70 protein-coding genes (1 of these 70 cut by a window edge) are annotated in these 55,462 nt (G+C 50.4%); 61 read left to right on the forward strand and 9 right to left on the reverse strand.

Annotated elements, in window-relative coordinates:
• A partial coding sequence (locus EDM58_RS26055; RefSeq protein WP_221175430.1) for a hypothetical protein occupies positions 1–188 on the forward strand: 188 nt, incomplete at its 5' end.
• 230 nt (positions 189–418) lie between these two features.
• A complete protein-coding gene (pruA, locus tag EDM58_RS21760; protein ID WP_122915199.1) occupies positions 419–1,966 on the forward strand; it encodes an L-glutamate gamma-semialdehyde dehydrogenase in 1,548 nt (515 codons plus the stop codon).
• A 36-nt stretch (positions 1,967–2,002) separates the two neighbouring features.
• Here pruA and EDM58_RS21765 read toward each other — a convergent pair whose 3' ends face one another.
• Positions 2,003–2,992: a diguanylate cyclase domain-containing protein gene (locus EDM58_RS21765; RefSeq protein WP_122915200.1), complete on the reverse strand. Its 990-nt coding sequence runs from the start codon at positions 2,990–2,992 to the stop codon at positions 2,003–2,005.
• A 216-nt stretch (positions 2,993–3,208) separates the two neighbouring features.
• On the opposite strand from EDM58_RS21765, the gene asd reads away from it, so the two are divergent.
• The 4 genes from asd to gatB all read left to right on the forward strand — a co-directional run bounded on the left by asd (position 3,209) and on the right by gatB (position 7,502).
• Positions 3,209–4,057 carry an archaetidylserine decarboxylase gene (asd, locus tag EDM58_RS21770; protein ID WP_122915201.1) on the forward strand — a complete coding sequence of 283 codons (849 nt, stop codon included), beginning with the start codon at positions 3,209–3,211 and terminating at the stop codon, positions 4,055–4,057.
• Positions 4,058–4,266: 209 nt separating this feature from the next.
• Positions 4,267–4,557: an Asp-tRNA(Asn)/Glu-tRNA(Gln) amidotransferase subunit GatC gene (gene gatC, locus EDM58_RS21775; RefSeq protein WP_023556515.1), complete on the forward strand. Its 291-nt coding sequence runs from the start codon at positions 4,267–4,269 to the stop codon at positions 4,555–4,557.
• 33 nt (positions 4,558–4,590) lie between these two features.
• Positions 4,591–6,060, forward strand: coding sequence for an Asp-tRNA(Asn)/Glu-tRNA(Gln) amidotransferase subunit GatA (gene gatA, locus EDM58_RS21780; RefSeq protein ID WP_122915202.1), 1,470 nt, complete (start codon positions 4,591–4,593; stop codon positions 6,058–6,060).
• A gap of 5 nt (positions 6,061–6,065) precedes the next feature.
• Positions 6,066–7,502 carry an Asp-tRNA(Asn)/Glu-tRNA(Gln) amidotransferase subunit GatB gene (gatB, locus tag EDM58_RS21785; protein WP_122915203.1) on the forward strand — a complete coding sequence of 479 codons (1,437 nt, stop codon included), beginning with the start codon at positions 6,066–6,068 and terminating at the stop codon, positions 7,500–7,502.
• A gap of 74 nt (positions 7,503–7,576) precedes the next feature.
• Here the strand turns inward: gatB and EDM58_RS21790 are convergent, their stop codons facing one another.
• A complete protein-coding gene (locus tag EDM58_RS21790) occupies positions 7,577–9,325 on the reverse strand; it encodes an RNA polymerase sigma factor (protein WP_122915204.1) in 1,749 nt (582 codons plus the stop codon).
• Positions 9,326–9,453: 128 nt separating this feature from the next.
• Between EDM58_RS21790 and EDM58_RS21795 the strand changes: the two genes are divergently transcribed.
• The 4 genes from EDM58_RS21795 (at position 9,454) to EDM58_RS21810 (ending at position 12,799) form a co-directional block, all read left to right on the forward strand.
• Entirely contained in the window at positions 9,454–9,813 is a 360-nt protein-coding gene (locus tag EDM58_RS21795; protein WP_023556511.1) for a hypothetical protein, read from the forward strand.
• A gap of 116 nt (positions 9,814–9,929) precedes the next feature.
• Positions 9,930–10,658 (forward strand): ABC transporter ATP-binding protein, encoded by a 729-nt coding sequence (locus EDM58_RS21800; RefSeq protein WP_122915205.1) that lies wholly within the window; start codon positions 9,930–9,932, stop codon positions 10,656–10,658.
• Positions 10,658–11,833 carry an ABC transporter permease gene (locus EDM58_RS21805; protein ID WP_122915206.1) on the forward strand — a complete coding sequence of 392 codons (1,176 nt, stop codon included), beginning with the start codon at positions 10,658–10,660 and terminating at the stop codon, positions 11,831–11,833. Before EDM58_RS21800 ends, EDM58_RS21805 begins: the two co-directional genes overlap by 1 nt.
• Before the next feature lie 39 nt (positions 11,834–11,872).
• Complete coding sequence (locus EDM58_RS21810; protein ID WP_122915269.1) at positions 11,873–12,799, forward strand: DMT family transporter; 927 nt, start codon at positions 11,873–11,875, stop codon at positions 12,797–12,799.
• Between the two features lie 63 nt (positions 12,800–12,862).
• Here the strand turns inward: EDM58_RS21810 and EDM58_RS21815 are convergent, their stop codons facing one another.
• Positions 12,863–13,834 (reverse strand): ROK family glucokinase, encoded by a 972-nt coding sequence (locus tag EDM58_RS21815; protein ID WP_122915207.1) that lies wholly within the window; start codon positions 13,832–13,834, stop codon positions 12,863–12,865.
• Between the two features lie 143 nt (positions 13,835–13,977).
• Between EDM58_RS21815 and EDM58_RS21820 the strand changes: the two genes are divergently transcribed.
• The gene (locus tag EDM58_RS21820) at positions 13,978–14,868 is read left to right on the forward strand and encodes a diacylglycerol kinase (RefSeq protein WP_122915208.1); all 891 of its coding nucleotides are present in this window, start codon (positions 13,978–13,980) and stop codon (positions 14,866–14,868) included.
• A gap of 79 nt (positions 14,869–14,947) precedes the next feature.
• Entirely contained in the window at positions 14,948–16,384 is a 1,437-nt protein-coding gene (rlmD, locus tag EDM58_RS21825) for a 23S rRNA (uracil(1939)-C(5))-methyltransferase RlmD (protein WP_122915209.1), read from the forward strand.
• A gap of 81 nt (positions 16,385–16,465) precedes the next feature.
• Here rlmD and EDM58_RS21830 read toward each other — a convergent pair whose 3' ends face one another.
• From EDM58_RS21830 to EDM58_RS21840, 3 genes are all read right to left on the reverse strand, one after another.
• Complete coding sequence (locus EDM58_RS21830; RefSeq protein ID WP_122915210.1) at positions 16,466–17,674, reverse strand: tyrosine-type recombinase/integrase; 1,209 nt, start codon at positions 17,672–17,674, stop codon at positions 16,466–16,468.
• Positions 17,675–17,748: 74 nt separating this feature from the next.
• Positions 17,749–18,180 carry an ImmA/IrrE family metallo-endopeptidase gene (locus EDM58_RS21835; protein ID WP_122915211.1) on the reverse strand — a complete coding sequence of 144 codons (432 nt, stop codon included), beginning with the start codon at positions 18,178–18,180 and terminating at the stop codon, positions 17,749–17,751.
• A 20-nt stretch (positions 18,181–18,200) separates the two neighbouring features.
• A complete protein-coding gene (locus EDM58_RS21840) occupies positions 18,201–18,617 on the reverse strand; it encodes a helix-turn-helix domain-containing protein (protein ID WP_007781815.1) in 417 nt (138 codons plus the stop codon).
• Positions 18,618–18,836: 219 nt separating this feature from the next.
• On the opposite strand from EDM58_RS21840, the gene EDM58_RS21845 reads away from it, so the two are divergent.
• The 4 genes from EDM58_RS21845 to EDM58_RS25880 are packed head-to-tail and all read left to right on the forward strand — an operon-like array spanning position 18,837 to position 20,042.
• Entirely contained in the window at positions 18,837–19,073 is a 237-nt protein-coding gene (locus tag EDM58_RS21845) for a helix-turn-helix domain-containing protein (RefSeq protein ID WP_122915212.1), read from the forward strand.
• A 4-nt stretch (positions 19,074–19,077) separates the two neighbouring features.
• Positions 19,078–19,416, forward strand: a complete 339-nt coding sequence (locus EDM58_RS21850; RefSeq protein WP_122915213.1) for a helix-turn-helix domain-containing protein — start codon at positions 19,078–19,080, stop codon at positions 19,414–19,416.
• Positions 19,404–19,883 (forward strand): hypothetical protein, encoded by a 480-nt coding sequence (locus tag EDM58_RS26285; RefSeq protein WP_246000952.1) that lies wholly within the window; start codon positions 19,404–19,406, stop codon positions 19,881–19,883. The genes EDM58_RS21850 and EDM58_RS26285 overlap by 13 nt, the downstream gene beginning before the upstream one ends.
• Before the next feature lie 6 nt (positions 19,884–19,889).
• Entirely contained in the window at positions 19,890–20,042 is a 153-nt protein-coding gene (locus EDM58_RS25880) for a hypothetical protein (RefSeq protein ID WP_183187589.1), read from the forward strand.
• Here the strand turns inward: EDM58_RS25880 and EDM58_RS21860 are convergent.
• Positions 20,017–20,238, reverse strand: a complete 222-nt coding sequence (locus tag EDM58_RS21860; RefSeq protein ID WP_122915214.1) for a GTPase-activating protein — start codon at positions 20,236–20,238, stop codon at positions 20,017–20,019. The two genes, EDM58_RS25880 and EDM58_RS21860, sit on opposite strands and share 26 nt — an antisense overlap.
• A gap of 237 nt (positions 20,239–20,475) precedes the next feature.
• Here EDM58_RS21860 and EDM58_RS25885 point away from each other — a divergent pair, with 237 nt between their 5' ends.
• The 45 genes from EDM58_RS25885 (at position 20,476) to EDM58_RS22095 (ending at position 54,247) form a co-directional block, all read left to right on the forward strand.
• Positions 20,476–20,640, forward strand: a complete 165-nt coding sequence (locus tag EDM58_RS25885; RefSeq protein ID WP_183187590.1) for a hypothetical protein — start codon at positions 20,476–20,478, stop codon at positions 20,638–20,640.
• A gap of 142 nt (positions 20,641–20,782) precedes the next feature.
• Positions 20,783–21,088, forward strand: coding sequence for a hypothetical protein (locus EDM58_RS21865; RefSeq protein ID WP_122915215.1), 306 nt, complete (start codon positions 20,783–20,785; stop codon positions 21,086–21,088).
• A 258-nt stretch (positions 21,089–21,346) separates the two neighbouring features.
• Positions 21,347–21,592 carry a hypothetical protein gene (locus EDM58_RS21875; protein WP_122915217.1) on the forward strand — a complete coding sequence of 82 codons (246 nt, stop codon included), beginning with the start codon at positions 21,347–21,349 and terminating at the stop codon, positions 21,590–21,592.
• Complete coding sequence (locus EDM58_RS21880) at positions 21,589–22,374, forward strand: conserved phage C-terminal domain-containing protein (RefSeq protein WP_122915218.1); 786 nt, start codon at positions 21,589–21,591, stop codon at positions 22,372–22,374. Before EDM58_RS21875 ends, EDM58_RS21880 begins: the two co-directional genes overlap by 4 nt.
• Positions 22,307–23,134: an ATP-binding protein gene (locus tag EDM58_RS21885; protein WP_122915219.1), complete on the forward strand. Its 828-nt coding sequence runs from the start codon at positions 22,307–22,309 to the stop codon at positions 23,132–23,134. The genes EDM58_RS21880 and EDM58_RS21885 overlap by 68 nt, the downstream gene beginning before the upstream one ends.
• Entirely contained in the window at positions 23,127–24,506 is a 1,380-nt protein-coding gene (gene dnaB, locus EDM58_RS21890; RefSeq protein WP_122915220.1) for a replicative DNA helicase, read from the forward strand. The genes EDM58_RS21885 and dnaB overlap by 8 nt, the downstream gene beginning before the upstream one ends.
• A gap of 103 nt (positions 24,507–24,609) precedes the next feature.
• The gene (locus EDM58_RS21895) at positions 24,610–25,383 is read left to right on the forward strand and encodes a Rha family transcriptional regulator (protein ID WP_122915221.1); all 774 of its coding nucleotides are present in this window, start codon (positions 24,610–24,612) and stop codon (positions 25,381–25,383) included.
• A 24-nt stretch (positions 25,384–25,407) separates the two neighbouring features.
• Complete coding sequence (locus EDM58_RS21900) at positions 25,408–26,049, forward strand: hypothetical protein (protein WP_122915222.1); 642 nt, start codon at positions 25,408–25,410, stop codon at positions 26,047–26,049.
• 70 nt (positions 26,050–26,119) lie between these two features.
• Positions 26,120–26,824, forward strand: coding sequence for a hypothetical protein (locus tag EDM58_RS21905; protein WP_122915223.1), 705 nt, complete (start codon positions 26,120–26,122; stop codon positions 26,822–26,824).
• A gap of 14 nt (positions 26,825–26,838) precedes the next feature.
• The gene (locus tag EDM58_RS21910) at positions 26,839–27,708 is read left to right on the forward strand and encodes a zinc-finger domain-containing protein (protein ID WP_122915224.1); all 870 of its coding nucleotides are present in this window, start codon (positions 26,839–26,841) and stop codon (positions 27,706–27,708) included.
• Between the two features lie 24 nt (positions 27,709–27,732).
• Complete coding sequence (locus EDM58_RS21915) at positions 27,733–27,936, forward strand: hypothetical protein (RefSeq protein ID WP_122915225.1); 204 nt, start codon at positions 27,733–27,735, stop codon at positions 27,934–27,936.
• A gap of 91 nt (positions 27,937–28,027) precedes the next feature.
• Positions 28,028–28,261, forward strand: coding sequence for a hypothetical protein (locus EDM58_RS21920; RefSeq protein WP_122915226.1), 234 nt, complete (start codon positions 28,028–28,030; stop codon positions 28,259–28,261).
• Between the two features lie 20 nt (positions 28,262–28,281).
• Positions 28,282–28,767: a sigma factor-like helix-turn-helix DNA-binding protein gene (locus EDM58_RS21925; RefSeq protein WP_122915227.1), complete on the forward strand. Its 486-nt coding sequence runs from the start codon at positions 28,282–28,284 to the stop codon at positions 28,765–28,767.
• A 159-nt stretch (positions 28,768–28,926) separates the two neighbouring features.
• Positions 28,927–29,229 carry a hypothetical protein gene (locus EDM58_RS21930; protein ID WP_122915228.1) on the forward strand — a complete coding sequence of 101 codons (303 nt, stop codon included), beginning with the start codon at positions 28,927–28,929 and terminating at the stop codon, positions 29,227–29,229.
• Between the two features lie 92 nt (positions 29,230–29,321).
• A complete protein-coding gene (locus tag EDM58_RS21935) occupies positions 29,322–30,023 on the forward strand; it encodes a DUF6338 family protein (protein ID WP_122915229.1) in 702 nt (233 codons plus the stop codon).
• Between the two features lie 268 nt (positions 30,024–30,291).
• The gene (locus EDM58_RS21940; protein WP_122915230.1) at positions 30,292–30,858 is read left to right on the forward strand and encodes a tyrosine-type recombinase/integrase; all 567 of its coding nucleotides are present in this window, start codon (positions 30,292–30,294) and stop codon (positions 30,856–30,858) included.
• Positions 30,859–31,157: 299 nt separating this feature from the next.
• A complete protein-coding gene (locus EDM58_RS26290; protein WP_246000954.1) occupies positions 31,158–31,688 on the forward strand; it encodes a hypothetical protein in 531 nt (176 codons plus the stop codon).
• Positions 31,675–33,486: a phage terminase large subunit family protein gene (locus EDM58_RS21950; RefSeq protein ID WP_246000956.1), complete on the forward strand. Its 1,812-nt coding sequence runs from the start codon at positions 31,675–31,677 to the stop codon at positions 33,484–33,486. The genes EDM58_RS26290 and EDM58_RS21950 overlap by 14 nt, the downstream gene beginning before the upstream one ends.
• Positions 33,483–33,710, forward strand: a complete 228-nt coding sequence (locus EDM58_RS21955; RefSeq protein WP_122915231.1) for a hypothetical protein — start codon at positions 33,483–33,485, stop codon at positions 33,708–33,710. The genes EDM58_RS21950 and EDM58_RS21955 overlap by 4 nt, the downstream gene beginning before the upstream one ends.
• A 6-nt stretch (positions 33,711–33,716) precedes the next feature.
• Positions 33,717–35,174 carry a phage portal protein gene (locus EDM58_RS21960; protein ID WP_122915232.1) on the forward strand — a complete coding sequence of 486 codons (1,458 nt, stop codon included), beginning with the start codon at positions 33,717–33,719 and terminating at the stop codon, positions 35,172–35,174.
• On the forward strand, positions 35,134–37,152 hold the full coding sequence (locus EDM58_RS21965; RefSeq protein ID WP_246000957.1) for a prohead protease/major capsid protein fusion protein: 2,019 nt from the start codon (positions 35,134–35,136) through the stop codon (positions 37,150–37,152). The genes EDM58_RS21960 and EDM58_RS21965 overlap by 41 nt, the downstream gene beginning before the upstream one ends.
• A complete protein-coding gene (locus EDM58_RS21970) occupies positions 37,149–37,478 on the forward strand; it encodes a hypothetical protein (protein ID WP_122915234.1) in 330 nt (109 codons plus the stop codon). The genes EDM58_RS21965 and EDM58_RS21970 overlap by 4 nt, the downstream gene beginning before the upstream one ends.
• Complete coding sequence (locus EDM58_RS21975; RefSeq protein WP_122915235.1) at positions 37,465–37,788, forward strand: hypothetical protein; 324 nt, start codon at positions 37,465–37,467, stop codon at positions 37,786–37,788. Before EDM58_RS21970 ends, EDM58_RS21975 begins: the two co-directional genes overlap by 14 nt.
• A complete protein-coding gene (locus tag EDM58_RS21980; RefSeq protein ID WP_122915236.1) occupies positions 37,785–38,378 on the forward strand; it encodes a phage tail protein in 594 nt (197 codons plus the stop codon). Before EDM58_RS21975 ends, EDM58_RS21980 begins: the two co-directional genes overlap by 4 nt.
• Entirely contained in the window at positions 38,375–38,845 is a 471-nt protein-coding gene (locus EDM58_RS21985; RefSeq protein WP_122915237.1) for a hypothetical protein, read from the forward strand. Before EDM58_RS21980 ends, EDM58_RS21985 begins: the two co-directional genes overlap by 4 nt.
• The gene (locus EDM58_RS21990; RefSeq protein ID WP_122915238.1) at positions 38,838–39,113 is read left to right on the forward strand and encodes a hypothetical protein; all 276 of its coding nucleotides are present in this window, start codon (positions 38,838–38,840) and stop codon (positions 39,111–39,113) included. Before EDM58_RS21985 ends, EDM58_RS21990 begins: the two co-directional genes overlap by 8 nt.
• On the forward strand, positions 39,103–40,554 hold the full coding sequence (locus tag EDM58_RS21995; protein WP_122915239.1) for a phage tail sheath family protein: 1,452 nt from the start codon (positions 39,103–39,105) through the stop codon (positions 40,552–40,554). Before EDM58_RS21990 ends, EDM58_RS21995 begins: the two co-directional genes overlap by 11 nt.
• 13 nt (positions 40,555–40,567) lie before the next feature.
• Positions 40,568–41,089, forward strand: coding sequence for a phage major tail tube protein (locus EDM58_RS22000; protein WP_122915240.1), 522 nt, complete (start codon positions 40,568–40,570; stop codon positions 41,087–41,089).
• A gap of 12 nt (positions 41,090–41,101) precedes the next feature.
• A complete protein-coding gene (locus tag EDM58_RS22005) occupies positions 41,102–41,458 on the forward strand; it encodes a phage tail assembly protein (protein WP_122915241.1) in 357 nt (118 codons plus the stop codon).
• Positions 41,459–41,667: 209 nt separating this feature from the next.
• Complete coding sequence (locus tag EDM58_RS22015) at positions 41,668–44,064, forward strand: phage tail tape measure protein (RefSeq protein WP_122915243.1); 2,397 nt, start codon at positions 41,668–41,670, stop codon at positions 44,062–44,064.
• On the forward strand, positions 44,061–44,276 hold the full coding sequence (locus EDM58_RS22020) for a tail protein X (RefSeq protein WP_122915244.1): 216 nt from the start codon (positions 44,061–44,063) through the stop codon (positions 44,274–44,276). The genes EDM58_RS22015 and EDM58_RS22020 overlap by 4 nt, the downstream gene beginning before the upstream one ends.
• Positions 44,273–45,292 carry a phage late control D family protein gene (locus EDM58_RS22025; RefSeq protein ID WP_122915245.1) on the forward strand — a complete coding sequence of 340 codons (1,020 nt, stop codon included), beginning with the start codon at positions 44,273–44,275 and terminating at the stop codon, positions 45,290–45,292. The genes EDM58_RS22020 and EDM58_RS22025 overlap by 4 nt, the downstream gene beginning before the upstream one ends.
• Entirely contained in the window at positions 45,293–45,706 is a 414-nt protein-coding gene (locus tag EDM58_RS22030; protein WP_122915246.1) for a phage baseplate assembly protein V, read from the forward strand.
• Between the two features lie 6 nt (positions 45,707–45,712).
• A complete protein-coding gene (locus EDM58_RS22035) occupies positions 45,713–46,114 on the forward strand; it encodes a phage tail protein (protein ID WP_122915247.1) in 402 nt (133 codons plus the stop codon).
• 6 nt (positions 46,115–46,120) lie between these two features.
• Complete coding sequence (locus EDM58_RS22040) at positions 46,121–46,438, forward strand: GPW/gp25 family protein (RefSeq protein WP_122915248.1); 318 nt, start codon at positions 46,121–46,123, stop codon at positions 46,436–46,438.
• Positions 46,425–47,528 carry a baseplate assembly protein gene (locus EDM58_RS22045; protein WP_122915249.1) on the forward strand — a complete coding sequence of 368 codons (1,104 nt, stop codon included), beginning with the start codon at positions 46,425–46,427 and terminating at the stop codon, positions 47,526–47,528. Before EDM58_RS22040 ends, EDM58_RS22045 begins: the two co-directional genes overlap by 14 nt.
• Positions 47,521–48,195, forward strand: a complete 675-nt coding sequence (locus EDM58_RS22050; protein WP_122915250.1) for a phage tail protein I — start codon at positions 47,521–47,523, stop codon at positions 48,193–48,195. Before EDM58_RS22045 ends, EDM58_RS22050 begins: the two co-directional genes overlap by 8 nt.
• Position 48,196: 1 nt before the next feature.
• Entirely contained in the window at positions 48,197–48,991 is a 795-nt protein-coding gene (locus EDM58_RS22055) for a phage tail protein (RefSeq protein ID WP_122915251.1), read from the forward strand.
• Positions 48,988–49,518, forward strand: coding sequence for a hypothetical protein (locus tag EDM58_RS22060; protein ID WP_122915252.1), 531 nt, complete (start codon positions 48,988–48,990; stop codon positions 49,516–49,518). The genes EDM58_RS22055 and EDM58_RS22060 overlap by 4 nt, the downstream gene beginning before the upstream one ends.
• 12 nt (positions 49,519–49,530) lie before the next feature.
• A complete protein-coding gene (locus EDM58_RS22065; RefSeq protein ID WP_122915253.1) occupies positions 49,531–50,091 on the forward strand; it encodes a hypothetical protein in 561 nt (186 codons plus the stop codon).
• A 13-nt stretch (positions 50,092–50,104) separates the two neighbouring features.
• Positions 50,105–50,719: a DUF4376 domain-containing protein gene (locus tag EDM58_RS22070; RefSeq protein ID WP_122915254.1), complete on the forward strand. Its 615-nt coding sequence runs from the start codon at positions 50,105–50,107 to the stop codon at positions 50,717–50,719.
• Between the two features lie 12 nt (positions 50,720–50,731).
• The gene (locus EDM58_RS22075) at positions 50,732–51,202 is read left to right on the forward strand and encodes a C40 family peptidase (protein WP_122915255.1); all 471 of its coding nucleotides are present in this window, start codon (positions 50,732–50,734) and stop codon (positions 51,200–51,202) included.
• 63 nt (positions 51,203–51,265) lie between these two features.
• Positions 51,266–51,721 carry a phage holin family protein gene (locus EDM58_RS22080; RefSeq protein ID WP_122915256.1) on the forward strand — a complete coding sequence of 152 codons (456 nt, stop codon included), beginning with the start codon at positions 51,266–51,268 and terminating at the stop codon, positions 51,719–51,721.
• Positions 51,722–51,745: 24 nt separating this feature from the next.
• The gene (locus EDM58_RS25890; RefSeq protein ID WP_183187591.1) at positions 51,746–53,131 is read left to right on the forward strand and encodes an N-acetylmuramoyl-L-alanine amidase; all 1,386 of its coding nucleotides are present in this window, start codon (positions 51,746–51,748) and stop codon (positions 53,129–53,131) included.
• A 120-nt stretch (positions 53,132–53,251) separates the two neighbouring features.
• On the forward strand, positions 53,252–54,247 hold the full coding sequence (locus EDM58_RS22095) for an NYN domain-containing protein (protein WP_122915257.1): 996 nt from the start codon (positions 53,252–53,254) through the stop codon (positions 54,245–54,247).
• 296 nt (positions 54,248–54,543) lie between these two features.
• On the opposite strand, the gene EDM58_RS22100 is transcribed toward EDM58_RS22095, so the two are convergent.
• Both EDM58_RS22100 and EDM58_RS22105 read right to left on the reverse strand, forming a co-directional pair.
• Complete coding sequence (locus tag EDM58_RS22100) at positions 54,544–55,137, reverse strand: replication-relaxation family protein (protein ID WP_122915258.1); 594 nt, start codon at positions 55,135–55,137, stop codon at positions 54,544–54,546.
• Positions 55,121–55,462 carry the end of an FtsK/SpoIIIE domain-containing protein gene (locus EDM58_RS22105; protein ID WP_246000964.1) on the reverse strand. Its footprint extends 1,104 nt past the window's final position, so 342 of the gene's 1,446 nt are visible here — the last part of the coding sequence; its start codon lies off the right edge, out of view; its stop codon occupies positions 55,121–55,123. The genes EDM58_RS22100 and EDM58_RS22105 overlap by 17 nt, the downstream gene beginning before the upstream one ends.

Below are 55,462 nucleotides of genomic sequence, written 5' to 3' on the forward strand. Positions count from 1 at the left end.
GTAAGGCGACCAAACGGTCGCCAGAAAGCGTCAGTTCTCTACTCTACACCCTGAACCGCTTCTTCGAACCGGCTGCTTTTGGCCGCGGTTCCGCCTTTGGAGGGGAGGCGGCCAGGGATGACCACCAGCGAAGATCCCAACCCGCCTGGAGCGTGTTCTCCTTTTTCCTCCCCGCCACTACAGCCTGACCAAAAGGTATTACCTCACGGCGTAATTTACAGTTACACACATATGAACAAAAGTGTTCAAGGTGCTGAACATGTTTGTTGAGGTGTATGCATCGCCCCAAATTGTTGTTTTTACGCAAAAACGCAAACACTAGCGTGGTAGTCGACAATTGTGCTGATTGGTATGAACTTTGCATAAGTAAGTACAGGAATGGTTTGCAAGAATGGAAATGGAAAAGGAGGCGTCACATATGCAAGTAGAATTCAAAAACGAGGCGTTTACCAATTTTGGCTTACCGGAAAATAAACAGGCATTCGAGCAAGCGCTGGCGAAGGTTGAAAGTGAGCTGGGACGCGAATACGACCTGATTATTGGCGGAGAGCGTATCTCTACCGAACGAAAAGTCCGCTCCATCAACCCTTCTGATACAAAGCAAGTCGTGGGCATCGTCTCGCAGGCGAACCAGGAGCTCGCTGAAAAAGCGATGCAGGTAGCTGCAAGCACCTTTGAAACCTGGAAAAAGGTTCCGGGCACCGAGCGTTCCCGCTATCTCTATAAAGCGGCTGCGATCCTGCGTCGACGCAAGCATGAATTCTCTGCATGGCTGGTAAAAGAGGCAGGGAAAAGCTGGGCAGAGGCAGATGCGGATACCGCGGAAGCGATCGACTTCATGGAGTATTACGGCCGTCAGATGGATAAGCTGTCCCAGCGCCACGACCTGACCCGCATCGCGGATGAGGACAACGAATTGTACTACGTGCCATTGGGTGTTGGTGTCGTGATTCCGCCGTGGAACTTCCCGCTGGCGATCATGGTGGGAATGACCACAGCTGCTTTGGTGGCAGGCAATACGGTCGTGCTGAAGCCTGCTTCTACGACACCAGTGATCGCTGCCAAATTCATGGAGATTCTCGAAGACGCTGGCGTACCGGCAGGGGTTGTCAACTTCGTACCAGGCTCCGGAAGCGAGATTGGCGATTATCTCGTCGAGCACACGTCGACTCGCTTTATCAGCTTTACAGGTTCGCGTGATGTCGGCCTCCGCATCAACGAATTGGCTGCCAAGCATCGCCCAGGCCAAAAATGGATGAAGCGCCTGATCGCCGAGATGGGTGGCAAGGACTCCATCGTGGTCGATAGCGATTGCGACATCGAATTGGCTGCGCAGTCCATCGTGGCATCTGCTTTCGGATTCTCCGGACAAAAATGCTCTGCATGCTCGCGTGCAATCGTGCATCAGGATGTGTACGACCAGGTGCTGGGACGCGTCGTCGAGCTGACCAAGCAACTGACAGTAGGCGACGTGGCTTCCAACGACTACTACACAGGTCCAGTCGTAGATGACAAAGCCTATCAAAAGATCCTGGAGTACATCGAGATCGGCAAGAAGGAAGGCAAATTGATGGCAGGCGGCGAGAAGGGACCAGAAGGCGGTTACTTCATCATGCCGACCGTATTTGCGGATGTTGACCCGCAAGCGCGAATCATGCAAGAGGAAATTTTCGGACCGGTAGTTGCTTTCACCAAAGCGAAAGACTTCGATCACGCGATGGAAATTGCGAATAATACCGAGTACGGACTGACTGGCTCTGTGATCAGCCGCAATCGTGCCCATCTGGAGCGCGCCCGCGAAGAATTCCATGTCGGCAACCTGTATTTCAACCGCAAGTGCACAGGGGCATTGGTTGGCGTCCATCCATTCGGCGGATTCAACATGTCGGGTACCGATTCAAAAGCAGGCGGACCGGACTATCTGCTGCTCTTTACGCAAGCGAAGCTGGTTTCGGAAAAATTGTAATGGCAAGGAGCTGTCCCAAATGGGATGGCTCTTTTTTTAATAACGTGAATCTTTTTTGGAATCCGGTGAGTAGATGATGTACTGGTTGCGCCCTTTCGCCTTCGCGCTATAAAGCGCTTCGTCTGCACAGTTGAGCAATTCGTCGGCTTGCAGGGCATGGAGCGGATAGAGGGCGATTCCGATGCTCGTGGTGACGGTGAAAGTGGCATCCTGTACCTGCCACGGCTGCTGGATCGTGTGCAAAATGCGCGTCGCCACCTCTGCTGCCTGGTCTGGACGAGTCACCCTGCGAAGCACGATGACAAATTCATCCCCGCCCAGACGCGACACAGTATCCTCTTCGCGTACACAAGACTTGAGACGTTCTGCCAGCAATTGGAGAAATACATCTCCAGCCTGATGGCCCCAGGTGTCGTTGATCCACTTGAAATAATCACAGTCCAAAAACAGAACGGCCACCATTTCCCCGGTGTTTTTGGCATCGTCCAAAGCCCGCTGCAAGTCAAGCTCCAGCAGACGGCGATTCGGCAGGCCTGTCAGTCCATCGTGGTAGGCCATGAATTCCAGCTTTAATTCCCGTTTCTTGTGTTGGGTAATGTCGCGTGTGACGGCGAATACATGCGTGCAGATCCCTTCTTTGTTGATCACGGGAGTCAGGAGGGTTTCGCCAATGATTTCATCCTCAGACGTAAAACGAGTAGCTTTTCGGCAGGTGACCGTTTTGGTGTACATGCGGTTTAACGGGTCTGCTTTTTCCGCTGGATATACATCCTCGAACCGCTTTCCATACGCGCTCTTATCCAATCCGGATACACGCATGGCTGACGGATTCATCAATTCGTAACGGAACTGGTATTCACCGTTTGACAGCTCTTCAACGGACATCATAAAAAGCATGTCGGAAATATGTTCAAATAAGTCAGATAAAATATCCCCATACTGATGGAGAAGTGTTGCAATGTCATGCTTGTCACTGTCTTGTTGCTTTTCACTCCAAGTGTGGTCGTCGCTGCTCTGGTTGCTCATATCTGCTTATCTCCTGTTTAAGCTTGTTCATTATATTATAGTACAGGCTGTAAACGAATGAAAATGATCTCAAAGGCTGAGGTGCAGGGGTTTACTGGAAGGAAGCGGAAGTGGTAAAGTAGGGTTATCCATTTTTCCAACCTGTAAAACGCGGACGAACCTTGTCCAGGTGCCGCGATCGAGGTTTTCTTACCGGAGCAAATGAGGAGTTGTCCTATGCGAAATAAGTTGTTACCAGGCTTGATTCATCGTCTGCCGCAAAATGCGATGTCGCGGACGATGGGCAAAATTACCGCATCGAAATTTAGCCGTTTGGCGATCCAACGTTACATCCGGCACTACAAGATCGATACCTCAATCGTCGAAAAGCCTGTAAAAGAATACCATACACTGAAAGAGTTTTTTACACGCCGTCTCAAACCGGGCACACGTCCCATCGCGCAGGGGGCCGATGTGGTGGCAAGCCCAGTGGACGGGACGATTTCCCATCTGGGAGACATCTGCGAAGGAACGCTGATCCAGGCAAAGGGCAAAAGCTACAGCGTCGCCGAATTGCTGGGGGGATGCGCGCATGAGGCGGAGCGTTATTACGGAGGCAAGTTTATCACCATCTATTTGAGTCCTCGGGACTACCACCGCATTCACATGCCGGTCACCGGAAATCTGATGGGCTACAGCTATCTGCCCGGCAGGCTCTATCCCGTGAATCAATTGGGCGTCGAACACGTGGATCGGCTTTTTGCACGCAACGAGCGTCTCGTAACTTACATCCGCACCGATCATCAGGGAGCGGTGGCGGTGGTCAAGGTAGGGGCGCTGTTTGTTGGAAGCGTCAAGGTCGTCTACAATACGGCCACGACCAACATCAAGCATGGGCAGCAGATGGAAGGGCCGATCGAAGGCACGCCGCGCTATGAAAAAGGAGCGGAGCTGGGCTGGTTTGAATTTGGCTCTACGGTAATCCTTTTGTTTGAATCCGGTCAGGTGGAATGGGCGCCGGGAGTCGAGGCAGGAGCCAGCCTGCTGATGGGTCAAAAACTGGCAACCATTCCTGCACAATCCTAAAAAGCACAAAACGGTCATGACCGTTTTGTTTGACCGCAAGCGGTCACATCCACTTTTATGAAAAACGTCGAGACGTTTTTCACAGAAAAAGATGCCCAGACGCATTCGGTCCTGGGCTTTTTTCGCTTGCTTCGGAGTGGGAAAATTGACTCAACGGGCATCTTTCAAGTAAGATCAAAGTTATGTGATACGATTCGGAGGTGGAGAACATGAGTGCCATTACCCGCAAAGAAGTGGAGCACGTAGCCAACCTTGCCCGCTTGCAGTTGACAGAAGAAGAGGCAGAGCGATACACGAAGGATCTGAACGCGATTCTTGATTTTGCCGCCAAATTGAACGAGCTGGACACGTCCCAGGTACAGCCGACCAGCCATGCGACGGATGTGAAGAACGTCATGAGAGAAGACGTGAACAGACCGTCCCTGCCGATTGCGGAAGTGCTGAAAAACGCCCCTGATCACGAAGACGATCAGTTTAAAGTACCTGCTGTATTTGAATAACGATCCAGGAGAAAGAGAAGGGAGGAACTTGCTGTGTCGCTGTTTGACAAGCGATTGTCGGAGATACATAGCGCATTGCGCGCGAAGGAATTGTCAGTCACCGATCTGGTACAAGCTTCCGTAGCGAGTATCAAGGAGCATGATGATCAGATCAAATCCGTTCTGGAAGTGGATGAGGAGGGTGCCCTCGCTCATGCCCGCAAGCTGGATGAACAGCTCGCCAAAGGGGAAGAGCTTGGGCTTTTGTACGGTCTGCCGGCCGGATTGAAGGACAATATGGTAACAAAAGGCATCCGTACCACGTGTGCCAGCAAATTTTTGTCCAACTACGACCCCGTCTACGATGGAACGGTATCGCAGAAGGTGAAGGAAGCCGGCTCGGTCATCGTCGCCAAGCTCAACATGGACGAGTTCGCCATGGGCGGCTCCAATGAAAATTCCGGCTTTTTCCCGACGAAAAATCCGTGGAACACAGACTACGTACCGGGCGGCTCCAGCGGCGGTTCTGCTGCAGCGATGGCAGCGCGCCACTTTTACTATACACTCGGCTCTGATACAGGCGGCTCGATTCGCCAGCCAGCCGCTTTTTGCGGCGTCGTCGGCTTGAAGCCTACCTATGGTCGCGTATCCCGCTTTGGTCTGGTAGCCTTTGCATCGTCATTGGATCAGATCGGACCGATTACGAAAAATGTGGAGGACGCAGCTTATGTTCTGCAGGCAATCGCCGGACATGACGCCTATGATTCCACATCTGCCAATGTAGAGGTGCCTGACTTCCTTTCTGCTTTGACTGGTGACGTCAAAGGTCTGCGCATCGGTGTGCCGAAAGAACTGATCGGCGAAGGCATCGATCCAGAGGTGCGGGAAGCTGTTCTGGCGGCTCTGAAGCAGCTGGAGAGCCTGGGCGCGACGTGGAGCGAGGTGTCCATGCCGCATACCGAGTACGCTGTGCCTGCTTATTATCTTTTGGCTTCCTCGGAGGCTTCGTCCAACCTGGCCCGCTTTGACGGCGTGCGCTACGGCGTGCGTGCCGACAATGCGGACAACCTGATCGAGCTGTACAAGGAATCCCGCAGCCAAGGCTTCGGACCAGAGGTAAAACGCCGGATCATGCTTGGCACCTACGCCTTGTCTTCCGGCTACTACGATGCGTACTACAAAAAAGCGCAGCAAGTCCGTACCCTGATCATTCAGGATTTCAACAACATCTTCGCTGACTTTGACGTCATTTTGCACCCGACGACACCGACTACCGCATTCAAGATCGGTGAGAAGGTAGACGATCCGGTCAAGATGTACCTGGAAGACATCTGCACCGTTCCGGTCAACCTGGCGGGTCTGCCAGCGATCAGCGTGCCGTGCGGCTTCGCGAAAAGCGGTCTGCCGATCGGTCTGCAAATCGTCGGCAAGGCGTTTGACGAATCCACTGTGCTGCGTGTGGCGCATGCCTATGAGCAATCTGTCGGCCATCACCTGCGCAAGCCGGAATGGGTGAGGGGGTAAGAGACATGAGCAAGTACGAAACCGTCATCGGCCTGGAGGTCCATGCCGAGCTTTCTACGAACAGTAAAATCTTCTGCGGCTGCCCGACCGAATTCGGAGCGCCGCCGAATACCCATACCTGCCCGATCTGTCTGGGCCATCCCGGCGTACTGCCGGTGACGAACAAGCAAGCGGTCGAGTTTGCGATGAAAGCGGCGCTCGCCCTCAACTGCGAGATTTCCCGCGAGACCAAATTTGATCGTAAAAACTACTTTTATCCGGATTCGCCAAAAGCGTATCAAATCTCCCAATTCGATCAGCCAATCGGCTACAACGGCTGGATTGACATCGAGGTAAACGGCGAGACCAAACGCATCGGGATCACCCGCCTGCACCTGGAAGAGGATGCCGGAAAGCTGACGCACAGCGAATTTGGCGGCGATTCTTTGGTCGACTTCAACCGTGTGGGAGTGCCGCTGGTGGAGATCGTCTCCGAGCCAGATATTCGCTCACCCGAGGAAGCGCGCGCGTACCTGGAAAAGCTGAAAGCGATCATCCAGTACACAGAAGTATCCGATGTGCGCATGGAGCAAGGCTCGCTGCGCTGCGACGCCAACGTATCGATCCGCCCATATGGTCAGGAAGAATTCGGCACCAAGGCCGAGCTGAAAAACATGAACTCGTTCCGCAACGTCCAGATGGGTCTGGAATACGAGGTGCAACGCCAGGCAGAAGTCCTCGATTCCGGCGGCAAGGTCGTTCAGGAGACGCGCCGTTGGGATGAAGCCAACAGAAAAACCGTCTCGATGCGTTCCAAGGAAGAGGCGCATGACTACCGCTACTTCCCGGATCCGGACCTGGTGCGCATGCAAATTTCCGAAGAGTGGATCGAGGCAGTGCGTGCTTCCATTCCAGAGCTGCCTGACGCCCGCAAGGCACGCTACGTGAACGAGTTCGGCCTGTCGCAAGCCGATGCCGAGGTGCTCACGATCTCCAAGGAGACGGCTGACTTCTTCGACGAGACCGTGAAGACCGGAGCCGAGCCGAAAGCAGTTGCCAACTGGCTGATGGTGGATTTGCTGGCCCATCTGAATGCCAACGACATGGAATTCGCTGACGTGAAAATGACGCCGCATGGCTTGGGCGAAATGATCAAGCTGATCGCGGACGGCACGATTTCCTCCAAGATCGCCAAGACCGTCTTCAAAGAGATGATCGAGACAGGCAAAGAGCCGAAGCAGATTGTCGAGGAAAAAGGTCTGGTGCAGATCAGCGACGAGGGTGCCCTGCGTCAAATCGTCATCGATGCGGTCAATTCCAATCCGCAGGCTGTCGCCGACTACAAGGCGGGGAACCAAAAGGCTGCCGCCTTCTTCGTCGGACAAGTCATGAAGCAGACCAAAGGCAAAGCCAACCCGCCGATGGTCAACAAGCTAATCGCGGAAGTTTTGAAAGAGATGTAGAGATGTTTCAAAAACAAAACCTGCCAACATCCCTTTATAGGGGCATGCTGGCAGGTTTCTTTTTGCTGTATCCATTACTCCGATAATGCGTTACGCATCTGCTCAAGCAAAACAACAGCTTCCTGTTCCTTCTGCTCGATGGTTTGCAGGATGGCAATCGCTTGCTTGCTGTTTTCGGGATTGTTGGGTTCTCCACCGGCTGGGAAGGGGAAGAGACGGCACAGCTCGGCGAATTGTTCCGCTATTTTTGCATATAGCTCCGAAGCCTCGCGCATGGCTGGACGAATCGCATCGAAGGCCTGGTCTGTCCAGGTATCGGCGAGCTCTGTCCAGAACAAGGCGGCATTCTTCCGCGCATCACGGGCAATCGCTGTCGTGTAGGCATTGCCGTTGGGCTCGATGCCTCCTTGCTGATAGGCCTCCTGCCAGGCCGCATACGCCGCGAGTCCATTGACGGCATTGCCGTGACTGTGCTCCTGCACGCGGTAATGGTTCAGGACAGATTCGAGGGCTTGCGTGAGCATCGCGCGCTGCTCGATGTGGCTGGCTTCTCCCACAGACAATACGAACAGCTCTTCCACGATGCCGCGTCCCAGATCCTCGTAGGATACGGTCGCATCATGGCCGCAGTTGTCGGCGGCATAAAGGGTCTTTTTCTCATCGTCATATCCGTAAATCAGCCCAAACTCGGGAATGAAGAGATCCCATGCCAGGACGGGATGACCGCGATCGATGGAGCGGTGGATGAGTTCGAGTGCTTCCGGCAGGGTTTGCGCCAGCTCCCGTTTTTTTCGCGCATCCAAAGTGACGAGTCCGGGATCGACGAGATTGGCGTTCGGAGAGGGGTATTCGGATCTTTTTCGCTCGTTGATCGCGTTTGAGGCATACCCCATATTGCGCAGCCCGCGCTGCAGTACCTCGGTAAAATCAAACATGGTCGGTCCGGCGATGTGAATGTCGCCTGGGACGATAGTAAGACGAAACGCGTGACCGCTCAAGCCCATCACCATCGGGAAGGACATTTTCTTGCCCGTATTTTCAATGACTCCGGACAAAGCCATCGCGCATGTAATCCAAGTATGCAATTGTGTAGCTTTTGGTTTTTCCAACATTACCTTTTTCATCGTACCCGCTTCCTTTCGAGAGTTCACGTATTGGTCAACCACGATGCGAGTTTTTTGTTGGATCAGTTTTTTGCGCGATCGGGACAGGATCTGATAGACGTTGCCCTGGGACATCTGAAACAGTCCGGCAATCTCCTGCGGCGAAAGATGGTCGAAGAAGTGGGATTCTACGATGCGTCGCTCGCGCGGGCTCAGGCATCCCAAGAGACCGATAATCATCTGCAGCAGTTCCCGGCGCATCAGGACTTCTTCGGGATTCGAGTCCGCATCGCTTCCTCGAGGCTCGTTTCTGCCCAGTCTGCGCAAAATGCTGTCCAGATCTCCCCAGTCCGTCTCATCCATCTCCGTCGCCTGGTGCTGCAGACCGGAGAAGACCTGCTCTCTCTTCTGAGGCCCCTTGGACAGACGGGTATACGCCTGATTGCGAACAATCCGGTGCAGCCAAGGCAGAAAGCGGCGGCTGTCTGTCAGCGTTCCCAGATGCAGGAAGGCGCGAATCAGGGCGTCCTGCACAATATCCTCCGCAAGAAAGGACTCCTGCGTATAGCTGCGCGCATACCCATACACCTTCGCCCGATGCCGTCGCACCAGCTCGCCAAATGCCTCGCGGTCCCCGCTCTTGGCCTGTTCTACCAATTCTTCGTCCGTATGGCTTTGCTGAATTTCCTGCCACGTATCTCTGTAGATTGTTTTATCCATCCTGAAAACTCCTCATGATTAGTTGACCTGAACCATAGACTCCCGCTGGGCCGCTTTTCTGACAAAATTGTAAAAAAAATTGTCCTCACCTATAATAAAAGGAGTTGAACGTAAGGAGGAAGGTAAGCATGAAACTCATTTCGGTGACCGGTGAAGCCGTTCCTGCAAGCAAGGGAGGTTCGCCAGCAGATACATTCGACCGTTCTATTGCTACTTGGGAAGCAGACGGCAAGCAACAGACCTTCACCGTTACATATGTCCGCTATTTTTCCAAGTTTTTGGCGGAGCAGGGTGTCTACGATCAAGAGGCGGAAGGGGTTCCAGTGAGTCATTTGGTCGCTGTCCTGTATAAAGAAAAGCATCCGCAGGCCAAAGAAAGCCGCCATTACATCAATAACACGGATGACTTCATGGCTTTGTTCGCCGATTTTTCGCTGGCAGCATTCAAGGAGCGGTACCCAGGTGTAGTCGGATTGACTCACGCGTGAAGGGCGGATTGCTGTCTTTAGGGACCCTCGCGCTTTGATGTCCAAACATTCTGACAGGATAGGCGGATGATGTCTTTCTGATGGGATGATGCTGACGAAGGAAGAGGGGAAACAGCTTGATCGAGGTACAGCAGGTAACGAAACAGTTTGGCGCATTTACGGCATTAGAGGATGTCTCCTTTCGCGTGGAAGCGGGGGAGGTATATGGACTTCTCGGTGAGAATGGCGCTGGCAAGACCACGATGATGCGGATGATGGCGACGATCTTGCGTCCGACGGCGGGGAACATCGAGGTCGCAGGCTTTTCCGTGATCAAAGAGCCGAATGAGGTGCGCCGCCGGATCGGCATTCTCTTCGGCGGGGATGTCGGGTTGTACAGCCGTTTGACTGCAAGGGAAAATATCGCGTATTTCGGCAGCATGTACGGCATGGGCCGAACCGCTATCGAGCACAGAATCAAGCGTTTGAGCCAGATGCTGGAGATGGATTCCTTTCTCGATCGACGAGTCGGTCCTTTTTCCCGAGGAATGAAGCAAAAGGTGGCCATCGCCAGAACCTTGGTTCATGATCCTCAGGTGATTCTGCTGGATGAACCAACGACAGGCCTGGATGTGACGGCAGCCAATATGTTTCGCCAGATGATCGGCACTCTGCAGGCGGAGGGAAAGACGATTCTATTTTCCAGCCACAACATGGGCGAGATCGACAAGCTGTGCAGGCGAATCGCCTTGATCCACAAAGGACGACTGCAGTATGCCGGGACGTTGCAAAAGCTCCGTGAGCAATACGGCATGCAGGACCTGGATGACCTGTTCATGACGGTCGTGGAAGGGAGCGGTCGGTGATGCGCGGCACGATCATTTGGACGGTTTTTCAAAAAGAGATGCGGGATTTGTTCCGGGACACCAAGACATGGGTAGGGACGTTTGTCATTCCGCTGGTAATTGTTCCTTTCGTGTTTTTTCTGATGGGTTCCTCGTACAGCAGTCTGGAAGAGGAAGCGCGAGCGCATGTCCCGCTTTACGTCACGGGGACATCCGGCTTGGTGGCGCAGCTGGAAGCCATTCCCGGGGTGAAATTTGAACAGCCTGCCGATCCCGAGCAGGCGCTAATAGGGGGTAAGCTGCGGGCGATTGTCACGATTCCGGACGGTTTTGACGAACGGCTGAAGGCGGGAGGAACAGCCAATCTGCGGGTCGAGTACGACAGCAGCAATCAAAAGTCGGTCTATGCCCGCGATGTGATCGAAGAAAAGGTGGCAGCATACAGCAAAGAGATTGTCGCCAAGCGTCTGCGGGCTGCAGGGCTGTCCGAGAAGGCAACACAGCCGATCCATGCTGTGTACGAGCAAGTCGCGTCAGAGGATAAATCCTCAGGCGGGATGCTGGCAGGAGTGATTCCGCTTATGCTGGTGGTCTCGCTTGCTTCCGGGGGCATCGCTGTCGCCAATGACCTGATCTCCGGGGAGCGGGAGCGGGGGACGCTGGAGTCGCTGATGAGCGCGCCGATCGCGGCCAATCAATTGCTGACAGCCAAGCTGATGACGGTGATGGTGATGAGCTGCATGAGCGCGGCGGCGTCACTGGTCTCTCTGACTTTGATTCTTCGGTTTGGACCGTTCGGAGGGGAAGAGCTCGGGCTGAGCGCACTGAGCCCCGCTACTGCACTGGTATTGCTGTTGAGCATCCTGCTGCAGGCGGCTTTTTTTGCAGGATTGGAGCTGATGCTCAGCACGATGGCCAAGTCAATAAAGGAAGGGCAGACCTACATGAGCGGTGTCATGTTTTTGGCTATGGTCCCATCGTACATGCTGATGCCGCTTCATCCTGTGGACATCCCCGAGCATTACTATCTGCTGCCGGTCTTCAGCGGTGTCTCCCTGATCAAGGAGGTCTTTTACGGGATGGTTGATCCGATGCATGCCTTGGTCGGCTTGGGCACGTCGCTGCTTTATGTAGCGCTGGTGGTTGCCTTGTCAGCGCGCTTTTTCCGGCGGGAAGGAGCCGTCGTCAAGCATTGATGTACCGTTGTGTATGATGAGGAAAGCTGGTGAGTGGTCGTGAATCCGCTCTATGTGGGTGTTCTGTATATCATCGTCTCTGCTGTTGGCTTCGGAGTCATGTCAATTTTCGCGGTCTACGCATATGGAGCGGGAGCGTCTGTCTCTACTTTGGTCTTCCTGCGCTTTTTATTCGCAGCCATGCTCTTTTTCGCATTGATCCGCATTCGCAGGGAGTCCTTTCGCATCGATAAAAAGCAAGTGATGTACTTGATTTTGCTGGGTGGAGTCCTGTATACCCTGCAGTCGCTCAGCTTCTTTTCCTCCGTCCAGTACATTCCCACATCACTGGCGGCCCTGATCCTGTATACCTTTCCCGTCTTCGTTGCGATATTGAGCTACTTTGTCGACAAGGAAATGCTGCGGTTGAAGACCGTGGCGGCGATGCTGCTCTCCTTATTGGGGCTGGGGCTGGTATTGGGGTTGAGCTTTGGAGGGATTCAACCGCTCGGTGTTATGCTGGCGTTCGCGGCTGCCTTGTTCTATTCCGTCTACATCGTAGTGGGCAACCGCGTAGGCAAAGGGCTCTCGTCGTCGTATGTCACCTCCGGGTATATCACGCTGTTCGCTTCCGGTTCTATGTTCGTCGTAGTGCAGCTGGATGGCGGCTTTTCCTTTGCCTTTGACACGGCGGGTTGGTGGGCTTTAGCGGGCATCGTCGTATTTTCTACTGTACTTGCGATCAGTTGTTTTTTCAGCGGATTGAAATTAATCGGCTCGACCAAAGCATCGGTCATCAGCATGGTGGAGCCAGTGGTGACGATCCTGTTTTCTGCGATGTTGTTCGGGGAGAGGCTGAGCGGGATTCAGTGGATTGGCGCTTGTGCCGTGATAGCGGGAGCAGTCCTGATCGTCATGGGCAAGCAGGAAGCGGCGCAGGGCAAAGCGCAAGATCAGCCGCCTGTCTCGCATACGCCCTCTTCGTAATCGTTGTTGCTGAAACAAAGCGCTTCTGCCACGCAAGGCTGCCTGGCAAAAGCGCTTTGTTTTTTATTCGTTCATCCGGGAGCGGATCAGCCAGCCTGCGCCGTATACGCCAGCGTCATTTCCCAGACTGGCAGGCAGGATCTCGGTCGATTCGATGACATAGGAAAAGGGGATGAAGCGGTTGTAGGCTTCCCGAATCCGGGAGAACAGGAAGTCGCCAGCGTACGAGACACCTCCGCCGATGACGAAGCGAGCCGGATTGAGCACCATGCCGAGGTGGGAGAGTGCCAACCCCAGGTACATCGCAGCCTGGTCGATGATGGCGAGCGCGGCGGTATCTCCTGATTTGGCTGCGTCAAGGACGTCTTTTGCTTGCAGTTCGCCTTGCTTTTCAAGAATCTGGGTCAGCAGGGGACTCGTGCCGTTCGAGGCAGCAAGCCTGCCTTCACGAGCCAGAGCGGTAGCCGAGGCGTACGATTCCAAACAGCCCTTTTTTCCGCAATTGCACAACGGACCGCTGTCTGGCGTCAGCGTGATATGCCCGATCTCACCGCCTACGCCATTGATGCCATGCACCACCTGCCCATGCAGGATGACTCCCCCGCCGATTCCCGTCCCCAAGGTGATGAAGATCAGGTCCTTGGCGCCTTGGCCGGAACCGCGCCACATTTCGCCCAGCGCAGCTGTGTTGGCGTCGTTGTCTACCTCGACAGGCATTTCGCTGATCGCTTGCAGCTTGGCTTTCAGCGGGACGGGCTTATGCCAATGCAGATTGACGGCTTGCTGCACGATACCTTCCTGGGGATCGACGGGTCCCGGTACACCCACCCCGATGCCTCCCACCTGATCCAGCGTGTATCCTTGCTGCTGCAAAAGTCTGCGGGTCATCTCGAAGGTGTGCTGCAAAATACCGTCTTCACCAGACGCGAGCGGTGTCGGCTCCTGTGTCTTGGCGACCAACTCCCCGTCACGGGTAATCAAGGCCATCTTGATAGCAGTTCCCCCTATGTCTACACCGACGATGATTGGCTTCATGGCTTCCCCTCCCAGCTTTTGGAATCCTCTTTTCATCTTAACACGCCCGATTCAGCATAGCGATTCCCAAAAATGGCTATACAGGATATGATGAGTAGAGAGAATACCCGTAAGCGTCGGGGAAAGGGAAGAAGGGATCTGCCTTGAAAAAAGCCAGATTAATCTATAATCCAAGCTCCGGCCGGGAGATCGTACGTCGGCGATTGCCAGATATCCTCGATTTGATGGAAACTGCCGGATACGAGACGTCTTGCCACGCGACCAAAGGTCCAGAGGATGCGACGAAGGAAGCGGCCCGTGCCGTATCTCGCGGCTATGACCTGATCATCGCAGCAGGGGGAGACGGCACCATCTATGAAGTCGTCAATGGAATGGCAGGGCAAAAAGCTCGTCCGGCACTGGGGATTATCCCGTGCGGCACGACGAATGATCTGGCGCGAGCGATTGGAATTCCCAAGTCGATCAGCCGCTCCTGCGATGTAATCAAGAGAGGCAAGAAAAAGCGCATCGATCTGGGAAAGATCAACAACCGCTATTTTATCAATATCGCCGGGGGAGGCTACCTCACCAATCTGACGTATGAGGTTCCAAGCAAGCTCAAAACCATGATGGGCCAGCTCGCCTATTACATGAAAGGGCTGGAAAAGCTGCCTTCCCTGCATCCGATCCGGGTCAAGATGGAGAATCGCAAGGAAGTGCTGCTCGACGAGGAGATCATGATCTTCCTCATCGCCAACAGCCGCTCGGTAGGCGGTTTTGAAAAGCTGGCGCCACAGGCAGATTTGTCAGACGGCAAGCTGGATGTTATCGTGGTAAAAAAGGCGAACATCGCAGAAATCATTCGCCTCGCTACACTGGCCATGCGCGGAGATCACATCAAGGACCCGCTCATCGCCTATTTCCAGACCGACTATCTGAAGGCAACGACGTCCAGCGGAGAGCAGGTCCAGTTGAACCTGGACGGTGAATTGGGAGGCCAGCTTCCTTGTGTCGTGGAAGCACTGCCTGGGCATATTGAGCTGTTCGTGCCGTAATGAGCGAAGAAAGGCTTGAGAGGATGCGACTTGGAGCATCCTCTTGTACATAGAATCAGGATAAAAAGGAGAAAAGAACGTGGGAAAGACAACAAAGAAGAGGCGCGGCCCACACCCGACAGCAAAAGCAGAGCTGGATGTGCCTGTACGGGTCGGACAAACCGTGGAAGTGGAGATCACCGGACTCAATCACGAGGGAGCAGGCGTGGGCCGCATCGAGGGCTACACCTTGTTCGTGTCGGGGGCATTGGCGCAGGAGCGCGTGCGGGCGCGTGTGGAGCATGTGAAAAAGAATTTTGGCTTTGCCAAGATGGTGGAGGTCGTGGAGGCAAGCACCTACCGTGCGCTGCCGCCCTGCCCGCTGTACGACCGTTGCGGGGGCTGCTCGCTGCAGCATCTGGATTACGCGGAGCAATTGCGCCACAAGCAGCAGATCGTGCGGGACAACCTCCGGCGCATTGGCGGCTTTCAGGTGGAGGGAGAAGGGGCCATCACGGTTCACCCGACACTTGGGATGAGCGACCCTTGGCGCTACCGCAACAAGGCACAGGTACCGATCGGAGAAGAGAACGGAGCTTTGGTCGGCGGCTTTTACGCGGAGAAATCCCACTCCATCATCGACATGGAAGCCTGTATGATCCAGCACCAGGCCAACGACGAAGCAGTCGCTGTCGTGAAGAAGCTTGCGTCAGAGCTGCAGATCCGCGCCTATGACGAGCAGCGCCACACCGGGCTTTTACGGCATGTAGTCGTCAAGGTGGGCGTGAAAACAGGAGAAGTCATGGTCGTGCTGGTGACTACCGAAGAGGAGATTCCGCAGCGGGAGCGTCTTGTGGAAGCCATTCGCGGGCAGGTCTCTGGTGTGACCAGTATCGTGCAGAATGTCAATCCGGAGCGAACTAATGTCATTTTCGGCAAAAAGACGGTGACGCTCTGGGGCAGTGATGTGATCTACGACTACATCGGGCCGATCAAGTTCGCTATTTCGGCACGTTCGTTCTATCAGGTGAACCCGGCGCAGACAGAGGTTTTGTACAACAAGACACTGGAGTATGCGGGGGCGACCGGGACGGAGACGGTCATTGATGCGTACTGTGGCATCGGGACGATTTCGCTCTTTTTGGCGCAGAAATCTCGTCATGTGTATGGGGTGGAGATTGTGCCGGAAGCGATTGCGGATGCGAATCGCAATGCAGAGCTCAATGGCGTGGAGAATGTCACGTTTGAGGCTGGGCCTGCGGAGGTCGTGATTCCCGCGTGGAAGGAGAAAGGGATTCGTGCCGATGTGATCGTGGTCGATCCGCCGCGCAAGGGCTGTGATGAGGCGTTGCTCGCAACGATATTGGAGATGCAGCCGGAGCGTGTGGTGTATGTGTCGTGTAATCCATCCACTCTGGCGCGGGATTTGAAGGTGCTGGCGGAGCGGTATGAGGTGAAGGAAGTGCAGCCGGTGGATATGTTTCCGCATACGGGGCATGTGGAGAGTGTGGCTTTGTTGGTATATAAGGGTTTTTGATGCTATAAAAACACGCTTGGGGACGAATTGGGGACGAAAGAGGCACAATAAAAACGGCACATGAACGGTGTGTCGTTTTTATTATTTTCTGTTGGTTCTCCGGATCGGGAGTATATTCTCGAATTTGTTGGCTGCTTCTTTATCAGCCGATTGAAGCGCGTGGCCGTATACGTTCATGGTGGTGGTTATGCTGGCGTGACCTAGGCGTTCGGATATGATTTTGGCATGAACCCCCTGGTTGATAAGCAGAGTCGCTGACGTATGGCGCAAATCGTGGAAACGGATATAGCGGAGGCCGTTCTTTTTCAGGAAACTTCTAAAGTGCAAGTATGGAGTCTCTGGATAAAAAGGTCGGCCGTCTTCGTGGCAAAACACGAAGAAGTGGTCGCCGCCATTCCATTTGTCTCGTACATTCTCCAGTTGCTCATGAATGTGCTTTTTGTACTCTTTAAGGTCCTCGACAACCGAATCAGGCAGGGAAATGGTTCTTTTGGATTTTTTGGTTTTGGGCTCAGTGATGACCGGCTCCCCGTTTATAGCCATGGAGATGCTCTGTTTAACGTCGATTGTGCCTTTCTCCAGGTTGACGTGTTTCCATTCAAGGCCGACCAACTCGCCTCTGCGCAAACCTGTTGTCAAAGCTAGAGTAATCATCATTCTCCAGTGGATTGACTCTTTTTCAAGAGCGTGAAACAGCTCGGCGACTTCATTTTCATCGTAGACCTCTACTTCCTTGTGCGTCACTTTCGGTCTCTTTACTTCTGCAACGGGATTTCCCTTGATGATTTTCCATTCTTCTGCCCGTGAGAAAATGTTCTTCAGGATGCGATACACATAATGAATTGTTCCGGAGGATAGTCTCCCGTCTTTACCATCTAAACGGCCACCTTCTTCGCTTAGGTCGGACAAAAATTGTACGATGTGGAAGGGCTTGATTTGGTCGAGACGTTTCCGCCCAAATACTGGTAATATCCGCAGTTTAATAAATCGCATATGGGTGGCCAATGTTTTGGGGCTTAGCTCTTTGACGGCGTATTTCGCATGCCACTCCTCCACAAATGCCCCGAATGTCATCTTTTCAGGAGCGATGTACTCCCCGGCTTCAACTTCGATTTTAAATTTGTGCAGTTCATCGTTCAGATAATCCTGAAGCTTCTTTGTCGTCCTAAGAAGAGCTTTGTCCTCTACTCGGATCGTCTTGTACCGTTTGATTCGTTTGCCCTGGGCGTCATATCCCGCCTCAACGACGAGGCGCCAGGAGTTGGTGCCTCGTTTTTCGATGGATGCCATTGTGATTTTTCTCCTTTCTATGAGAATATATGTTCGGTTTTGAGGTGTAAGAGTTCCCTAAAACGAAGAACCAATCAGAACTTTTTCAAGTGAGCTACGTCGACCGGCACGCCATAAGTAGCTGCTGCTTCAGCGATTGTCATGCGGGTGTGCCGGTGTTCGTACAGCAGGTCGTCCGGCATCAAGAGCTCGACTGCAAATTCGTTTGCTTCCCGCTCAATCCGGTCAACAGACAGAAACGTATTGGCCCGCAGGAACGGTACATTAACTTTAGGGTGCCGAATGCGGTGGCCGAGTTCATGGGCGATGACAAATCTTTGCAGGTGCTCGTCCAGGTTACGGTTCACGTGGATCATGGGGACGCGTTTGCTCATGTTGAAGTAACCCCAAATGTTTTTGAAATCTTCAAATAAAATAAGGATGCCCATCTTGCGCGCGATAGTTGTCGGGTCGTTGGTACCATGTTGCTTGATGAGCCGTTGCACGATCTGCTTAGTAGACTGCATGTGTGCATCTCCCCAGCCCGTTATTTTCTGTATTTTTTCGGAGTGAATTTTTTCTTTGCCACCATTTTTGCAATCCGAAGTGAGTTCTCCAGAGAAGCGCGGAGCAACTCCATTTCTTCCTCATCGATCGGCTCTCCGTGGAATGCGAGTGCCTCATTGTTTTTTAGATCTGCCATGATGCGCTCCAGTTCTTTTACGATATCGCGCTCTTCTTTGGGTGAGAGTGTGGAGGCGTCGTTGAATTCCTCGTTCAGCAACACGTTGGGATTGATTTGTAACCCTTTGGCAATTGATTTTAAAGTATCCACACTTGGGTTGTATCTGTTTCGCTCGATATCTGCTAAATAGGACCTAGATAGGTTAGTGAGATCAGCAAGTTGTTGTTGGGTGAGTCCTTTCTTTTTCCGATAAAGTCTAATATTTTCCCCGATTCCCATTGCTTTTTCTCCTCCATAGTCGGAAAAACCGACATTTGAGAACTATTATAGGTTCAAAAAGTCGGATATACAATGTCTAAAATGACGGAAATACAAGTAATAACGAGATTTATGACGTGAATTCAAGTTATTTCGAGATAAAGCGTGTTTTTGCTAGAATTTAAGATTTTACAATATGTCGTGAATACCGTACATTTACATCAACGGAGGTGAACAGGAATGCTGGATAAAAAAGCATTGGGCAGAACTATCAAGAAGACGCGAACAGAGAAAAAGCTCAAACAAGTTGACGTTTCAGCGGTTACTGGGCTTTCAAGAAACTATATATCTGATATTGAGAATGGTAGATATATGCCTAGTGTCGAGGCACTTTCAAGGTTAGCTGCTTGTCTGGACATGGATTTAAATTTGCTCAAAATGACGGAAATACAAGTTATTACTGAGTTTAAGGAGTGATGGCATGGATAGGCGAGACTCTCCAGGATACCTCTTCAGCCAAGCGATTGACGCTCTGCGCAATCAACTCAAAGAGGAACTGCGGGAAGAATTGCGCGCGGACTTGGAGGCAGCACCTGGCCGCACAATCTCTTTCACGGAAGCCTGCGAATACCTGCAGATGTCCGAATACACGCTCCGGCGGCTGTGCCGGGAGAAGCGGATTCCGCATCGGACATATGGCGCAGACGGCTCGAAGAACCCGAGGTACTGGTTTAGCACGGCAAGTTTGGATCGGTGGATTCGGGAGCAAGAAGAATTGAATTACCGGGTGAAGGGGAGGAACGAGGCATGGAATACTTAGCGGCTCATATCAGGGAAACAGCTGACATCGCTGGTGGTTACCTCACAGGTACGTTGTTCGTTGAAGGCGAGGTGGTTGGCCTGCAGCGTCAAAACGGCGAGGAGATCCTGCTGGATGATACCTACTTGATCGAGGTGCGTAACGATGACGCGTACCAACAAATCACGATCCAGGAAGCGTTGACCGCCATAACGGGCGAAGGCTGGCCGTTGTATGCGGGCCTCTACGCAAGAGTGAAAAGAGGGCAAAAGGAAATGAGCACCCACAGCAAACGGGCCATATGGCTCGCGATTAACTCGGAACACGGCGACCGCCTAGTGGAGATCACACAGGAACACACTGCACTGGCTCGTGACTTGGCCGTCAACAAGCATCTGACAGGCGCGGAAAAGGAATCGTACAAAGCGCGCATTGAGCAGTTGCGTCAGGAGCGGGAGACGATCTTGCAGCAATTTGAGGGGAGGTGAGTGGGGATGGATCAAAAAACTACAGCTGCCGTCAATGAAGTAACTCAGGCTATTTGTTCATTGATACACGACAAGAGCAAAAGCAGCTCGGCAGACGACCAAGCGCAACTGCCGAGTTTGATTGTTGCATTAGCTATTCTTGTTCGGTTTCAACCTTAAAGTTACCAAGCATGACGTCATTAACTGATAACGCAATAGTTTTGTAAAGTTTAGAAATTTCTTGAGCACGCATATGGTTGTATTTATTTAACTCCTCAACAGATGCGTAAGTACCTTTTCCTGGGAAAACTATAGCACCCTTTTCTATCGCAGCTATAGTGATTTCCTTAGCAATTTCAGCGAAATTCTGTGACATGGTCTCACCTCCTTCCAGTTTGGTTTGGTAAGTCTGGACAACTTCCATTTCGACAGAAAGGTGGAAAATCCTACAAATGGAGGTGATAGGGTGCACGATGACAGACTCGAACGGCTGGCCACGTACTTTGTTTACCACCGGATCAGGGAGCGATACGAAATCACTTTTGAAACATTTGTTCAGAGGGTGCAAACAGGTGCCTTGGAAGCATATCTCGCATGAGGGGAGGAAAAGGGGATGAAGAACACGGCAAATCTGGCTACGCCAGCGGAGATGGTCGAGGACATTTTGACAGACCCGATCCTGCAAAGCCGGATCTGCGCAGACGCGTTTATTGGGCTGCTGATTATGGCAAACATGCCTGAAAATGAAAAGCCCACCTGCTTCCAACAGGTGGGATAGAACGGTCATTTCCAATCGTCTTGCCGGACCAGGGAAATGACAACCGAACAACGGAGGACAAGCCTCGCTACAAATATTATAGCCAAATATTCGAAAATGTATACATAAAAGTTTGTCCTCCGATCAAAAAGGAGTGTTTGGGATGACCAAAGCCGAAGTTGGGCTGTTTGACACAATTTTAGAATGGTCAAAAGAATTGGGAGTAGATCATACCGAATTCTTCACGCCTGAAGGTTTCCACTTTTTTGACTGGTGGGAAAAGTTGGTTTCATGCATGACGCTTGAAGAAGTCGAGGTTTATTTAAGTATCCCGGAACCCCAAGGGGAAAAAGTGGGGCTTATATACAAGAAGCTGACAAAAACCGCAATTGCCCATCGAGATCGATTGGTATTGGCAGTAGAGGAAGGAGCGGTGCTAAATGCAAAAGCAGAACAATGCGCTGGATGACTTCAAGACGTTCATGAGCCAGATAGAATGGCTTTGCCAACATCTAAGGCTAAATTTGGATGACTATACAAGCTCGTATGACTTCTTCCGGGATGTAATGGGCAGAGTCTCTGTTGGTACACTCCAGTCACTCGATACGATGATGGGCGACGATTACTTGCATGATGATCTATTGGGTGAGATGCACCGCGCAGTACGCTCACGATTACAAGAGCTTCGACCGACTGTTTCCTTGGCCGGAGAAAGTGGGTGGTCAGCATGAGTAAAGCTGAGGATCGGAACCTTGAGGCAGAGTACCAAAAAATCTGCCACAGAGCTGCAGAGGGAGATTTAGTTGCCCTGGCACTTATGAACATCATCAATGCAGCATTGGAAGACAAAATTTCTGACGATCAATTGCGTATGGTCAGGGATGTGTGTAAACGGGAAAGCATTGCGGCAGGGTATAAGTTATTCTTGGAATTTTACAGGCAATCGTTACAAGAGGGGGCTGTGACAGCTTGAGCATTTTTAGGGTAAGGAAGAACGACAACTACGTCGTGATGAATAAGACAGCCTTACGTGATGAGCGTTTGAGTTGGAAAGCAAAAGGGATCATCGCTTACATGCTGTCATTGCCAGATGACTGGACATTCGTTCTGGATGAGCTTTCGCAGCATGCTGCTGACGGTAAGGATAGTCTGAGAGCCGGGTTGAAGGAATTAAAGCAATTTGGCTATCTTCACCGATTCCCGATAAAAGAAAACGGCAAGATCGTCAAGTGGGAGACACATGTTTACGAAACGCCACAGGAGGTTCTTCCAGAAGAGGAGAAACCACAAAAGGAAATGCCACAAGTGGAAAAACCAGAAGTGGAAATTCCACAAATGGAAGAACCACTAGTGGGAAATCCAACGCTACTAAGTATTAATAATACTAAGTATTTATCTTTACTAAGTAATAATAAAAATATTGTCCCTTTTGCTGAAATCATCGACTACCTAAACCAAAAGGCGGGAACAAGCTATCGGCCAACCAGCAAAAAAACACAGCAGCTTATCACTGCCCGATGGAACGAAGGGTTTCGCCTGGATGATTTCAAGCGAGTTATCGATAACAAGTCGGCTGAATGGTTGAAAGACCCTGGATGGTCAAAATACCTTCGACCTGAGACGCTTTTTTCACCAAAGTTTGAAGGTTATCTCAATCAAAAGCCTTTCAGCAAAGGAGGGAACCTCAGTGGAGCCAATCCGGGAGTCCTTGCCCCAGATCGTGAGGAGCTGTATCGAAAAGCAGGGATCAAGTGAGCGGAACTGCCTTTATTGCGGCCGTCTGATCAAGCCCATAGAGTTGAAATCAGAGCTGCTTGGAAATTTTCGCGTAACTCCAGCGTGTAAGTGTGAAGCCGAAAAAGAGATGGCTGATATCAAACGCTACGAGCGGGCTAAGCGTAACGGTGAGATTCACGAATATAGCGACGATGACCAAATGGTTAGGCATGCAACCCTCAAGGGCTATCATGCAACGCCTGGAACGATGCGAGGGCAACAGGTCATACAGAGTTTCACGGAGGATTTTTCCAACTGGGGAGCTAAAGGCGTATACCTTTTTGGGGACAACGGTTTAGGGAAAAGCCACCTACTGTCAGCGGCAGCCAAGGAGCTACGAAGCCAGGGCCAGAGTGTCATCTACACGACGGCAAAGCTGCTGATTTCACACACGAGAAAGCCAAACAGTAAATGGGATTACCTGCACGCTTATAAAGCGGCGGATGTCCTGATCATTGATGAGATGGGTGCAGAGGTTCCCGCTGACTGGGAAATGGGAGAGCTGTTCACGGTATTAAACAGCAGGCAGAATCGTAAGCCCATCCTTTACGGATCCAACTTTACCGTAATGGAGCTGGAGGCGAGATTTGAGGAGAGACAGGCGGGTTGGGGAAAGCGGCTCATGGAGCGCATCATTGAATCAAGTGTTTTGGAAGAACTGACTGGAAGCAGCTACCGCTTTGATTTGCACGTTGAAAACACAGAGCAGCTACACAGGAGATTGATAGACCATGATTGAGGTTCTCGAACTGCCACACAGCGCAGAAGCGGAGCGGGCGGTGTTGGGTGCCATCTTCCGAAGGCCGCCTGCTATAACGAAAGTCATAGACGATCTGAAGCCAGAAGATCTTCACATTACCCGGAATCAAGTAATTTTTCAAGCTATGACTGAACTGTACGAAAAAGGCGATCCGGTGGACATAATCACAATGACCAACCATTTGCAAACCAAAAACATGCTGGATAATGCGGGTGGCGTGATGTATTTGACAGAGGTGGCTAGTTCCACCCCGACCGCCGAGAACATTGACTACTACGCAGCCATTGTTTTGCATAAGTCGCGTCGCAGGAAGTTGATTTTGAGCAACTACCAGGCATACAAAGACAGCTTGGAAAACGAAAATGTGGACGAGGTACTGGCTCGAACGGAGAAAGTGGCACAAGAGCTGCGGGATCGCGGCAAGAAACGAGCCGTTCGCCCAATCAAAGAAATTGCATTGGAAGCGTACGAGGAGATTGATCGGACGTTTCAGCAGAGAGGGCGGACAACAGGGGTGCCTTCTGGTTATCCCGATTTGGACAAGATGACGAGCGGGTTTCATAAGCAGGACCTGGTCATCCTAGCAGCACGGCCCTCAGTAGGAAAGACCGCATTTGCCTTAAATATTGCTCAGAATGCTGCCAGAAGTATAGCCGAACCGATCTTGATTTTCTCGCTGGAAATGAGTGGGGGAAAGCTGGTTACACGAATGGTAAGCGCGGAGGGCAATATCGACGCAACTAGGTTACGAACAGGATGGCTGGAGGAAGATGATTGGCAGAAATTAACCTATGCTATTGGCAGAGTCACAAAGGCGAACATCTACATAGACGATACACCTGAGATTGCCCTTGGAGAGCTGCGTTCAAAATGCCGGAGCATGAAGCAACAGGAAGGCCTTGGACTGGTCATCATCGATTACCTCACCAAAATCAAAATGGACAAGCATGGGCGCAACCGTCAGGAGGAAGTATCCGAGATCGTTCGTACGCTCAAGAGCATGGCGAGAGAGTTGGACGTGCCGGTAATTGCTCTTTCCCAGCTAAGCCGCGGTGTAGAGCAACGGCAAGATAAACGACCGATGATGAGCGATCTCCGCGAGTCTGGACAGATCGAGCAGGAAGCGGACTTAGTTGCGTTCCTGTACCGGGATGACTATTACGACAAGGAAACGGAAAGCAAAAACATTGTTGAAGTCATCATCTCGAAGCAGCGCAATGGACCAACCGGGACCGTGGAGCTGGCTTTCCTGAAGGAGTATAACAAATTCGTCAGTTTGGATCATCGCTTCGGACGGCAGGCAAGTAACGATGACTATCAAGATGAACGCGACCTGACGTGGCGATCATAAAATTGATGAAAGTAGCCCAAGACTATGACCATTTGTATTAAAAGGATTTACCTTAAAGGGTAGATGCACTTACTCAAGCGCTCATCCAGGGGGAGGGAAAGATTTGGACAAGCTTGTGTTCATTGAAAACGGCAGAGTGATTACAGATAGCCTAATTGTGGCGGAAACATTTATGAAAAATCATTCAGATGTTCTCCGCGATATACGGAATCTTGGTTGCAGCGAAGAATTTCGACTAAGCAATTTTGCAGAGTCATTCTACATCAACCAACAAAGAAGACAGATGCCAAAGGTTGATATGACCCGAGATGGTTTTACGTTTCTGGTTATGGGCTATACCGGGAAAGAAGCAGATCGGTTCAAAGAGGACTATATCAAAGCGTTTAATCTGCTTGAAAAGTCGCTCCGATCAACTCAACAGCAAATGTCTGCAATGGAGATGGTCGCATTCTTGGCAAATCAGGCTGTCCAGAAGGAAAAAGAGGATGCGCGACGGGATCAGGAACTCATGGCGCTAAAGAGTGGATTTGACGCCATAACCGACAATCTGACAGCTGTGCCTGATGCATCTAAGGTTGTTGATCTGATCAACGAATACTCCCGCTGGACTCGGATGGGCCACAACGAGATATACAACCGCATCTATGACATTATGAAGGATCAACACGGTATCAGTGTACTCGAGCGTGTGCAGCGTGAGCGGGAAAAAATTAATGCTGAACGAATTGAGAAGACCGGCAGACCATACGCCGAGTCCACGCTAAAGAAAATGGTGAACGGGATCGACGTCATGGTTCGCATGGGCGTCCTGGACAAATTTCATACGATTCTAGTCGGAATGTTGGCAAAAGCAAAACGGGAACGAATCTTTTACTAATCCAAAAAACAAGGGGAGATTTACATGACAAACTACAAAATGATTGAATCCAGTGCTGTGGAAGTAATGCATCTGTTTGAAGTGATGAAAACATACGGGGTAACTTGCAGCCTGGAACTAACTCGAGCAAAGGGGAATGATCCGTTCATTGGGAGCGCCGGGGTAAACGTAGATGTCGAGTGCCTCGAAGGGGAAGATGGAGATGTCCTTGTGGTGAAGTTGGGGGAAGCAGAATTTGCATTTGACACAGAAGACCACACTTTCGGCAAACTTGTTTCTGATCGCCAAATCATGATTAGTATTGTTGAGAAAGACGGGGAATATGCGGCCTGGTTTGATAGTGATATAGTCACTCCAGAAGGTATTGAAGAAGCCAATAACTATACCGACATCATAGTCGATACCGGAGTCTTCTCGGAAGAAGAAAAAGAACTGATCTACTTTCTGAGAAGCCTTGAATTTGACGATGTTTTGGATGCCGTTTCCGGGATCGAGTACGAGGTGGATCAGAGTAAGCAGAAAGCGGCAATCAACCTCCGAGAAGGGAACCAGCGGAATGCTCAAGCCTTCGATGAGAGGGTAGCCAGACTTACGCAGTTGGCCTACTTACTAGGTAAAGCGAACAGAGAGTATGTAGAGCATATTTATCCAGACATGGGGGAGTAAATCTCATCCCCCTTTCCTTTCCAAAAGCCAAAGAATGAACAGATAAACTAAAATTTCGGGAGGTTGTTGTATGAGCATCAGAGTAACGGTGTTTCATGGTGAGAATAAAGCTTTTTTGGAAATTGCAAAGCCAAATAACAAACAAGTCCTTCAAATCATTCGCGGAGTATTCGGGGTTTTCGGGTTTGGGTTTCCACAAGACGAGCAAGCAAAACCAATCTCCTTGCCAGAAGCAAAAGAGAATTTTGTACCAAAGATTCTGTCAACCGAACTGACCAATGATTCTGCCAATACTAGCGAAGACAGCAAAAGCGACAACGAAATAGTGACAAAAATGCACTCGAAACAACTTCCTTATGTAAATTCGGCGAGAACGCTCTCTACACCGTTAGGAGAAAAACTGGGGCCATTGCTGGGGATCGTAGCCGACAAAGAGGTTGAAACCAATCATCCCGAATCTGCTCCACCGGTAGATGATCAGATAACAAAGAACGAATCAACTAACAACGACATCAAAGTCATAAATGGCTTGGAACACTACCGTACGAGAGTGTACTGCAAGAATGCAGCCTGCGGTAAACGAAGCAATCGGTGGATACCCGTAAAACAAAAATCGATTCAATGCCCGCATTGCAAAACGATTCATGTAAGACGAGACGCAACAGTCCAGGGATTCCCGAACCAAGATCAATTCGGGAATTTCTTCAAAGCAGATAATTTGTGGATCGGCAACCACAAGTCGCATGCAGAAAGGATTAAAAGTCCGATTCGATAAGAGGTGTTGCCGGGATGACTCAATCTGTGGAGACCGACCGAAAAAGGTTGAAGGCTATACGCGTGGTGATTGGCGACCTGATTGAGCAAAATTGCAAGGGCTGTTTAACATTCATCGACAACTATAAGCTATTCGGCCAATCACAAGCTCAAGCGCTGTGTACGTCCGAATGCAATGTTGGAAAGCAGCTATTTATACTCGGCCAGAGTTTACTCACGGGGCGGACTCCCAAGTCCGTCCATGAGGGAAAAAAGGCAGATGAGCCAAAGAAGGTGAATGACAATTTGGAAAAGGAACTTAGCAAGGGAACGTATCTTGAACTGAGTGGGTCATTACCGGATTATAAAATCGCAAATCAATACAACATTTCGGCTCAAACATTAAAACGAATGAAAGATGAGTGGGAGCTGCCAGATAAGCGTTTGAATCCAGCTAAGTCTGCAAACTCCAATACTGAGGAGCCCAAAAGAGGCCCAGGTAGACCGAAAGCAAAACAGGTAATGAAAGATGATGAGCGTGTTCAAACCGAACAAAAAACGGGGGTATCGAAGACTGATCTGCAGCTTGAAATGGCTGGAAAGCTTTCGGAATTGGAGAAGACACTGCGGGACAAAGATAAAACCATACTCCTGCTCAGAGCCGAAAACGAGCGATTGCAGACCGTGTTTCAGAATCAAGTGGGAGCTTTAAAGGAAAAAGTGATTCCAACCTTCAACACATTCTTTCAAGATTACATTCAGTTTACTTTCAAGACAAAAAATGCAACAGCAGCGGATAACGTCAGACGTACTTTAGAGGAAATGGGAGCGGATCTGGATTACAAAGTACGGAGTGGAGTCATCGTAGTGACAACGGATATCGACGGCATGATGGCAATTGAATGAGCGATAACAAGGGAGTGGACATTCATGCAAGCACAATCATTAAAAATTGACCTAGAGAGCAATACGGTGATCATACCGGTCGGAAGCGGGCCGTTGATGGTCCTGATTGACCCAAAACGAAAGGCAGCAAATCTTGTTCCACTCGTCGAACACGGAGACATCGTGGTAAAATGTTACCAAGGAAGAATTACCGGATACGATGAGCGAAAAAGCCATCGATTTGAATAGCCTGGGACCGACAACGGGAGGGCGTCAGATACACACCTACAGTAAAGGTGTGCTCTGGCGCCCTTTTTGTTTTCAGAAGGAGAGAGAAGATATGATTACGATTCGGGAGTACGTGGAATGGAAGATGGGCAGGAAACAGTCAATGGAGCTATTGGAAATGATATACCAGGAAGCTAAGCGGGGCATACGTTCTAAAAAATCGAGCATCCGAGAAATCAAGAAAAAACGGCCATCAGAACGATTTTCTCAGGAAGAGTTACGCCGCATGATGGGAGACGTCGGGCCGCGCCGGTTCCTGAAGGACGTGGCCAGCAGACGCAAGTAATGCAACGGGGAGGGGTTCTCATGCAAGACTTGCTACAGGGTTATATAGAAACTAGACGGATGCTAAAACGGATGCGCAGGAACTGCCAGGGAGAGCATGTGGCTACTGATCGGCAGCTCCTTGGTGAAATGCTTGGTGAGTCAGAATGGATTATTGAGTGGTTGGAGACGGGACGAATGCCAGGGAACAGACGCGGCATTGAGCGCAGGGCGGCTTACCAAAGAGAGAAGCTAGTCGATCCGCTCCGTATGCAGGCGTTCGCAGCTCGAAGTACAGCAGGCAGCCCGTCGAATCTGACAGAATGGGAGTTGAATCAAATAGAGGATGCCCTATGCGTTTTGAGTGAACGGGAAAGGGAGTGCTACGTGTTGGCCCATGGACAGGGATTCAGCCATGAGTACATCGCGGATTTATTAAGAATATCGAAGGGCAGCGTTGATTCATACATAGCACGCGCGCAAGAAAAAATTACAGATAGACTCCAAAACAGCCTATTCCTCGTCTGATAGGCTGTTTTTTGCCATGCATTTGCCACCTATGTATGAAAGGTGCTCATCTTTCGAACCCCTCCTCTAACCGCCCGGGAAACCGGGCGGAATTTTCTCAAAATGAACAGGAAAAATTCCCCTTCTTGCCGAAATGATTGGCGAAAGGGGAGGGTAAATATGTCTCATCAAGCATCTTTAGAACTGGAAATAGCGGTACGTATGGCTCTTGGGAAAAATGCTGGCCGGGGAGCGCTTTTAGTTGCTAGTGCGGACTATATTGACATTGGTTTTGGCTTTGCAGCCCTTACTGGAGCAGTTGCTCCTTATTATGTGAATGCTACTCCCGAGGAGCAAACGGAAATAAGTGAATTCCTTCAGAGGTACACCGATTTAAATGGGGGCAGATCAAAAGACCATGCAGAATTGATTCAACAGGCGGCAAGAGAACTTGATGACTTAATCAGAAAACTGAAAAGGTAATCGAGGGGGCACCATCACGGTGCTTTTTCTTTTGTCAGGCAAAAAAAGGGAAGCAGTAACCTTTGCAGAATATGTAGAACCGAGGTGAGGATATGGAAAGCTTGTTGGGAACTATAGTATTTTTTTTGCCGGGATTCTTGGCTTATTTTTGGCTGCAATCATTTGGGATAACTCCTGTAACAAAGCATTCATCTGGAGAATTGACGGCAATTTCCGCTTTACTCTGGCTGCCCGTCTCGTTCATAACGCTTCTTATATACAATTTGGGTGTTTGGGTCTCATCCAAAATGAGTGAAATGAAATACATTTGGGAAGTGGCTGACTTAAGCAAAGTTTCGGGGAATTTTGTTTTTTTATTTTCTTTTTTAGTGCTAAGCACATTGGTGAGTTTTTTGTTAAGTTGGTTATGGGCAAAATATGGCCAGGAGAGGCTTCAAAAAGTAATAAACAAAATAAGAATCTCCAGAAAGGTTGCTCCATTCTCCGATGCACCGTCCGTTTGGGATGAGGTCTTTGTGAAGTATGGAGGGAAAGTGGTTGAAATAGGGAAAATTGGCGATGAAAAAGGTTACCTTATTGGCTCGGTGAGGAAAGCGTCCCGGCCATTAGAACCGGAACGCAACTTATATCTGGACGACGTTGAGTTTTTTACTATGATCGTAAAGGATTACAAGGTGCCTGTATCTCATGTCTTCTTTGACACAAAATCAGGATCCTACGTCAAAATTTTCGATGGGGAAGCCATCAAAAAAGCCCAGGAAAAGTACTATGCTGACAATGGCATTACTTCTTAGGGGGATTTGGTGGCTGAATCCTTGCTGATGGCTGATCAACCGAACGCTGATCACCAGTTGGTCTGATTCTCATAGACGGTTGATCCACAGATGCGTTTGTATTTGCACCAGGTGGTTTTTTATCATTCATAATTAAATCCTCCTTTCTGTCGATTGATGGGTCACGCTATCGAAATTCGACGTTTGGAGGGATTTCCCTTTTATTCTCTTGATTGCACCCGCGAGGTGCTTTTTTGTTTGTCTAAATAACTATGGGGAGGTGAATGGTTTGGCGAGCGTCCAACCCATACGTGACATGCTTGTCATCGAGGCCATCCTGAATGATCTCAAGAAATCGAGTCCAAAGTACCACGCCTTATTTCTCTTGGGTATTCATACCGGCTTGCGGATCTCGGATATGCTTCGCTTAAAGGTAAAGGATGTGCGCGCCGATGAAATCAAGATCAGACAGAAGAAGAACAAGAAGTGGGTGACACTCCCCGTTCAGCCAGAGCTCAGGAAGGGTATCGCTGATTATATCGCTGACAAAGACGATGACGATTGGTTGTTTGAGAGCCGCCAGCGAAAACAAAAGGTAAAGATCAAACGAGAACTGGATCGAAGCACCGTATACAAGATGCTGAATAAGGTCTGTCGGAAGTACGGGCTCCGATCAATCGGGTGTCACACAACCAGGAAGACATTCGGCTATCATCTATACCTGATCAGCGAGAAGAACATCGGCCTGCTTATGGAGATATTCGGGCATAGCGATCCATCCATTACCCTACGCTATATCGGTATCACTCAGGACACGATCAACAAAGTAGTGAGCCGTCTCCGCTATACGAGTTAACCAAAATTAGTCGGTGTGGAACTCGTTTTCAGAAAACAGTTTGAAGCCTTGATAATACTGAGCAAATTGAATGTGCTTGAGTGCATCAATTTATAAGATATGGTGAACTCAGATTGATTTTAGCGTGCATCTATCGGATGAAAAGCGGCGAGAAGCCTTGCGGCTCTAAGGACGAACGGCTTTTTCCTCAACGGGTCCTTCCCAGGGGGTAGGGGGGACTGCGGGTACATGTGACCCCGCGGATTGGCTGAGTATGCACAATAAAAACAGCTATGCAATGTGCAAAAGGAGGGGGCGTTTTGAGTGGCAAAATAGGAGCGAAAATGATCGATGAACGCTTGTGCTTAAACACTTCTGCCATGTGTGATGTATTGGATGTACACCGAAATACGCTTGCACAATGGGTCAAGTTGGGTATGCCAAAATGTGCAAATGGTTGGTACCCTCTCAAAGAGTGTCTTGCTTGGGTACAAGACTACAAGGGAACGAGCAATAATCAGGCAGCCGACAACGAAGAGAAAATGACGCTTGCCCAGCAGAAGCTTTTCTATGAAGCCAAGCTGAAAGAGCAGCAAACAGAAGCGGCCACACTCAAAAATGCAATTGCCAAAGGTGAATACATCAAACGCGATGACGTTGTAGCGGAGCTGCAGCGTTTTTTTACTACCCTGAAACGATCAATGAGCGGGTTCAGTCGCAAGATAGCCATGGAGGTGGCTCCGTATGTAGAACCTGAGCAGGTCCGCTTAATCGAACAGAACATCACCGATACGACAAATGCTGTCTTACAGCAAATGTCTGTAAGAGGTGTGTACGATGCAAAAAAATAGCTGGCCTTCTTGGCTGCTGGATTCACTGCAGGTGCTTAAGCCGCCTGAAAAGCTCACGGTTTCCGAATGGTCGGATAAGTATAGGATTCTCGACAGTAAAACGTCAGCAGAACCAGGTCAGTGGTCTACGGATCGCACCCCTTATTTACGCGGGATCATGGATGCATTCACGGATCCAAAGGTAGAGGAAATCATATTCGCCAAGCCTACTCAGGTAGGTGGAACCGAATGTATGAACAACATGCTCGGATATGTAATTGCACAAGATCCGAGCCCAGCACTGATTGTCTACCCGACTCTGGAGTTGGCTGAATTCGCTTCGAAGAACCGCCTGCAGCCCATGATCAACTTGAGTCCTGTACTGGCTGACAAGTATCAGACAGAGGAAAGTAAGATACTGGAGCTGCAACTGGACGGGATGTATGTGGTCATTTCTGGAGCAAACAGCCCTGCTTCCCTAGCGAGCCGTCCGATACGCTTTCTTTTCATGGATGAGGTAGACAAGTATCCCAAAAACTCGGGAAAAGAAGCTGATCCGCGATCGCTTGCTCGTGAACGTACGAAAACCTTTCCCTACAACAAGAAGATTTTTCAAACATCTACACCGACATTAAAGAATGGTGCTATCTGGCAAGCATTCGAAAAAGCGGATGTAAAACTTCGCTTCTATGTACCCTGCCCCCATTGTGGACACTTCCAGACTTTCAAGTTCAAGGGCGGAATCAAGTACGATAAAACTTTGTCTCCCGAAAAGATCAAGCAAACAGCGTATTACGAATGTGAAAGTTGTAAAGGAATGATCCGTGATGCACATAAACCGTCAATGCTCCGGAATGGGGAGTGGCGGGATGCATCGGGCTCTACTCGCTTGGCAACACGAACAGCCTTTCATCTAAATGCCATTTACAGTCCATGGGTGAGATTCGGTGAAGTGGCGTATGAATTTGTTACCAGTAAAGATGACCCGGAAACACTCATGAACTTTGTGAATAGCTGGCTGGCTGAGCCGTGGGAAAAAACGCAGGTGAAACTGAACAGTGACAAGGTGATAGAGCGGTCTAGCGGGTATGAAGAGGGTGTGGTTCCCAATCGCACCATCCTCCTCACAGGTGGCGTGGATGTCCAAAAAGACAGATTCTACTTCACCATCCGGGCCTGGGGAGAGAAGATGACGAGCTGGAATATCCGGCACGGATTCTGTGAGACATGGACTGAAATCGAAGACGTGATGAACGTCCCATATCTGACCAAGGATGGGAGAGAATATTTCGTCAACCTTTGCGGAATTGACTCTGGCTGGAACCCAGACGATACGTATGATTTTTGTGTCAAGAACAGCGAATGGGCGGTTGCTGTGAAAGGTTCCAGCAACGAAATCCCGAACAAATACCGCCTCTCGAAAATTGACAGAGAAGAAAAAGGGCTGTATGGTATCTCCCTTTATCTGGTTTACGGAGCGTACTACAAAGATTTCATTGCGAATCGGATCGCCCGAAAACCGGATGACCCCGGTGGATGGTATGTTTACGAGAACTGCGACAGGGAATTTGCGGAGCAGATAACGGCGGAGCATAAAGTCACAATCAAGCGGGGCGGAAAAGAGATCGATGTTTGGCAGCTAAAGACTTCTGGAGCGGACAACCATTATCTTGACTGTGAGGTATACGCGGCATTTGCAGCGGATCGGCTAGGCATCCGGTACGCCCGTTACGAGGAACCGGTTGCTGTTCAAGAACAAGCTGCCCCTGACCAGGTGAAGAAACCAAATAATTGGCTAGGAGGTGAAAGCTGGTTATGACCGCAGATGAGAAATTACAAAAGCTGAGAGAACAGTTGGCTTATGTCGAGAAGGCTATTTTTGCCATCCAAAATGGTGCTCAGGAATACAGCATAGGAACACGCCGCATAAGAAAGGCAGATTTGTCCTTGCTTTATCAGGAGCGGGATCGTCTGGAAAGAGAAATTGAAGCTCTTGAGAATGGCGGCGGCATCTTTAAGGTTGCCGTTTTCGAGGGGAGGTAATAGAGCATGCAGTGGCTTGAAAGGACAATTGCAACGATCAGTCCGCGATGGGCTTACAATCGCCAAGCGTGGCGTTCTGGGATGGATGCTCTGTATGATGGAGCCTCCCGTAACCGAGTGAATATGAATTGGAATCCTGAATCAACTTACGATGAAAACCGCATGAGAGCGACGCGTGAACTGATGAGGGCGAGAGCGCGGGACCTGGAACGTAATAGCGACATTGCACAGGCGGTGATCACGGCCTTTGAGCGCAATGTGGTAGGGAACGGAATGGTACTACAGGCGAAAATCCCAGGTCAAGAGGAACTCAACGGAGAAATTGAGGCTCTCTGGAAAGAGTTTTGCAAAGCCGAGAACTGTGACATTACCGGCACACAATCCATGGAGGAGATCGAGGAAATGCTGGTCCGCCGATATGTTGTGGACGGGGGCATCTTGATTGTAAAGGTATATGTTTCGGACAGCGATTACCCTTTTAAAATCCAAGTCAGAGAAGTGGATGAGCTCAATCCATTAGCGACACCAACTGGCAGCAATCGTATTATCGACGGAGTTGAAATTGATCAGTATAACCGACCGGTGGCCTACCACTTCAAAAAGTACCGCAACAATTTGGCGATACCAGGTGAAAGTGTAAGGGTAGACGCTAAAAACGTCATTTTCTGGTGGCGCAAAACGTCTCCCCGGCAGGTTCGGGAAGTATCGATGCTGGCTACAGCAATGACACGGATCAAAGACGCCAATCAATTCGTAGAGGCGGTGTCAATTAAGGAGCGTGTCTTGGCCTGCTTGTCGGTCTTTATCAAAAAGAATACGCCATCTGGTTCCGTAGGCCGTGCAGTAAATACACCGACCAAGCAGCTCAGCTATGACGGAGTCACCTTGTCACCAGGTATGATTGGGGAATTGAATCCAGGCGATGAAGTTCAGACTGTGATCCCCAGTGGCCAGGCATCCAACACTAAGGAATTTATCACCACTTTAATTCGCCTTGTCGCTTCCGGAATTGGATTAAGCTATGAAACGGTATCCAGGGACCTTAGCATGGTGAATTATTCCAGTGCGCGGCAAGGCATGCTAGAGGACAGAAAGACCTTCAAAAAGATGCAGAAATCGCTCGTTCAAAACGTCCTTTCCCCGATATACCTGGAATTCCTCGATTCCATGTTTTTGAAAGGAAAGATTTCTGCACGGGACTATTTGGAGAATCGACGCAAATATGCCGCCCATGTATGGATTCCTCCGGGCTATACATGGATTGATCCATTGAAAGAAGTCAATGCAAATAAGGTCGCGTTAGAATCCAACCAGGATACGCTTGCCCGCATCTGTGCAGAAAGGGGTGAGGACTGGCGTGATGTTGTTGAGCAACGAATGGCCGAAATACAGTTGATTCAAAAAATGACGGGAGGAGAAACAAGTGGAGAAGATAATACTTCCTCTGGTAATGACGAGGAATAGCAATCCTACCAATCAGCAGCTGGTCCGTACCCTCACACTTGATCGTTCAACCATTAATGAGGACGAGCGAACAGTAGAATTATCTTTCAGTTCAGAAGCGCCATACGAAAGGTATTTTGGGGCAGAAATCCTAAGCCATGATCCAGACGCCATCGACCTGACAAGACTTCAGGAGGTAGGCGTCTTATTGTTTGCCCATGGGAGGGATGCCCGATATGGAAGGATGCCAATCGGTTCGATTGAAAAGGTTTGGCTGGATCAGTCGCAGCGTAAACTTCGTGCGAAAGTGAAGTTTGATGATGACGAAGAAAGCGACAGGGTCTTCCAAAAGGTAAAGAAGGGTTATATCAAAGGGGTTTCGGTAGGGTATTCAGTCAGTTCATGGGAAGAGGTAAAAGCCGGAAAGACTTCCGCAAATGGACGCCATTCAGGTCCGTCATACATCGCTCTGAAATGGCAACCTTTTGAGATCAGTATTGAACCTATCCCAGCTGATCCATCGGTTGGTGTAGGACGAAACTTTGGATATGAAAGCGAGGAATTTGACATGAACGGTTTGAAACGGTTGGCACTGCAAGCACAAGGATTCCATGTGCCTGATATGGGTACAAACTTGGGAGGAGGGGGAGGGGCACCTGCCACCGAACCAGGGACAAGAACAACTGAACAACCAGCGGCACCACCAATCGATACGGCAGAGCTCCAAAGGCGTGCCGCAGAAGCTGAACGCGCACGAGTCACTGAAATTTCTCAACTTTGCCGTACATTCGGGCTGGATGATGCGGAGTATATCCGTTCTGGTGCTCCTGTTCAGGCTGTTAAGGATGCGATCCTGCAAAAGCAGATGGAGGAACGCAAGCCGCATACAACCTCGGTTGAAGTCCGCACAGAAGAAGTGGAAAAGTTCCGAGCTGCTGCATCGGATGCTCTCCTCCTGAGAGCTGGTCGTCACATCCAGAAACCTGCAGATGGGGCGTTGGAATTACGGAGCCTTCGCCTACGTGACTTGGCAATTGATTGCTTACAGCGAGCCGGGGAGCACCAAGCACATCGCATGAAAGACGAAGACCTTTTGAAGCGTGCATTGATGCCTGATAGCACATTCCAAGGAATCATTTCAAATGCAGTCAATAAGACACTATCCCAAGCCTATCAGGAAGCGCCAACAACTTTTCAGTTGTGGACTAGTAAAGGATCTAACTCAGACTTTAAGGCGGCTGAGCACTATCGAATCAGCGAGGCGGGAAATCTGGAACTCACACCTCAAAACGGCCTAATTCCATATGATACACCAATGAAAGACGAGAAGGTGACGAAGGCAGTCCTGACTTATACCAAACGCTGGGGGTTCACCCGCGAGGCATTCGTAAACGATGATCTGGGAATTCTGACCCGCGTGCCGACAGCGTATGTTACAGCCGCCAAACGAGGCATAAACCAATTGGTGTACAAAATGCTGGCTACAAATCCTGTGATTTTTGATGCAAATCCACTTTTTGATGCTGTCCATAACAACCTGGGTACAGCCGGTGCGATCGGCAAAGATACCATGAGTGAAGCTCGTTTGAAGATGCGCACGCAGAAAGATCAGCGCGGCATTGCTACGTTGAACATTTCTCCACGGTACTTACTTGTTCCGGCAGCCCTTGAGACAGCAGCAGCGCAGTTTATGCGGTCGGAGGCTGATTTGACAAGCAACAATAGCGGAGTAGCTAACGTCTTCCGAAACTCTTACACGGTGATTGTGGATGCTGAATTGGATGCTTACAGTGGAGATGCATGGTATTTGGCTGCGGATCAAAACCTGGCCGACACGATTGAAGTAACATATCTGCGCGGCCAGGAAGAGCCGACATTGGAAACAGACATTCCATTTGACCGCCTGGGCATGGATTTCCGTATCTACTTCGACTATGGTGTGACAGTGCTGGATTATCGCGGACTCTTCAAAAACGATGGAGTGGCGGTGACACCATGAAATTGAACACGCCAGTAAACTTTGCCGGTCGCTTGTATATGCCAGGGGAGAGCGTGAAAGGTGCTCTCCCTCTTGAGTATCTGGAACAACTTCGAGCTAATGGATTGATTAGCGAGCATGAAGCAGAATCTCAGCCCGAAAAGGTTATAACAGATCCAACCATGACTGAGATTTCGGTTGAGGAATTTGCGAAACTGAATGCAAGTGAACAGAAGGGCATCCTTGATCAACGTGGGATTGAAGCCGGTTCAAACGGTAAAGAAAGGACGGAACAATACCAGGCATGGCTGGATCAAATAAAGGGTGGATCTGATGCTGAACTTTAAAGATATGGTTCAGGATGATCTGACGGTTTTCTTTAATCCGGATGAGCACGGGGAGACGCATATCATAAACGGTTCAGAGATCGTCATAGTACCCGATCAGGATGAACTGCAGGAGCGCAAGGCGAACACCGCCGACCCGGATGATGGTATCCACGACGCCGACATCTTGTTTTACGCCAAGCGCAAAGACTTCCCCGGACATCTGGATGTGGATAGCTGGTTGTCGTTAGACGGAGAACAATACCGAGTGGCGACGATCGAAAAGGACGAGCTCATGTACACCATCACGTTGGCGGCGACAAGATCATGATTACGATCGATGCAAGCAAGCTGAAGGAAGTGGAGGATCGGCTTGGCCAATACCGGAAAAAGGCTCCTGTGGTGCTTTACCGGGCAATTAATCGAGCTGCTTCAAGTCTGAAAACCAATGCTACCAAAGAGGCGCGAAAAACCTACGTCATAAAAGCCGGTGAGATAAAAAGCACGATGACAATCAGTCGTGCAACAAGCAAACGCATCGCAGCAAATGTCGTGTCACGCGGCAATGCACTGGGGCTGGAGAAGTTTAGCATCCGCCCTGCGCAAACACGCCCAGGCAAACCATCGAAAAGCCTGAAAGTCCAGGTCAGAAAAGACAAGGGTATGAAGGGTTTACTCAGCGCTTTCATTGCAAATGTTCAGGGCAATCGGGTATTTGAACGTGCGAAAGGAAGGACCGTACGCAAAAAAAGAAGCGATGGGCAATGGACAGAACTGCCGATCAACCGTCTTTTTGGGCCTCCTGTTCCGGTGATGCTGGCAAATGAAGGTGTACGAATCAGGTTGGAAGCAGAAGCAGCAAAAGTCTTTGAACAGCGGCTCAACCACGAGATCAAGCGTGTACTGGAGGGGAATGGATGAGTACGCCATATCTGTTGCAAGAGGCCTTGGTCGAAGAGATCAGGGCTCTTTTTGCGGAGTCGAGGTTCAGAAATACGAAGGGCGAGGAAGCGGCCTTGAATGTTTATCCGCAGTTTTTGCCTGGGAAGCAGACCGGAGAAGTCCTGGAGCGCTTTCCGTATGCAGTGGTTCGTATCCAGGAGGGCACTGTTCCCTCCTTAACGGGGGACGAAACGTGCAACATCCTGATTTTTTTTGGTTTGTGGGACGATTCATTGGATTACCAAGGCTACAAGGATGTCTTGAACGCCATCACTCGCCTGAAAATACATTTCGAAAAAAAACCTATCGTTGGAGATCGCTACCGACTTGACTATCCGTTTGAGTGGGCGATTGATGAAGACGAAAAAAACCACCCCTATTACTTTGGGGCAGCACAAACGACTTGGGTCATACCCAGAGCCCAACAGGAGGTACGCTATGTCTAAAGAAGTGAGGCCAAAGAAAAAAGCGCCGACAGACCAATGGATCTACATTGGACCCAACTTATCGGGCGGCCGTTTGGCACGGCACACGGTTTTCCGAGGATCAATCCCGAAGTACCTGGACGACTTGCAAAAGCAGCCTGCATTTCGGGATTTGCTCGTACCGCTTGAAAGACTTTCAGAGGCACAGAGCAGAGTGATACAGCCCGGAACTGCAGAGTATCTAGCCTATCAGGCGCTTAGCGGAAAGGAGAAAGAACATGGCAATTAATCATGGGGTTTATACCCGAGAGGTAGCGACGTCGCTGCTTGCGCCAGTTGAGTCAACCGCAAGTTTGCCGGTTGTATTCGGCACAGCGCCAGTCAATCTTTCGAAAAAATCCAAAGCACCGGTCAATGTTCCAGTGCTCTGCTACTCGTTTGCAGAAGCTGTGGAGCATTTTGGGTACTCAGATGCCTTCGAAAACTACACCCTCTGCGAGTTTATGGACTCACACTTCCGATTGTACAACTTGTCGCCTGTCGTTTTGGTGAATGTTCTTGATCCGGCTGAGCATAAAACCACGGTTTCTCCATCGGATGTAGCACTGAGTAAAGGGATTGCCACGATTCAAGTTGAGGGGATCTTGAAAGACAGTGTTGTCGTCTCATCTGCCGATGACCCACCCTCCGTTTACCAGCCTGATGTTGACTACACGCTGTCGTTTGATAACGAAGGGTATTTGGTTATCGCAGCGAAAGCGGGGGGCAGCATCAGCAGCTCAGCGACTGTCAGGGTGAGTTACGACAAACTGGATCCGGGCACTGTCGAGCCCGCAGACATCATTGGCGGCGTTGACAGCAGCGGGAAAGTGACTGGGCTGGAGATCATCAAAGAGGTATTCCCGCGTTTTGGCCTTGTTCCTGGTCTACTCCTTGCCCCAGGCTATTCGCAGGATCCACTTGTAGCGGCTGTTATGACGGCGAAAGCAACGAACATCAACGGGGTATTCCAAGCCATCGCCATCACAGACTTGCCAGCCGATGTGATTACGCAGTACGCGGACGCCCCAGGATGGAAAAACAGCAACAATTATACAGATAAGAGGCAGATCCCTTGCTGGCCGATGCTTGCGATGGGAGATCGGAAATATCACTTCTCCACGCAATTGGCCGGAACGATTGGTTCCACAGATGCGGCGAACGGCGGGATCCCGTATGTCACACCATCCAACAAGGCTGTTAAATCAAATGCTGCTGTGCTTAAAGATGGTACAGAGGTATTTCTCGGATTGGATGAAGCGAACTACCTCAACTCGCAAGGGATTCTAACGGCGCTCAATTTCAGCGGCGGGTGGAAAGCCTGGGGGAACTACATGGGAGCATATCCGTCTGTAACGGATCCTAAAGACTGCTTCATCGCCTTGCGCCGGATGTTTGACTACGTCGGGAACACTCTCATCTTGACCTATTGGCAGCATGTAGACAGCCCGACGAACACAAGACTGATCGAGACAGTCGTCGACAGTGTGAATATCTGGCTTAACGGATTGACATCGTCCGGCTATCTGTTAGGTGGACGCGTCGAATTTAGACGCGAAGACAATCCTGACACTGCATTGATTGCAGGACACGTCCAATTCCGGGTGTTCCTGACTCCACCAACGCCAGCTCAACAGATCGAGTTTGTATTGGGGTACGACACATCATATCTGGCTGTATTGGCAGCGTAAAGGAGGATAACGCATGTCCGATCAAATTTCGGCAATTCTAAATGACTTTAGCGTGTATCGAAATGGTACGGAGTACCTTGGAGCTGCGGACGTTGAATTGCCCGATCTGGAGTCTATGACGGAAACAATCAGCGCGGCAGGCGTAGCTGGTGAAGTGGATATCCCTATCCTGGGACATTACTCCTCGATGACGGTAACGATCAACTGGCGTGTGCTGGAGGATGCCAACTACACGCTGGCCAAGCCAGCATCTCACCACCTGGACTTTCGGGGATCAATCCAGCGAGTAGACAAAGCTACCGGTACGCTGATCCAAGTACCGGTAAAAGTCACAGTACGCGGTATCCCTAAGACAACATCGCTGGGCAGTTTGGCTAAAGGAGCAACCATGGACAACTCGAACGAGTTGGAAGTGGTGTATCTCAAGATCATGCATGACGGCAAAACAAAAGTAGAAATCGACAAGTTTAACTATGTGTGTGTAATCGACGGTGTTGATTACATGGCACCGATTCGCACAAATCTTGGTATTTAGGAGGAATAAAAGATGGCAAAAGAGGAACTGGTTAGGGAAGAATCGGAAGAAGTACACGCACAAGAAGAGAGTGATAGTTCGGGGATTTATAAACTCTCCACTCCGATCAAGTTTGACGGTGAACTTGTCACCCAACTCGATTTGCGTTTTGATGACCTAACAGGGAAAGATTTAATTCTTTGCGCGAAACATGCACGCAGATTGGACCCGCAGGAGGTCCGGCCAGGGAGAGCATTGTCACTTTCTTACCAGATTGCAGTGGCAGCGAGAGCGGCAGGGGTTCCAACTGAACTGCTGGAGGAGCTCAAAGGTGATGACTTTACTATTGTGACGCAACGGGCAGAGAATTTTTTATTGCGACGGGGATAGAGGGGAATATTGTAAAGGGCCTTCGCGTAATGGCGGTGGCCCTGTCATCTTCTATGCCCCACTCAAGTCCGCATGAATGGCTCAACGAGACGTTGGTTGATCTGAAATCGTGGATCGAGGCACACGAGGAAGCCGTCAAAAAGCGCAAGGACTTGCAGAGAGAAAAGGGCAGCAAACCGAAACCACCAAGGAGAAGGGGGAGACGGTAAGTGGCCAAAGAGTACAAAACGGTCTTTGCTTTTGGCGGCGAGCTAAACCCGACCTTTTCCAGCGCGATCAACAAAGCACGAAACGGTATTAAAGGTTTGGACAGTGGTGCAGGAGAAGCAAATGGCGCTTTTCGAAACTTGACGAAATCAGTTGGGGGTTTTGGTAAGGTTCTCTCCCGAGTGGCGCAATACACCGGGGCGTATGTGTTGATTACGAGTGTCACCGAAGCCATTAGTAACATGGCCGGGTCTATCGTGGGCTTTCAAGATTCGATGGCGCAGCTACAGGCATCTACCGGAGCAACCGTGCAGGACATGCAGGCGCTCTCCGAATCCGCCAAAAATCTGTATAACCAAAATCTCGGAGATGACTGGAACGATGTCGCGAACTCCCTGAGCTTAGTGAAGCAGGTGACGCAGCAGACGGGTGAAGAATTGGAGCGTACCACGAAAAATGCGATGGTGTACCGCGATGTGTTCGGCGAAGACATTCAGCAGTCGATCAAAGCCTCCGACACGATGATGAGAAACTTCGGCATCACAAGCGACCAGGCGTATAATCTGCTTGCGCAAGGAGCGCAAAAAGGCCTGAATAAGTCGGATGAGCTGCTGGATAGTGCCAATGAATATGCTCCCTACTTCGCCACTCTTGGATTCACGGCAAACCAAATGTTCGATACCTTTAGCGCTGGACTTGAGTCCGGCGCTTTTAACTTGGATAAAGTCGGGGACGCCGTGAAAGAGTTTGGAATTCGGGTGAAAGACGATTCGAAAGGAACCAACGAAGCCTTTTCAGCACTTGGTCTTAATGCAAATGAGATGGCCCAGACATTCGCACGGGGCGGCCCAGCCGCGCAGAAGGCATTCACCCAGGTGGTTGATGCCATTTCCAAAGTCCAGGATCCCGTACAGAAGAATGTCATCGGGGTGCAGCTATTTGGAACCATGTTTGAGGACTTGGAGAAGGATGTTATTGCCGCAATGGGCAGCGCGCGCAGTCAGTTTGACATGACTAAAAGCACCATGGATGAGATCACAAACATCAAGTATGATACAGCCTCCAAAGCCTTACAGGGTATTGGCCGGCAGATCATGACCGGGTTCATCATGCCCATTGGTGATAAAGCTCTCCCGGTTCTTCAAGTGTTTAGCGACTGGCTCGGAGACTCACTCCCAAAAATAACCGGATTTTTCAGCGGTATCGGCTCAACCGTGGGGCCAGTCGTATCCGAAGTATACGAAAATATAGTCTGGCTCTTTGAGAACGGATTCGACGGAGAAATGAAAGGCGTCACTATCAACTACGCCAAAATGTTCGGGATGACTGATGCAGACGCGGCGGAGCTTGCAGAAGGCGTCGGAAATGTATTCGCCAGCCTGACGGACATAAAAGATGACTTCATAAGCGGTTGGAAAACCGTCATGCCCAGCGTTCAGCATGTTCTCGGGTCTGTACAAAAGATCGGCTTGCAAATGGTGCCTATCTTTCAGAGGGTGGGTGTTGGTTTTTGGGAGGTATCAACCCGGATCATCAAGGGACTCATGCCTGTTGGTTCGTTTATCCAAGCAAAGCTGTGGCCCGTCGTATCCAAAGTCTTCGGGTTTCTTGCGAATGATGTCGCCCCTGCCGTTTCGCGTGCCATTTCTTCCATGGTTCCAACGATCGTCAGTGTGGCCGGCAAGATCGGGGATACGATATCTGCCATGTTCAACGTAGTCAAGCCTGTTATTGATGGGATCGTGAGCACATTCCATTTTGCTTTTCCGTTCATCAAGGCAGTCGTCATCAGTGCCATTGATAGCGTGTCGGGTGTATTCAACGGCCTTATGACAACGCTCGGAGGGGTCCTAGATTTTATTACGGGTGTCTTTACGGGTGATTGGGAAAAGGCTTGGACGGGGGTAAAAGACGTGTTTGGCGGCGTGTTCAGTTCGCTGGGCGCTTTGCTAAAGGCCCCTATCAACGCGGTCATATCGCTGATCAATCAGGCATTTCAATCCATCGGTAGCATCAGTGTAGATATTCCAGACTGGGTACCGGGAATGGGTGGGGAGAAGCTGAGTTTCAGCTTCCCGGAAATTCCGATGCTGGCAGAGGGCGGTGTTGCCGTTGGTCCGACTCTTGCCATGATTGGGGAAGGCGCGGAAAGTGAAGCCATTCTTCCTCTCTCCAAATTGGAGAGCCTGCTTGACCTCGGTTCGGCAGCGCCATACTCAAGCGGCGGGAATGGTGGGGACATCTATGTGGAGTATTCGCCTCAGATTACCATTCAGGGCGGTGGAGGTGGCAGTGCACAAAGCCAAGCGGAACAGGCTTTGGAAATGAGCCTGCGAAAACTGGAGCAAATGCTCACTGAACTGAAACGCAATCAGCAAAGGAGATCCTACGTACTATGAGAACGTATACCACGATACAAGGAGACATGTGGGATTTGATAGCCTACAAAATGCTCGGGAGCGAGTATTATATGACCGACCTGATCGATGCCAACCCAGACCACCGGGATACGGTCATCTTCCCAGCGAATGTGGAACTCATCATCCCTGACGTGGATACCGTGCAGACGCCGAATACTTTGCCTCCTTGGAAGCGGGGGGAAGTGACATGACCAAAGCACGGAGTGCGCGGCTGCAGGTGATCTATGAAAAAACCGACATTTCTGCTGACCTGCGCTCACACTTGATCGGCTGGACCTACACGGACAACCTGAGCGGACAGGCGGATGACCTGCAGTTGACGGTAGAGGATATCGAGCAGCGGTGGAGCGGCAGTTGGCTGCCGGACCTGACAGCCACCCTCCAGGCAACCATCTTCCGCGAAAACTGGAATCAGGACGGCGTAGTGGAAAGCCTGCCTCTTGGTCGTTTTGAGATTGCAGACGTCGAGGTCAGCTATCCGCCCTCAACGGTCACGATATCCGCCATTTCGGTCCCCGAAACCTCTGGACTTCGTGGTGAAAAGAAAAACAAGGCATGGGAGAAGACAAAGCTGTCCGCAATTGCGAGAGAAAAAGCAGCGGGGGCTGGTCTCTCCCTTTTTTATGACACCGGCGATGACCCGCCATACGACCGGATCGAGCAAACGGAAGAGACTGACCTGGTATTCCTGATTCGCTTGTGCAACGACGCTGGACTCTGTCTGAAAGTGGCTGGCACGCAGCTGGTCATTTTCGACGAAGCCAAATACGAAAGCGCAGCGCCGATCGCGACGCTAAAACGGAGTATGTCTGAGATCAAATCGTTTCGGGCACGGACCACAAGCGTAGGCACATACCGTTCCTGCACGGTTAATTACTTCTCGGCAGAAGAGAAAAAAAGTATCTCCGCGACATTCACCCCGCCGAACGCTCTACCAACTGGCAGGACGCTCGTGATCAATGAACGGGTAACCTCGGTGGCAGAAGCGCAGAGACTCGCCAAAAAGAGACTGCGCCAAGCAAATAAGGAAGCAACTCAGGTATCGATCACGCGTACAGGTGATCTACGGCTTGTAGCCGGTGTGACAGTGTTATTGAACGAGTATGGGGCATTTGACGGAAAATACATCATTACGCAAGCCACGCACAGCCAACAAAACGGGTACGATACGAGTCTGGAGCTGCGGCGCTGTTTGGAGGGGTATTAAGTGGACATAACAAAAAATCTGATCCGTGTTGGCAGGGTGTCGGCTGTGTACCCCGAGCGTTGTACAGCTCGGGTAGTTTTTGATGACCGCGCCAATTTGGTGTCTTATGAGCTGCCAACGCTTGGACGCGGCTCTCTTGCAAACAAGGACTACTGGCTGCCAGATGTGGATGAGCAGGTTTGGTGTCTATTTCTCCCGAACGGAAACCAGCAGGGAGTCATCCTTGGCACAACATTCAACAGGGCCGATCCTCCGCCCGATCCTCCGGTGCAGGACAAGGACAAGCGTTACTTTCGTTTTGGCGACGGAACTTATATCCAGTATGACCGGAATAGCCATACCATGACGATCGATATACCGCGAGGTACTGTCGTCATAAATGGGCGTCTCATCGTGAACGATCCGGGAGGTTGATAGAAGATGGGGCAAATCGGCAGTTTTGGAGAGATCATCTTCGAAGTGTCTATTGACAAAGTGAGATCCTTCGACGACTTTTCGCGATCTGCAAGCTCGCGTTGGAACGCCCACGAACGCTTTGGACAAAAGCCACGTTCGGAGTTTTTGGGTCCGAGTCTGGACGTAATCAACTTCGTCATGCGCTTTGATGCCCGTTTTGGGATGGATCCGAAGGCAGAGATGGATCGCCTACTCTCCTGGTGTCGGGAGGGTCGTGCTGAGACACTGATCATCGGAGGTACACCCATCGGGATGGACCAGTGGACGATCACATCGGTTACGCAAAACTGGTTGACGCTCGACGGAACCGGCAAGGTCATCATCGGAGAGGCGGATGTGACCATGGAAGAATACATGAGGAAGTGAGCACGCATGGAATACGAGGTACCGACTACCAGGAAAAGCATTGATTTTGGCGCGACTGGCGTGCAGGAGATACTGCAAAACGTGTGGATGATTCTCTCTTCCACGCAGTATACGTGCCCTCTGGATCGCGCTTTTGCGTGGTCAGCAGAGGATGTAGATAAGCCACTACCAATCGCGCAAGCAAGGATGACAGCCCGCCTGGTTGACGCAATCCGGCAGTACGAGCCAAGGGTGGAGGTAGTAGGGGTCACGTATCAGTCCGACCAACTCGCCGGAAGGCTGAATCCAATTGTAAAGGTGCGGATCCAAGATGGCGCGCTTTAACTTACCGGATATTACGTTTGCAAACAAATCTGTCGAACAGATCGAGACGGAAGTCCTCTCGCGCTACGAGAAAGAAGCAAACGTCAATCTTGCGCCGGCGGACCCGCGTAGAAAACTTCTGCAGGCGATCGTGATCTTACTTGCTCAGCAGCGCAGCCTGATCGATTACAGCGCGAAGATGAACCTGCTTTCCTATGCGGAAGATCCTTTTCTGGACCATCTAGGTGCGCTCACGAATACCTGGCGCCTTCAGGCGCAGCCAGCAAAGGCGACAATGCGATTCCTTTTCTCTATCAATAACATGCAGACCATTCCGCTCGGGACCCGTGTAACCCCCGGGAACGGTCTTTTCTTTGCGGTTGAGCAAGAGGTTACTGTGCAGCCGGGACAAACACAGGTGGATGTCCTGGTAGTGTGCATGGAAGCGGGGACGATGGGGAACGGGTACCTGCCCGGCCAGATCAACCAGCTGGTGGATCCTTTGCCGTGGGTGCAGTCCGTTACAAATATCTCTGCATCTGAGGGCGGCTCCGACATTGAATCCCCCGATTCCTATGCGAATCGCATTCGGCTCGCGCCAGAGTCATTCAGCGTAGCAGGGCCTGACGGGGCCTATGAGTTTTGGGCAAAAACGGCCAGTCCCTTGATCGCGGATGTGTCTGTGCGTAGCCCATCTCCGGGAGTTGTGGAAATTCGACCGCTTTTGAAGGACGGCATCATCCCTGGGCAAGAGATCCTCGACCAAGTATGGGCCACTTGCAGCGATAAAACTGTCCGTCCGTTGACCGACATGGTAAAAGTCCTTGCGCCGGAGGTCGTCAGCTTCGACATATCTGTAACGTACTGGATTGCATCGTCCAGCGCGGGAAGCCTGCAGGAGGCTATCGAAAAAGCAGTGCAATCGTATGTGATGTGGCAAAAGACAAAGCTGGGCCGGGACATCAACCCATCGGAGCTGACGCGTCTGATGGTCAACGCAGGAGCTAAACGAGTGGAGATTGCCTCTCCCACATTTATGAGGCTGGAATCCTATCAAGTGGCAGAAGCAGCGAATGTCACTGTGAACTACGGAGGGCTGGAGGATGATTAAGCTCCAAGACGTTTCGCTGAAAAAAGACATCTTACCCCCGGCCCTTGCGAACGATCCCGATGTATCGGCAATGGCGTCAGCACTCGACCCGGAGCTGCAGCTCATCACGCAGCAAATCCGCGATACACTGATCTTATCGAGGATCGATGAACTGCCAGAAGAGGTGATTGAACATCTACTCTGGCAGTTCCATATTACGCTCAACGAAGGGGCCGCCCTGGCAGATACGCTGCAAGAGAAGCGAGAATTGGTAAAAAACGCACTCGAAATTCACCGGATGAAAGGAACAAAAGCGGCGCTGGAGCGTGTTCTGGAGCTGCTCAACATGCAGGGAACGATCTCAGAGTGGTTTGAGTACGGCGGGGATCCGTACCACTTCCGGATTGACATCCTGGATGTCAGTACACGGGGGATTACAGAAGATTTGATCCGGCAGCTAGATATTTTGATTTTCGCGTACAAAAACACCCGGTCTTGGCTGGAAAGTATCCGTATATTCCTGTCAGGACGGGGTAAAGTCCGCGTAGCAGGAGCAACACTGTCGGGGGAAAAGGTGACAGTTTACCCATGGAGCGAGACGCTCTTGGAAGGCCGTGGGGCGATTAAATTCGGAGCCGTGTACCAAACTGTCGAATCCACAACTGTCTATCCAGGTAAAGGAGGATAATATGGCAGAGAACTTTTACACGATAGTGACGAACATTGGAAAAGCAAAAATAGCTAACGCTACAGCACTTGGAACGAAAGTAAACATAGTCCAGATGGCTGTAGGTGACGGGAACGGAGTTTACTACAATCCTACCGAGAACCAAACCTCACTTCGGCACGAAGTATGGCGCGGTTCGATCAATAGCATCAAGCCCGACGAACAAAATCCATATTGGGTCGTTACCGAGATAGTTATCCCCTCGGATGTCGGCGGATTTACCATCCGAGAGGTGGGCGTATTCGATGACCAAGGTGATCTAATTGCAGTCGGTAAATATCCTGAAACGTACAAACCCGTATTGGCTGACGGCAGTGCAAAAGACCTTTTTGTTCGGATGATTCTGGAGGTAACAAACACTTCTTCGGTTACATTGAAAGTGGATCCGTCCATCGTGCTTGCATCACGCGAGTATGTAAATGATTCGATCGATGCTGCAAAAAAACAGTTGCGCCAGTATGTAAATGATTCGATCGCAAAACAGGTAGAAAGTATTGCTGATAAACTTGCCAACTACAAAAAATTTAAAAGCGGCAAAGATGCGAACGGCATTTTCACCGTTGTCGAGTACCGGAGAGTAGCAGACAATACCCTCTACATGAAGTCCACCTTGTCCAATCCTGATGCCGATGGTAACTACCAGACGGACACCAGAGTGTACTACAAAATGAATGGTGTCGATGTCGATCACACGGTGATCGTTACCCTCACGTACGATCCAGATGGTGATGTAGTGAGCGAGGTGCCAAGCGCATGATAGGAGACATCTTACGTGATCACGGTCTAGGCAAAGGGATCAACGGGACAGATAAGCAGGCACTGATCGACATCGCTAATGCGGCTGATGCAAATCAGAGTGTTGTCAAAACCAATATCGTCAATGCGTTAAATGCTGTCAGCACCGACCAAGTGTTGGGGCTTACGGACGAGTCAACTTGGGCAGACATCCAAGCAAAAATTCCGCTAGTCAAGACGGGAAAAAAGTGGGCGACAGGGTTAGTAGGAACGCTCAATAATAGCGAGATGCGCACAGTAGGTGGTCTATCCTTTAATCCATCCACAATCATTATCACATCTCAGCGGATTACGACATTCGGGGCTAGTACCGCCACATATTCAAAGGAGGATGATCGCTGGATAACGGGTGTGGGTAACATCGGTAATATTCTATTTCCAAGGGTAGTTTTGCCCACAACGGGGACTACTTTCGGTACATCGTTTGATGTAAAGAACTATGAAAGTAGCTACTCTTTTATCAATGTACGATGGATTGCATTCGAGTGAAGGAGGGTTCTCATGGCACAATTACCGAGCACGGCAACGCTAAAGCAAATCATCGCGGCGTTGCAAGAGTTGGAATGTATCAATCAGAAAGCAGACCTTGCATCGGTCGTCGGCAGCCCTGCAGAGATGACCGATGATGTAGCGACCATCATCGGGGCGTTGCAAGCTGCTAAAAACACACTTGCTGCCAACCTCAACGCAAAGGGACAAACGGCTTCTGGCAGTGACAGTGTTCAGTCTCTTGCGGATAAAGTCGGTGAATTTAACGGAAAGCGTTGGGCAACAGGAACACAATCAAATGTCCCGATATCATCAACCTCCACCATTTCCGGCCTTGCCTTTACCCCGACAACTGTTATTGTGCGCTCAGACGCTTACTGTTGGACATTAGTCACACCGATATTTGCCGGTCTTTCAACTAGGGCTGATACCACCAACTCTAGTTTTTTCAGCAGTAATGGCATGCCAGTGTCTGGTGGATCTTTATCGATCATAGCAAACGGCTTTACTGTAAAGCCTGTCTATAACGCAGGTGGATCAAACGGCAATATTGAATGGATCGCGTTTGAATAAAGGAGGAAAGAGCATGAGACAAATCGGAAGAAAAATCTATTTTGATAAATTGACAGGCAATGTATTGGTGGACACAGGGGAACGAGCTGGCTTTGTGATAGAAACCTCACTGGAACTGGACTTTCAGACGTACATTGCGCTATCTGAGCGCAATCCAGACACTGTAGGCTGCTTGCAACTGGAATATGGCCAATTCGCGGACAAGTTTGCTCGGTACCAGTTCCGAGTTGATCCAGATACCAAGACCATCATCTGGGACGTGACGCCGCCTACGGCGCCCTTGGAACAGGTAAAAGTAGCGAAAATTGACTTCTTGAATCAAGAGTGCTTTAACGCGATCTACGCAGGCTTCGCCTCTACGTCCACCGGTCACACGTTCCGGTTTAATGAGGAGGACCAGGCGAACTTCAACCAACAAAGCACGCTGTTCCTCTTAAAACCGGACCTCGCTGAAACGCAATGGAAAACCGAGGATGCCGGCATCGTCACCCTAACCCGCGATCAATTCATCGAGGTCGTTTTCGAGGCTGGCCAGCACAAACAGCAACAGATTGAGAAGTATTGGACGCTCAAAGCACAGGTCGAAGCTGCTGAAACAAAAGAAGAAATCGACGCTATCAACTGGTAGGAGGTCGAGCGCATGGACTTGAAGCGCTTTGACCTTCTTTTTGTTCGGGGGAGCTCTCCGTTGGCTCGACTGATTCAGTGGGTTACACGGTCGCCGTACAGTCATGTGGCGATAGTGCTGGATGAGCTGCATGTAGCGGAAACGGATTGGCGGTTTCCGCTACAACGGAACCACAATAACTACCCGCCGTGGCAGTATGACGTGTACCGATATCGAGGAGAGCTGACAGCAGCGCAGGCCGCTGTAATGACCGAGTTTATCCATGCACACATCGGCACGCCATACGACTTCTTGCAGACCGTCACCAATGGGTTGTATTTACTGACCGGGCTGCCGATCCGTGACGCTCCCAACCGAATGAATTGTAGTGAGACGGTAGACCGTATGTTTTCGTCAGCAGGAATCAGCCTAACGACGTTGGATGTTGGCAAAGTGACGCCTGCTGATCTCGTTAGATCCAGTAATTTGCAAAAAGTATCATGATGCCCCGAACCGATCGGGGCTATTTGCATTGCCCCGGAATGGGGTGGGAAGGAAGATGAGCACATGAAACTTTTACAAAGTCTTGAAAGCGTGGCGACTCCGGGCAACGGATGGGCGGCAGCAGCGGGGGCAACCTTGGCACCAATCCTCCAATACTTCTACGGCAGTGACCGGCAGGACATCATGACTGTTTTATGTATGACGATCTCATTGGACTGGATAACTGGTATCCATGCGGCAAAAAAAGACGATACCTACTCTTCTGAGTACGGTTTGGCCCGGATTCCCCGCACGCTGTTTCTGCTCTCCCTGCCCGCCGTGGCCAACATGCTTGACCGAGTGATAGGGACGCCAGGTTTTCTCTTCTTCGGCGTGACATTCGGCTTGATTTACCACACATGGACGAGCCTGACAGCCAATGCAGCGCGCGCCGGGTGGCCCGTGCCAGAGGCGATCGTTAACCTGGTCAGTTCGGAGATCAAGGCCAAAGCAGAGCGTGCTGCAAGAAAGGGAAAGTAGATCCATGAAAGGGAGGAACAGGCTATGAAAATAGTAATTGATGCCGGGCACGGCCCGTATACAGCGGGCAAGAGGACCCCAGATGATAGCATGCGTGAATTTCACTTCAATAGTGTGGTTGCCCGTTACATCCGAGATGGGTTGATGCAATATGAAGGTGTCGAAGTTCTTTTCACCCACGCCGACGACGGCAGCAGTGACGTACCACTGAAGGAACGTACGGACAAAGCAAACGCCTGGGGAGCGGATGCTTTTGTATCCATCCACGCGAATGCCTTTGGGGCCAACTGGAACGATGCAAACGGTATTGAGACGTTCGTTTATACATCACTGCCGGCGGCAGCCTTGAAGCTGGCCAAAGCGGTTCAAGGTGCCCTGATCCGGTCAACAGGTCGCCGAGATCGCGGCGTGAAAGCGGACAACCTGCATGTACTGCGTGAGACCAAAATGACGGCAATCCTAATCGAATGTGGCTTTATGACCAACCGGGAAGAGGCGACACTGCTCAAGAGCGACGAATACCGCCGCCAGTGCGCAGCAGCCATTGTACAAGGTATTGTGGAGGTGTATGGTTTGAAAAAGTCAGAGTCAAGCAAATCAGGTACGCCCATAGTCGGCCAAGCCCAGGTGACCGTCCAGCAGGCCCAAGAGTGGGCAAGGCAAAAGAAAGCAGCTCAGTCTTTTATCGACCTTGCCCCCGTGTACTGGCGGATTGGTGGCGAGTTGGGCATCCGCCCAGAAGTCGGCTACGCCCAGGCTGCGAAGGAAACCGGCTTAGGGTGGTTCCCCGGTGTCGTATCCCGCGACTTCCACAACTGGTGCGGACTGAAGACGACCAAGGGCGGCAGCAATACCGATCCACTCGCACATGCCCGATTCCTGAATGACGAAGAGGGAGTTAGAGCACATCTCCAGCATCTAGCTCTTTATGCCGGCGTGGAGGTAAAAGGAGTAATAGTCGATCCAAGACACTTCCCATCAGTGCGTGGAACAGCCAAGACGGTAGAGGCCCTTGGCGGAAAGTGGGCACCAGCTGTTGAATACGGGAACGCAATCACCGATCTTCTAGCAGGATTGCTGGCTACCAAAGTACCCACACCCCCTGTTAATGAATCTGTGGAAAAGGTATCCATCGAAATCAACGGCGTCCGTATCTCAGCACAAGGTTATCTCCGAAATGGTGTTTCCGTATTGCCTATCCGGGCCGTATCGGAAGCTCTCGGTGCTACCCTGGAATGGGTGCCAGAGACGAAACAAGTCAGGGTTAATGGGATAGACCTGACGGAAACGATTGAGTCAGGCGTATCCTATGCCCCAGCCCGGGAGTTGGCAGCGGTACTTGGTTTGCAGGTGGCATGGAATCAGGCCGCAAAAACAGTGGAGTTGTCAACTTGCAGCATCCGGTGGTAGCCGAGTGGCTGTGTAAGTAGAAATGCCCTCCTGTAAAGGAGGGCTATTTTAATTTGGAAGGATATGTTGTATTTTGGTAGAAAGGTAACAAAAATGTCGGGTTAAAATAGGAGTGAAACAATGACGAAAGAATTAAATGAGAATTACCAACAAACAGAAGAAACTCCATACGAAGACCAAGATGTAGCTGTTGTTGAAAAAAAAGAAAGTATGCAGGTTGGACCAAGAGAAATGTTACGTTACATGGCCGAAGCGTTCAGCGAATCTTCCGAAAGGGCTGTGAAGGCATTGAACGCGAAGAGCAAATTTGACAATGTAGCAATTTTTGTTGACTACGATAACATTTACTGGACACTGACAAATTATCAACACCATCCGGATCACGAAGATCCGCAAAAAAACTTGTTTTTAAGACTGTGGGAACTTTATGGGCGAGACAACATTCGGGTTTTTAAAGCATATGCCGATTACGAACAGGTAAAAAACGATTTGACCAGGTTACAACACAAACGGATTCAAGTAAGGCATGTGTATGCAAACGGAAAAACTGAAAATAAGCGTAAAAACTCGTCTGACATCGAACTTTGTATTGATGCTATTGAGACAACGTACAAGGATCCGAACATTACTTGTTTTGTATTCGTGACAGCAGATAGTGACATGATTCCAATTATGAGTAGATTGATGTACAAAGGCAAACGTGTTGAGCTCTTCTACATAGACTCTTCTGCACCTAAACATACAGATATCACAAATTTTTGCCATAAAGCATACAACTTGATGGATTTCCTTAATGTAGAAATTAAATCGATTTCATACGAGAAGTACATTGGGTCAGGCATTTTGGCTGTTCAAAGATGGCATGAAAAGCATGTGAATCGCCCAAATGTTTTCTTGGGTAAATTGTTTATGAAGAACAGTTTCATAAGCGACCTACAATTAACTCCACAGCATGCAAGTCGACTGGTTGATTTGTTTATCGGCGAAAAACTCGTTATCGAAAGGCATAGAAATGACAAGTCCGAGTATGTTCTAAATGTTGAAGACCCGAGAGTTCAAGCTGCCTTAGCACTGGAGACACCAGAAGCAGCGGTAACGACGAACAAATTTTCGTGATTGACATTTTGAAAACATTTGTTAAGATAATCATACATCTAATATTATTTCCATCTTTTGTGAGTTCCATTTCCTTATTCCATTTGGTAAGAATTCCATTTTTCAAAAGACCGGCTATTTTATGTCCGGTCTTTTGTCTTTTTTATTAAACTTGATGCATATGCTGATTCAGGATTTTCTTCACGTCTGTTGTCCAAAGAGCGTCTGTTAATATGACAATTACCTGTCACCTCTGCGCAGGCAATCGCTGCATATTTGCGGGCGTGGTTGTGGTCTACCGCACTTTACGCAGTTGGTCATGGCCGAATCATCTCCTTTATGCTTCGGAATTGAAATACACGAAAGGGTAAACCATCTGGCACTGGAATACGATTCTCCGTTAGGATTACGATCCATGGAAAGATTGGCGCACTCTTGTTTTGCCAGTGGGCGCGCACCACATCGCCACGATGATACAAGGTGCGGTAGCGGGCGAATTTGTCGTGCCACACACTCGGCGCAAACTGATTGCGTTGCACTTCGATGAACATCGGTTTACCCCACAAAGCAAAAGCATCTGGCTCCGGCATGCCCTTTCCATACTTTGGCTCAGGTACAAAGATGGCTGGCGGACTCATCTGCGCCATTTGTTGATATACAGTGGCGATTTCAAGGTAGTGCGGAATCTTCTGCGAGTCGCGTTTGATCGGGGAGGGCTTTGTCGCATACACATATGGCGGCTGGCTGGTTATCACTTCAATTTCACCGCGATCACGCAAACGGCGCAGCACGCGGTTGGCCGCATTGACACCATCTTTGTTGCGGCTGAAATGCAGCTTGATGATGTCGTCACGAGAGAGACATCGGAACCGCTCCAGGTCTTTCAGAATAGCTTTATCGCGTTCGCGCACGGGGCAGCACCTCCTGTTGTTCCATGAGTGCGTTCAACAGTTCCCTTAGTTCCGCACTCTGCTCCTCGTTCAGCTCAACAGCCTGCGGCACATCTGGATTAATCGGTGGGGTGAGCGGGGCTTTTTTGTATCTAGCGTATCGCTGCTTAATGTCCTCAATCATCACCCGCGCTTCTTTTGGTGAGAGCCAGGGCGTCTGTACCTCGACCAAGTCTGTTGCCAGCTTCACATAACAGCGACCTTTCACATCGAGCGAGGCCGCGTCCGGCTTGCCAATGAGCATACGGCTGTTCAGGTCGTCGCTCATCCGGTAAGCGATCCGCAC

It is taken from the genome of Brevibacillus panacihumi (assembly GCF_003710985.1).
GTDB classification, from domain to species: Bacteria; Bacillota; Bacilli; order Brevibacillales; family Brevibacillaceae; genus Brevibacillus; species Brevibacillus panacihumi.

Bases quoted from the DNA above. Each gene is read 5' to 3' on its own strand.
- pruA (WP_122915199.1), top strand. From the start codon at position 419: ATGCAAGTAGAATTCAAAAACGAGGCGTTTACCAATTTTGGCTTACCG.
- EDM58_RS21765 (WP_122915200.1), bottom strand. From the start codon at position 2,992: ATGAGCAACCAGAGCAGCGACGACCACACTTGGAGTGAAAAGCAACAA.
- asd (WP_122915201.1), top strand. From the start codon at position 3,209: ATGCGAAATAAGTTGTTACCAGGCTTGATTCATCGTCTGCCGCAAAAT.
- gatC (WP_023556515.1), top strand. From the start codon at position 4,267: ATGAGTGCCATTACCCGCAAAGAAGTGGAGCACGTAGCCAACCTTGCC.
- gatB (WP_122915203.1), top strand. From the start codon at position 6,066: ATGAGCAAGTACGAAACCGTCATCGGCCTGGAGGTCCATGCCGAGCTT.
- EDM58_RS21790 (WP_122915204.1), bottom strand. From the start codon at position 9,325: ATGGATAAAACAATCTACAGAGATACGTGGCAGGAAATTCAGCAAAGC.
- EDM58_RS21795 (WP_023556511.1), top strand. From the start codon at position 9,454: ATGAAACTCATTTCGGTGACCGGTGAAGCCGTTCCTGCAAGCAAGGGA.
- EDM58_RS21805 (WP_122915206.1), top strand. From the start codon at position 10,658: ATGCGCGGCACGATCATTTGGACGGTTTTTCAAAAAGAGATGCGGGAT.
- EDM58_RS21815 (WP_122915207.1), bottom strand. From the start codon at position 13,834: ATGAAGCCAATCATCGTCGGTGTAGACATAGGGGGAACTGCTATCAAG.
- EDM58_RS21830 (WP_122915210.1), bottom strand. From the start codon at position 17,674: ATGGCATCCATCGAAAAACGAGGCACCAACTCCTGGCGCCTCGTCGTT.
- EDM58_RS21835 (WP_122915211.1), bottom strand. From the start codon at position 18,180: ATGCAGTCTACTAAGCAGATCGTGCAACGGCTCATCAAGCAACATGGT.
- EDM58_RS21840 (WP_007781815.1), bottom strand. From the start codon at position 18,617: ATGGGAATCGGGGAAAATATTAGACTTTATCGGAAAAAGAAAGGACTC.
- EDM58_RS21845 (WP_122915212.1), top strand. From the start codon at position 18,837: ATGCTGGATAAAAAAGCATTGGGCAGAACTATCAAGAAGACGCGAACA.
- EDM58_RS21850 (WP_122915213.1), top strand. From the start codon at position 19,078: ATGGATAGGCGAGACTCTCCAGGATACCTCTTCAGCCAAGCGATTGAC.
- EDM58_RS26285 (WP_246000952.1), top strand. From the start codon at position 19,404: ATGGAATACTTAGCGGCTCATATCAGGGAAACAGCTGACATCGCTGGT.
- EDM58_RS25880 (WP_183187589.1), top strand. From the start codon at position 19,890: ATGGATCAAAAAACTACAGCTGCCGTCAATGAAGTAACTCAGGCTATT.
- EDM58_RS21860 (WP_122915214.1), bottom strand. From the start codon at position 20,238: ATGTCACAGAATTTCGCTGAAATTGCTAAGGAAATCACTATAGCTGCG.
- EDM58_RS25885 (WP_183187590.1), top strand. From the start codon at position 20,476: ATGAAGAACACGGCAAATCTGGCTACGCCAGCGGAGATGGTCGAGGAC.
- EDM58_RS21865 (WP_122915215.1), top strand. From the start codon at position 20,783: ATGACCAAAGCCGAAGTTGGGCTGTTTGACACAATTTTAGAATGGTCA.
- EDM58_RS21875 (WP_122915217.1), top strand. From the start codon at position 21,347: ATGAGTAAAGCTGAGGATCGGAACCTTGAGGCAGAGTACCAAAAAATC.
- dnaB (WP_122915220.1), top strand. From the start codon at position 23,127: ATGATTGAGGTTCTCGAACTGCCACACAGCGCAGAAGCGGAGCGGGCG.
- EDM58_RS21900 (WP_122915222.1), top strand. From the start codon at position 25,408: ATGACAAACTACAAAATGATTGAATCCAGTGCTGTGGAAGTAATGCAT.
- EDM58_RS21905 (WP_122915223.1), top strand. From the start codon at position 26,120: ATGAGCATCAGAGTAACGGTGTTTCATGGTGAGAATAAAGCTTTTTTG.
- EDM58_RS21910 (WP_122915224.1), top strand. From the start codon at position 26,839: ATGACTCAATCTGTGGAGACCGACCGAAAAAGGTTGAAGGCTATACGC.
- EDM58_RS21915 (WP_122915225.1), top strand. From the start codon at position 27,733: ATGCAAGCACAATCATTAAAAATTGACCTAGAGAGCAATACGGTGATC.
- EDM58_RS21920 (WP_122915226.1), top strand. From the start codon at position 28,028: ATGATTACGATTCGGGAGTACGTGGAATGGAAGATGGGCAGGAAACAG.
- EDM58_RS21925 (WP_122915227.1), top strand. From the start codon at position 28,282: ATGCAAGACTTGCTACAGGGTTATATAGAAACTAGACGGATGCTAAAA.
- EDM58_RS21930 (WP_122915228.1), top strand. From the start codon at position 28,927: ATGTCTCATCAAGCATCTTTAGAACTGGAAATAGCGGTACGTATGGCT.
- EDM58_RS21935 (WP_122915229.1), top strand. From the start codon at position 29,322: ATGGAAAGCTTGTTGGGAACTATAGTATTTTTTTTGCCGGGATTCTTG.
- EDM58_RS21950 (WP_246000956.1), top strand. From the start codon at position 31,675: ATGCAAAAAAATAGCTGGCCTTCTTGGCTGCTGGATTCACTGCAGGTG.
- EDM58_RS21955 (WP_122915231.1), top strand. From the start codon at position 33,483: ATGACCGCAGATGAGAAATTACAAAAGCTGAGAGAACAGTTGGCTTAT.
- EDM58_RS21960 (WP_122915232.1), top strand. From the start codon at position 33,717: ATGCAGTGGCTTGAAAGGACAATTGCAACGATCAGTCCGCGATGGGCT.
- EDM58_RS21970 (WP_122915234.1), top strand. From the start codon at position 37,149: ATGAAATTGAACACGCCAGTAAACTTTGCCGGTCGCTTGTATATGCCA.
- EDM58_RS21975 (WP_122915235.1), top strand. From the start codon at position 37,465: ATGCTGAACTTTAAAGATATGGTTCAGGATGATCTGACGGTTTTCTTT.
- EDM58_RS21980 (WP_122915236.1), top strand. From the start codon at position 37,785: ATGATTACGATCGATGCAAGCAAGCTGAAGGAAGTGGAGGATCGGCTT.
- EDM58_RS21985 (WP_122915237.1), top strand. From the start codon at position 38,375: ATGAGTACGCCATATCTGTTGCAAGAGGCCTTGGTCGAAGAGATCAGG.
- EDM58_RS21990 (WP_122915238.1), top strand. From the start codon at position 38,838: ATGTCTAAAGAAGTGAGGCCAAAGAAAAAAGCGCCGACAGACCAATGG.
- EDM58_RS21995 (WP_122915239.1), top strand. From the start codon at position 39,103: ATGGCAATTAATCATGGGGTTTATACCCGAGAGGTAGCGACGTCGCTG.
- EDM58_RS22000 (WP_122915240.1), top strand. From the start codon at position 40,568: ATGTCCGATCAAATTTCGGCAATTCTAAATGACTTTAGCGTGTATCGA.
- EDM58_RS22005 (WP_122915241.1), top strand. From the start codon at position 41,102: ATGGCAAAAGAGGAACTGGTTAGGGAAGAATCGGAAGAAGTACACGCA.
- EDM58_RS22020 (WP_122915244.1), top strand. From the start codon at position 44,061: ATGAGAACGTATACCACGATACAAGGAGACATGTGGGATTTGATAGCC.
- EDM58_RS22025 (WP_122915245.1), top strand. From the start codon at position 44,273: ATGACCAAAGCACGGAGTGCGCGGCTGCAGGTGATCTATGAAAAAACC.
- EDM58_RS22035 (WP_122915247.1), top strand. From the start codon at position 45,713: ATGGGGCAAATCGGCAGTTTTGGAGAGATCATCTTCGAAGTGTCTATT.
- EDM58_RS22040 (WP_122915248.1), top strand. From the start codon at position 46,121: ATGGAATACGAGGTACCGACTACCAGGAAAAGCATTGATTTTGGCGCG.
- EDM58_RS22045 (WP_122915249.1), top strand. From the start codon at position 46,425: ATGGCGCGCTTTAACTTACCGGATATTACGTTTGCAAACAAATCTGTC.
- EDM58_RS22050 (WP_122915250.1), top strand. From the start codon at position 47,521: ATGATTAAGCTCCAAGACGTTTCGCTGAAAAAAGACATCTTACCCCCG.
- EDM58_RS22055 (WP_122915251.1), top strand. From the start codon at position 48,197: ATGGCAGAGAACTTTTACACGATAGTGACGAACATTGGAAAAGCAAAA.
- EDM58_RS22060 (WP_122915252.1), top strand. From the start codon at position 48,988: ATGATAGGAGACATCTTACGTGATCACGGTCTAGGCAAAGGGATCAAC.
- EDM58_RS22065 (WP_122915253.1), top strand. From the start codon at position 49,531: ATGGCACAATTACCGAGCACGGCAACGCTAAAGCAAATCATCGCGGCG.
- EDM58_RS22070 (WP_122915254.1), top strand. From the start codon at position 50,105: ATGAGACAAATCGGAAGAAAAATCTATTTTGATAAATTGACAGGCAAT.
- EDM58_RS22075 (WP_122915255.1), top strand. From the start codon at position 50,732: ATGGACTTGAAGCGCTTTGACCTTCTTTTTGTTCGGGGGAGCTCTCCG.
- EDM58_RS22080 (WP_122915256.1), top strand. From the start codon at position 51,266: ATGAAACTTTTACAAAGTCTTGAAAGCGTGGCGACTCCGGGCAACGGA.
- EDM58_RS25890 (WP_183187591.1), top strand. From the start codon at position 51,746: ATGAAAATAGTAATTGATGCCGGGCACGGCCCGTATACAGCGGGCAAG.
- EDM58_RS22095 (WP_122915257.1), top strand. From the start codon at position 53,252: ATGACGAAAGAATTAAATGAGAATTACCAACAAACAGAAGAAACTCCA.